At 67.4% G+C, this 53,903-nt stretch carries 60 protein-coding genes and 2 tRNA genes (2 of these 62 running past the window's edge); 47 read left to right on the forward strand and 15 right to left on the reverse strand.

What is annotated here, in order from left to right:
• Both metH and H7X47_RS13225 read left to right on the forward strand, forming a co-directional pair.
• Positions 1-785 carry the final stretch of a methionine synthase gene (gene metH / locus H7X47_RS13220; RefSeq protein ID WP_193369156.1) on the forward strand. The gene continues 2,716 nt to the left of window position 1, outside the view, so only the last 785 of its 3,501 coding nucleotides appear in the window; its start codon lies beyond the left edge, outside the window; the stop codon is at positions 783-785.
• Positions 786-818: 33 nt separating this feature from the next.
• Complete coding sequence (locus tag H7X47_RS13225; protein WP_193369157.1) at positions 819-1,196, forward strand: hypothetical protein; 378 nt, start codon at positions 819-821, stop codon at positions 1,194-1,196.
• Positions 1,197-1,212: 16 nt separating this feature from the next.
• Here H7X47_RS13225 and H7X47_RS13230 read toward each other — a convergent pair whose 3' ends face one another.
• From H7X47_RS13230 to H7X47_RS13240, 3 genes are all read right to left on the reverse strand, one after another.
• Positions 1,213-1,728: a GNAT family N-acetyltransferase gene (locus H7X47_RS13230; RefSeq protein WP_193369158.1), complete on the reverse strand. Its 516-nt coding sequence runs from the start codon at positions 1,726-1,728 to the stop codon at positions 1,213-1,215.
• Between the two features lie 103 nt (positions 1,729-1,831).
• Positions 1,832-2,143, reverse strand: a complete 312-nt coding sequence (locus H7X47_RS13235; protein ID WP_193369159.1) for a hypothetical protein — start codon at positions 2,141-2,143, stop codon at positions 1,832-1,834.
• Between the two features lie 224 nt (positions 2,144-2,367).
• Entirely contained in the window at positions 2,368-2,577 is a 210-nt protein-coding gene (locus H7X47_RS13240; protein ID WP_193369160.1) for a cold-shock protein, read from the reverse strand.
• A 573-nt stretch (positions 2,578-3,150) separates the two neighbouring features.
• Here H7X47_RS13240 and H7X47_RS13245 point away from each other — a divergent pair.
• The 5 genes from H7X47_RS13245 (at position 3,151) to H7X47_RS13265 (ending at position 5,126) form a co-directional block, all read left to right on the forward strand.
• Positions 3,151-3,729, forward strand: coding sequence for a hypothetical protein (locus tag H7X47_RS13245; protein ID WP_193369161.1), 579 nt, complete (start codon positions 3,151-3,153; stop codon positions 3,727-3,729).
• A complete protein-coding gene (locus tag H7X47_RS13250) occupies positions 3,726-4,034 on the forward strand; it encodes a hypothetical protein (protein ID WP_193369162.1) in 309 nt (102 codons plus the stop codon). Before H7X47_RS13245 ends, H7X47_RS13250 begins: the two co-directional genes overlap by 4 nt.
• Positions 4,031-4,228 carry a hypothetical protein gene (locus H7X47_RS13255; RefSeq protein ID WP_193369163.1) on the forward strand — a complete coding sequence of 66 codons (198 nt, stop codon included), beginning with the start codon at positions 4,031-4,033 and terminating at the stop codon, positions 4,226-4,228. Before H7X47_RS13250 ends, H7X47_RS13255 begins: the two co-directional genes overlap by 4 nt.
• Positions 4,229-4,312: 84 nt before the next feature.
• Positions 4,313-4,489, forward strand: a complete 177-nt coding sequence (locus H7X47_RS26530) for an FYDLN acid domain-containing protein (RefSeq protein WP_193369164.1) — start codon at positions 4,313-4,315, stop codon at positions 4,487-4,489.
• 286 nt (positions 4,490-4,775) lie between these two features.
• Entirely contained in the window at positions 4,776-5,126 is a 351-nt protein-coding gene (locus H7X47_RS13265) for a hypothetical protein (RefSeq protein WP_193369165.1), read from the forward strand.
• Here H7X47_RS13265 and H7X47_RS13270 read toward each other — a convergent pair.
• The 3 genes from H7X47_RS13270 to ggt are packed head-to-tail and all read right to left on the reverse strand — an operon-like array spanning position 5,123 to position 8,573.
• The gene (locus tag H7X47_RS13270; protein ID WP_193369166.1) at positions 5,123-6,193 is read right to left on the reverse strand and encodes a zinc-binding metallopeptidase family protein; all 1,071 of its coding nucleotides are present in this window, start codon (positions 6,191-6,193) and stop codon (positions 5,123-5,125) included. The two genes, H7X47_RS13265 and H7X47_RS13270, sit on opposite strands and share 4 nt — an antisense overlap.
• Positions 6,194-6,245: 52 nt before the next feature.
• Positions 6,246-6,950, reverse strand: coding sequence for a ribonuclease activity regulator RraA (locus H7X47_RS13275; RefSeq protein ID WP_193369167.1), 705 nt, complete (start codon positions 6,948-6,950; stop codon positions 6,246-6,248).
• Between the two features lie 27 nt (positions 6,951-6,977).
• Positions 6,978-8,573 (reverse strand): gamma-glutamyltransferase, encoded by a 1,596-nt coding sequence (gene ggt / locus H7X47_RS13280; RefSeq protein WP_193369168.1) that lies wholly within the window; start codon positions 8,571-8,573, stop codon positions 6,978-6,980.
• 275 nt (positions 8,574-8,848) lie between these two features.
• Between ggt and H7X47_RS13285 the strand changes: the two genes are divergently transcribed.
• The 9 genes from H7X47_RS13285 (at position 8,849) to H7X47_RS13325 (ending at position 16,583) form a co-directional block, all read left to right on the forward strand.
• On the forward strand, positions 8,849-9,133 hold the full coding sequence (locus H7X47_RS13285; protein ID WP_193369169.1) for a hypothetical protein: 285 nt from the start codon (positions 8,849-8,851) through the stop codon (positions 9,131-9,133).
• A gap of 106 nt (positions 9,134-9,239) precedes the next feature.
• Positions 9,240-9,806, forward strand: a complete 567-nt coding sequence (rfbC, locus tag H7X47_RS13290) for a dTDP-4-dehydrorhamnose 3,5-epimerase (protein ID WP_193369170.1) — start codon at positions 9,240-9,242, stop codon at positions 9,804-9,806.
• Between the two features lie 75 nt (positions 9,807-9,881).
• On the forward strand, positions 9,882-10,967 hold the full coding sequence (rfbB, locus tag H7X47_RS13295; RefSeq protein ID WP_193369171.1) for a dTDP-glucose 4,6-dehydratase: 1,086 nt from the start codon (positions 9,882-9,884) through the stop codon (positions 10,965-10,967).
• Positions 10,968-11,897 carry a dTDP-4-dehydrorhamnose reductase gene (gene rfbD, locus H7X47_RS13300; protein ID WP_193369172.1) on the forward strand — a complete coding sequence of 310 codons (930 nt, stop codon included), beginning with the start codon at positions 10,968-10,970 and terminating at the stop codon, positions 11,895-11,897.
• On the forward strand, positions 11,894-12,763 hold the full coding sequence (rfbA, locus tag H7X47_RS13305) for a glucose-1-phosphate thymidylyltransferase RfbA (protein WP_193369173.1): 870 nt from the start codon (positions 11,894-11,896) through the stop codon (positions 12,761-12,763). The genes rfbD and rfbA overlap by 4 nt, the downstream gene beginning before the upstream one ends.
• A 120-nt stretch (positions 12,764-12,883) precedes the next feature.
• Positions 12,884-13,153: a MoaD/ThiS family protein gene (locus H7X47_RS13310; RefSeq protein WP_193369174.1), complete on the forward strand. Its 270-nt coding sequence runs from the start codon at positions 12,884-12,886 to the stop codon at positions 13,151-13,153.
• Positions 13,154-13,159: 6 nt separating this feature from the next.
• Complete coding sequence (locus tag H7X47_RS13315) at positions 13,160-14,239, forward strand: WD40/YVTN/BNR-like repeat-containing protein (RefSeq protein ID WP_193369175.1); 1,080 nt, start codon at positions 13,160-13,162, stop codon at positions 14,237-14,239.
• Positions 14,240-14,296: 57 nt separating this feature from the next.
• On the forward strand, positions 14,297-15,397 hold the full coding sequence (locus H7X47_RS13320) for a tryptophan 2,3-dioxygenase family protein (protein WP_193369176.1): 1,101 nt from the start codon (positions 14,297-14,299) through the stop codon (positions 15,395-15,397).
• A 10-nt stretch (positions 15,398-15,407) separates the two neighbouring features.
• On the forward strand, positions 15,408-16,583 hold the full coding sequence (locus H7X47_RS13325; RefSeq protein ID WP_193369177.1) for an aminotransferase class V-fold PLP-dependent enzyme: 1,176 nt from the start codon (positions 15,408-15,410) through the stop codon (positions 16,581-16,583).
• Between the two features lie 14 nt (positions 16,584-16,597).
• Here the strand turns inward: H7X47_RS13325 and H7X47_RS13330 are convergent, their stop codons facing one another.
• The 4 genes from H7X47_RS13330 to H7X47_RS13345 all read right to left on the reverse strand — a co-directional run bounded on the left by H7X47_RS13330 (position 16,598) and on the right by H7X47_RS13345 (position 18,803).
• Positions 16,598-17,119 (reverse strand): PAS domain-containing protein, encoded by a 522-nt coding sequence (locus H7X47_RS13330; RefSeq protein ID WP_193369178.1) that lies wholly within the window; start codon positions 17,117-17,119, stop codon positions 16,598-16,600.
• A 321-nt stretch (positions 17,120-17,440) separates the two neighbouring features.
• Positions 17,441-17,947 (reverse strand): hypothetical protein, encoded by a 507-nt coding sequence (locus tag H7X47_RS13335; protein ID WP_193369179.1) that lies wholly within the window; start codon positions 17,945-17,947, stop codon positions 17,441-17,443.
• Between the two features lie 288 nt (positions 17,948-18,235).
• A tRNA-Asn gene (locus H7X47_RS13340) sits at positions 18,236-18,311 on the reverse strand.
• A 141-nt stretch (positions 18,312-18,452) separates the two neighbouring features.
• Positions 18,453-18,803 carry a hypothetical protein gene (locus H7X47_RS13345; RefSeq protein ID WP_193369180.1) on the reverse strand — a complete coding sequence of 117 codons (351 nt, stop codon included), beginning with the start codon at positions 18,801-18,803 and terminating at the stop codon, positions 18,453-18,455.
• 92 nt (positions 18,804-18,895) lie between these two features.
• On the opposite strand from H7X47_RS13345, the gene H7X47_RS13350 reads away from it, so the two are divergent.
• Entirely contained in the window at positions 18,896-19,039 is a 144-nt protein-coding gene (locus H7X47_RS13350; RefSeq protein ID WP_193369181.1) for a hypothetical protein, read from the forward strand.
• A 41-nt stretch (positions 19,040-19,080) separates the two neighbouring features.
• Here the strand turns inward: H7X47_RS13350 and H7X47_RS13355 are convergent.
• Positions 19,081-19,154, reverse strand: a tRNA-Cys gene (locus H7X47_RS13355).
• 175 nt (positions 19,155-19,329) lie between these two features.
• On the opposite strand from H7X47_RS13355, the gene H7X47_RS13360 reads away from it, so the two are divergent.
• The 9 genes from H7X47_RS13360 to H7X47_RS13400 all read left to right on the forward strand — a co-directional run bounded on the left by H7X47_RS13360 (position 19,330) and on the right by H7X47_RS13400 (position 30,938).
• The gene (locus H7X47_RS13360; protein WP_193369182.1) at positions 19,330-19,986 is read left to right on the forward strand and encodes a protein-L-isoaspartate O-methyltransferase family protein; all 657 of its coding nucleotides are present in this window, start codon (positions 19,330-19,332) and stop codon (positions 19,984-19,986) included.
• 145 nt (positions 19,987-20,131) lie between these two features.
• The gene (locus H7X47_RS13365) at positions 20,132-21,568 is read left to right on the forward strand and encodes a TolC family outer membrane protein (RefSeq protein WP_227010450.1); all 1,437 of its coding nucleotides are present in this window, start codon (positions 20,132-20,134) and stop codon (positions 21,566-21,568) included.
• 137 nt (positions 21,569-21,705) lie between these two features.
• Complete coding sequence (locus H7X47_RS26605) at positions 21,706-22,617, forward strand: DUF2497 domain-containing protein (protein WP_193369183.1); 912 nt, start codon at positions 21,706-21,708, stop codon at positions 22,615-22,617.
• 198 nt (positions 22,618-22,815) lie between these two features.
• Positions 22,816-25,500 carry a valine--tRNA ligase gene (locus H7X47_RS13375; RefSeq protein ID WP_193369184.1) on the forward strand — a complete coding sequence of 895 codons (2,685 nt, stop codon included), beginning with the start codon at positions 22,816-22,818 and terminating at the stop codon, positions 25,498-25,500.
• 17 nt (positions 25,501-25,517) lie between these two features.
• Positions 25,518-25,964 carry a DUF6314 family protein gene (locus H7X47_RS13380; RefSeq protein ID WP_193369185.1) on the forward strand — a complete coding sequence of 149 codons (447 nt, stop codon included), beginning with the start codon at positions 25,518-25,520 and terminating at the stop codon, positions 25,962-25,964.
• Between the two features lie 63 nt (positions 25,965-26,027).
• Positions 26,028-26,645: a biotin transporter BioY gene (locus H7X47_RS13385; protein WP_227010451.1), complete on the forward strand. Its 618-nt coding sequence runs from the start codon at positions 26,028-26,030 to the stop codon at positions 26,643-26,645.
• Positions 26,646-26,818: 173 nt separating this feature from the next.
• Positions 26,819-28,552 carry a dihydroxy-acid dehydratase gene (ilvD, locus tag H7X47_RS13390; protein ID WP_193369186.1) on the forward strand — a complete coding sequence of 578 codons (1,734 nt, stop codon included), beginning with the start codon at positions 26,819-26,821 and terminating at the stop codon, positions 28,550-28,552.
• A gap of 22 nt (positions 28,553-28,574) precedes the next feature.
• Positions 28,575-30,098, forward strand: coding sequence for a M81 family metallopeptidase (locus H7X47_RS13395; RefSeq protein ID WP_193369187.1), 1,524 nt, complete (start codon positions 28,575-28,577; stop codon positions 30,096-30,098).
• Positions 30,099-30,329: 231 nt separating this feature from the next.
• Positions 30,330-30,938 carry a PilZ domain-containing protein gene (locus H7X47_RS13400; RefSeq protein ID WP_193369188.1) on the forward strand — a complete coding sequence of 203 codons (609 nt, stop codon included), beginning with the start codon at positions 30,330-30,332 and terminating at the stop codon, positions 30,936-30,938.
• A 7-nt stretch (positions 30,939-30,945) separates the two neighbouring features.
• Here H7X47_RS13400 and H7X47_RS13405 read toward each other — a convergent pair whose 3' ends face one another.
• The 3 genes from H7X47_RS13405 to erpA are packed head-to-tail and all read right to left on the reverse strand — an operon-like array spanning position 30,946 to position 32,898.
• Complete coding sequence (locus tag H7X47_RS13405) at positions 30,946-31,725, reverse strand: rhomboid family intramembrane serine protease (RefSeq protein ID WP_193369189.1); 780 nt, start codon at positions 31,723-31,725, stop codon at positions 30,946-30,948.
• A 15-nt stretch (positions 31,726-31,740) separates the two neighbouring features.
• Complete coding sequence (locus H7X47_RS13410) at positions 31,741-32,535, reverse strand: exodeoxyribonuclease III (protein WP_193369190.1); 795 nt, start codon at positions 32,533-32,535, stop codon at positions 31,741-31,743.
• Between the two features lie 15 nt (positions 32,536-32,550).
• Complete coding sequence (gene erpA / locus H7X47_RS13415) at positions 32,551-32,898, reverse strand: iron-sulfur cluster insertion protein ErpA (protein WP_193369191.1); 348 nt, start codon at positions 32,896-32,898, stop codon at positions 32,551-32,553.
• Positions 32,899-33,076: 178 nt separating this feature from the next.
• Here erpA and H7X47_RS13420 point away from each other — a divergent pair, with 178 nt between their 5' ends.
• The 18 genes from H7X47_RS13420 to H7X47_RS13505 all read left to right on the forward strand — a co-directional run bounded on the left by H7X47_RS13420 (position 33,077) and on the right by H7X47_RS13505 (position 50,200).
• Complete coding sequence (locus tag H7X47_RS13420; protein WP_193369192.1) at positions 33,077-34,282, forward strand: deoxyguanosinetriphosphate triphosphohydrolase; 1,206 nt, start codon at positions 33,077-33,079, stop codon at positions 34,280-34,282.
• Positions 34,279-36,033, forward strand: a complete 1,755-nt coding sequence (gene argS, locus H7X47_RS13425; protein WP_193369193.1) for an arginine--tRNA ligase — start codon at positions 34,279-34,281, stop codon at positions 36,031-36,033. The genes H7X47_RS13420 and argS overlap by 4 nt, the downstream gene beginning before the upstream one ends.
• Positions 36,034-37,071: an SPOR domain-containing protein gene (locus H7X47_RS13430; RefSeq protein WP_193369194.1), complete on the forward strand. Its 1,038-nt coding sequence runs from the start codon at positions 36,034-36,036 to the stop codon at positions 37,069-37,071.
• Positions 37,071-38,105 carry a beta-N-acetylhexosaminidase gene (gene nagZ, locus H7X47_RS13435; RefSeq protein ID WP_193369195.1) on the forward strand — a complete coding sequence of 345 codons (1,035 nt, stop codon included), beginning with the start codon at positions 37,071-37,073 and terminating at the stop codon, positions 38,103-38,105. Before H7X47_RS13430 ends, nagZ begins: the two co-directional genes overlap by 1 nt.
• Positions 38,105-38,806 (forward strand): site-2 protease family protein, encoded by a 702-nt coding sequence (locus tag H7X47_RS13440; protein ID WP_193369196.1) that lies wholly within the window; start codon positions 38,105-38,107, stop codon positions 38,804-38,806. The genes nagZ and H7X47_RS13440 overlap by 1 nt, the downstream gene beginning before the upstream one ends.
• A 40-nt stretch (positions 38,807-38,846) precedes the next feature.
• Positions 38,847-39,656, forward strand: a complete 810-nt coding sequence (locus H7X47_RS13445) for a segregation and condensation protein A (protein ID WP_193369197.1) — start codon at positions 38,847-38,849, stop codon at positions 39,654-39,656.
• On the forward strand, positions 39,653-40,831 hold the full coding sequence (gene scpB, locus H7X47_RS26610; RefSeq protein ID WP_227010452.1) for an SMC-Scp complex subunit ScpB: 1,179 nt from the start codon (positions 39,653-39,655) through the stop codon (positions 40,829-40,831). Before H7X47_RS13445 ends, scpB begins: the two co-directional genes overlap by 4 nt.
• A gap of 32 nt (positions 40,832-40,863) precedes the next feature.
• Positions 40,864-41,931, forward strand: coding sequence for an ABC transporter ATP-binding protein (locus H7X47_RS13455; protein ID WP_193369198.1), 1,068 nt, complete (start codon positions 40,864-40,866; stop codon positions 41,929-41,931).
• Between the two features lie 91 nt (positions 41,932-42,022).
• Positions 42,023-42,271 carry a twin-arginine translocase TatA/TatE family subunit gene (locus H7X47_RS13460; protein ID WP_193369199.1) on the forward strand — a complete coding sequence of 83 codons (249 nt, stop codon included), beginning with the start codon at positions 42,023-42,025 and terminating at the stop codon, positions 42,269-42,271.
• Between the two features lie 50 nt (positions 42,272-42,321).
• The gene (gene tatB, locus H7X47_RS13465) at positions 42,322-42,819 is read left to right on the forward strand and encodes a Sec-independent protein translocase protein TatB (protein ID WP_193369200.1); all 498 of its coding nucleotides are present in this window, start codon (positions 42,322-42,324) and stop codon (positions 42,817-42,819) included.
• Positions 42,816-43,703 (forward strand): twin-arginine translocase subunit TatC, encoded by an 888-nt coding sequence (gene tatC, locus H7X47_RS13470; RefSeq protein WP_193369201.1) that lies wholly within the window; start codon positions 42,816-42,818, stop codon positions 43,701-43,703. The genes tatB and tatC overlap by 4 nt, the downstream gene beginning before the upstream one ends.
• A 52-nt stretch (positions 43,704-43,755) precedes the next feature.
• On the forward strand, positions 43,756-44,859 hold the full coding sequence (locus H7X47_RS13475; RefSeq protein ID WP_319633604.1) for a YeeE/YedE family protein: 1,104 nt from the start codon (positions 43,756-43,758) through the stop codon (positions 44,857-44,859).
• A 230-nt stretch (positions 44,860-45,089) separates the two neighbouring features.
• On the forward strand, positions 45,090-46,367 hold the full coding sequence (gene serS, locus H7X47_RS13480) for a serine--tRNA ligase (RefSeq protein WP_193369202.1): 1,278 nt from the start codon (positions 45,090-45,092) through the stop codon (positions 46,365-46,367).
• The gene (surE, locus tag H7X47_RS13485; protein ID WP_193369203.1) at positions 46,360-47,142 is read left to right on the forward strand and encodes a 5'/3'-nucleotidase SurE; all 783 of its coding nucleotides are present in this window, start codon (positions 46,360-46,362) and stop codon (positions 47,140-47,142) included. Before serS ends, surE begins: the two co-directional genes overlap by 8 nt.
• Entirely contained in the window at positions 47,139-47,825 is a 687-nt protein-coding gene (locus H7X47_RS13490; protein ID WP_193369365.1) for a protein-L-isoaspartate(D-aspartate) O-methyltransferase, read from the forward strand. The genes surE and H7X47_RS13490 overlap by 4 nt, the downstream gene beginning before the upstream one ends.
• A gap of 32 nt (positions 47,826-47,857) precedes the next feature.
• Entirely contained in the window at positions 47,858-49,075 is a 1,218-nt protein-coding gene (locus tag H7X47_RS13495; RefSeq protein WP_227010454.1) for a LysM peptidoglycan-binding domain-containing M23 family metallopeptidase, read from the forward strand.
• Positions 49,076-49,231: 156 nt separating this feature from the next.
• Positions 49,232-49,822 (forward strand): DUF502 domain-containing protein, encoded by a 591-nt coding sequence (locus tag H7X47_RS13500; protein WP_193369205.1) that lies wholly within the window; start codon positions 49,232-49,234, stop codon positions 49,820-49,822.
• A gap of 51 nt (positions 49,823-49,873) precedes the next feature.
• The gene (locus H7X47_RS13505; protein WP_193369206.1) at positions 49,874-50,200 is read left to right on the forward strand and encodes an antibiotic biosynthesis monooxygenase family protein; all 327 of its coding nucleotides are present in this window, start codon (positions 49,874-49,876) and stop codon (positions 50,198-50,200) included.
• A gap of 9 nt (positions 50,201-50,209) precedes the next feature.
• Here the strand turns inward: H7X47_RS13505 and H7X47_RS13510 are convergent, their stop codons facing one another.
• On the reverse strand, positions 50,210-51,085 hold the full coding sequence (locus H7X47_RS13510; RefSeq protein WP_193369207.1) for an ATP-binding protein: 876 nt from the start codon (positions 51,083-51,085) through the stop codon (positions 50,210-50,212).
• A gap of 234 nt (positions 51,086-51,319) precedes the next feature.
• Here H7X47_RS13510 and yajC point away from each other — a divergent pair, with 234 nt between their 5' ends.
• The 3 genes in view from yajC to secF are tightly spaced (at most 41 nt apart) and all read left to right on the forward strand, a layout consistent with a single transcriptional unit that may run on beyond the window.
• The gene (gene yajC / locus H7X47_RS25835) at positions 51,320-51,709 is read left to right on the forward strand and encodes a preprotein translocase subunit YajC (protein ID WP_319633605.1); all 390 of its coding nucleotides are present in this window, start codon (positions 51,320-51,322) and stop codon (positions 51,707-51,709) included.
• A gap of 41 nt (positions 51,710-51,750) precedes the next feature.
• The gene (secD, locus tag H7X47_RS13520; protein WP_193369209.1) at positions 51,751-53,325 is read left to right on the forward strand and encodes a protein translocase subunit SecD; all 1,575 of its coding nucleotides are present in this window, start codon (positions 51,751-51,753) and stop codon (positions 53,323-53,325) included.
• An 11-nt stretch (positions 53,326-53,336) separates the two neighbouring features.
• Positions 53,337-53,903, forward strand: partial view of a protein translocase subunit SecF gene (gene secF / locus H7X47_RS13525; protein WP_193369210.1) — the 5' portion only. It continues 375 nt past the right edge of the window; 567 of the gene's 942 nt are visible here — the first part of the coding sequence; it begins with the start codon at positions 53,337-53,339; the stop codon falls past the right edge of the window.

Consider the following 53,903-nt stretch of genomic DNA (forward strand, 5'->3'; position numbering starts at 1 on the left):
CGCCGTTCTGGGGGCCGCGCGTGCTGGCGCGGGTGCCGCTCGACGCCCTGGTGCCCTTCCTCAACGAGCGCATGCTCTACCAGTTCCAGTGGGGTTTCCGGAAGCAGGGCCGCTCCCTGGAGGAATACATGGCCTGGGCGCGCAAGGAGCTGCGCCCGACGCTGAAACGCATGCTGGACGTCTGCAAGCAGCAGGACATCCTGGTGCCCCAGGCGGTCTACGGCTACTGGCCGGCCAACGCCGAGGGCAACGACGTCATCCTTTTCGACCCCGAGGACCACGACCGCGAGGTCGGGCGTTTCACCCTGCCGCGCCAGGCGCGCGCCGGCGGCCTCTGCATCGCCGACTTCGTGCGCGACGTCACATCGGGCGAGCGCGACGTCCTCGGCCTGCAGATCGTCACCATGGGCCAGCACGCCTCCGACGTGGCGCGGGAGTGGTTCGCCGACGACCGCTACCAGGACTACCTCTACCTGCACGGCCTGGGCGTCGAGATGGCCGAGGCCCTGGCGGAGTACGTGCATAAGCGCATCCGCGGCGAACTGGGCTTCGGGCACGAGGATTCCCGCGACCTGGACGCCATGCTGCAGCAGGGCTACCGTGGGTCGCGCTACTCTTTCGGCTACCCGGCCTGTCCCAACCTGGAGGACCAGGAGCAGTTGCTGAGCCTCTTGAAGGCGGGCGAGATCGGCGTTGAAATGTCCGATGAGCACCAGTTGCATCCGGAACAGTCGACCTCCGCCATTGTCCTGCACCATCCTCAGGCCAAGTACTTCTCGGTTTAGACCGCCCGATGCTTCGATGAAGGGAGCCCCCCGATGGCCGCAGAAAAAGACGTTTTCGATCTCGAGGCTTACCGCCGGGAAGAGGACGAGGCCGTGCGCGAGGCCGCCCGCGCCTCGGCCTGGTGGGAGGATGAATGGCTGAAGTTTCCCACCGTCACCAAGGACGCCGAAGGCGGCTGGCACTACTGGACCGTCCCTGCGGACACGGGCGTCTATCAGGATGACTGGCCGCTGGGCGAGCGCCTGGCGCGGGAGACCGTGGCCCATATGCGGAGCTTCCGGGAAGGCAGCACGGTGTTCCGCCGCATCCTGCGCGAGATGGACCCGGAATCGACGGTGGGGCAGGGCTTCCTGACGGCGATCGAGGAGACGCTCTGCCAGAGCTCGCCGCCGCTCCTGCAGCCGCTCTGACGCGGCCTTCCTGAATTCAGCCCGTCTGGCGGGCCTGGTCGCAGAGGGAAGCCTCTTGCAGCGGCTTTTCCATGTCGGCGGCGGGGATCATCAGGCCGCCGCGGGAGCGCCAGTGGCGGTGCCGGATCACCCGGTAGCCCCGTGATTCATAGAACGGCAGGCCGACCAGGCTGGCGCCGATCACCACCTTGGCGTGGCCGGCACCGGCGATGGCCGCCTCGGCGCGCTGCAGCAGGGACGTGCCCACGCCCAGCCGCGACCAGTCGGGGTCGATGTAGAGGCTGCGGACCTCCTCGCCCTTGTAGGCGCAGAAGCCGACGATGCCGCGCAGCCGCGCCACCGCCACCAGGAAAAGCTCGCCGTCCTCGCGCATGGCCGCGACATAGCGCTCCGGGCTGTTGCCCTGGACCCAGCTTTCCACCTGGCTGTCGCTGTAGACGCCGCGCGCAAGCTCCCGCACGGCCCGGTCGTGGACCGCGAAGAGGCCCTGCGCATCCGACGGCTTGCCGGGGCGCAGGCGGTAGCGGGGCATGAGCTTTCCAAACGCCATGCGCGAAGCCTAGGCAGGGAAAATTGCCCAGGCAAGGGCGAGAAAGGGGGGGCGCCGGCGGGCCGTGAATAGGGGGTCCGGAAACTCAGGACCTGTGCGGATGGACCCGGGGGAGGCGCGGAGCGGAGGATTCGGTTTCCGGGTCGGGCTCGGCCACGGCCGTGGCGGCTGTCTCGGGGGCCGTGGCGGCTTCCAGGGCCGGAGCGCTCTGGGCGCCTTCCGGCTGATCGGCGGCAGCCGCTTCAGCCGCCTCCTTGGCGAGGCGCAGGTCGCGCAGGCGCGCCATACGGTCATCGCGCTCGCGCTGTGTCTTTTCCTTCTGCTTGATCAGCGTCTGGTCTTGCTTCTGGCCGGCGGCGAACTGCTGCTCGGCCCGTGAGCGGGTCGGCTTCCACATCGCGATACTCCTTTGTCTACTCCGGCAAGCGCCGGGTGAAAATCGCCGCCGCCCCGCTGCGCGGGACAATTGGCGGAGGGCGGCTGCGGCAGCCGCGCCGGGAAGCCAGGCAATCAAGGGATGGCGGCAAGCGCACGCCACAGTTTGACCCGGCCCGACCGGCCGGATCTCCTAAGCTGAACTCAAACGGGCGCTCCGTGGTAAGGCCGGAGCGCGACCGATGCCTATTCGATAACGGACAGGTTCTCGGCGGAAGATTTGCCGTTCTGTCCAGGCTGCAGTTCGTAGGAGACCTTCTGGCCTTCGCGCAGCGAAGTAAGGCCCGCGCGTTCAACGCTCGAGATGTGCACGAAGGCGTCCTTGGAGCCGTCCTCGGGCTCGATGAAACCGAATCCTTTGGTGGCGTTGAACCACTTAACGGTACCAGTCGGCATAGCGCTTTTCCTCTGACGGGAGTCTGAAGACCGCCTGCCGCAGTCGGCGAAAGGCGGTCGGTGAACGCTCACAATGTCATCGGATATCTAAGGCAGTCGGTATTCCGCTGTATTAGGCAGCATCCGACATGTGCGTCGCGTATGCTGGAACGTTAGAGACTATCCCGCAGAAGTCAATCTGATACGCAATAGCGCCCATTGGGGTCGGGGACGCCGGTGCTCAAGCCGTCGACCGCCTTTGCGGAGCATTGACGGCCGCGATTTCTTGAACCGCCGGCGGGATTGCCGGTTTATCCGAATCTATATTGTTGAATAGAATCTTCAACTTTGATTTCGTAATGGAAAATAGTAATTAATTAATTCAGAAAAAATGTAAGTAATCTTGAAAGTCGATATGTAGAACTTATATATTGTTTCTAGTATTTCGCCCTGCCGCGCCGCGGCACGACGTTGCCTCCGACCCCTGGGGTCCTGGAGGGCTTCGTAGGGCGGCGTCATCGAACCTGTTTTCCTTTGCGGAAGCGATGTGCCGTTTGGCGCCTTTAGGCCGTCCCTCGAGAAAGGTCCAACTGCATGAACGCGAAGCGCCTCCATCGTGCCTTTCTCCTTCTGGCTTTTCCTTTGCTGCTGAGCCTTGCCGCCATCGTCGGACCCGCGGCCGCGGGAACGGGCAGCCTGCCGGTCAACGCCGCCGCAAAGAGCTACGGAAACGGTTGGGAATGTAATCGCGGCTATCGTGAGTCCAACGGCGCCTGCGTCGCAATCTCGGTCCCTGTCAACGCCTTCGCGACGAGGACCTCCTACGGGCGTGGCTGGGAATGTCGGCGCGGCTATCAGGAGGTCAGGGGGGCCTGCGTTGCCATTCCGGTGCCCGCCAACGGCCACCTTGATGCCTCCGGGGTCCGCTGGAACTGCAATCGTGGCTATCGCGAAGCCGATCAGACCTGCATCGCCATCCAGGTGCCGCGCAACGGTTTCCTGACGGAATCCAACTACGGGTCGGGCTGGGAATGCGAACGAGGCTATAGCCCGACCGAAGACGGTTGTCTTCTCGTGACGATGCCGGAGAACGCCCACCTCGACTATTCCGGCAATGATTGGGAGTGTGACCGGCCCTTCGAGCAGCGAGACGGCATCTGCGTGCTGCCATGACCGACAATCCTGTCGACCTCGATGCTCATCGCGGTTTCACCTCTATGAAAGAGACCGAGATCCGCCGACAGCGGCTCTATGAATTCCAGCTCGACCAGAAGGCGCTGCGCGTGCGTCAGGAAGAACTGGAAAAGGCGCTCTCCCAACCGGCAGAGAGCTGGCAGGAGGCGGCCGTCAAGGCGCAGTACCTGATTGAGCTTTTTGCTGCCACGTCGGAAGCGCAGGAGCCGCAGCGCCAGGCCCTTATCGCCCGGACCCTCGAGGATCTGGCGAACCTGTGCGAACGCTCGAAGGATCGGCCATGACCAAGTTTTCGCTGCGCGACCTGCAGGACGACCAACTGAAACAGGACGACCCCAAGGTCCGCCAATGCCTGCGCTGCCGGGGTGCCTTCGAGAGCCAATGGGCTGGCGAACGTATCTGCACGCGCTGCAAGAGCTCGAGTGCCTGGCGCAGCGGCCTGCCGGTGCGGGCCAGCAGCTCTGGCGGCCGGCGCTGACGTCTCAGACATGCCCGGCACGCCATGACGGGGCCGCTGAAAGCGGCCGGAGCCGGTGTTTTTCCCCATTTGAGGATTGAAGAAATGGAAAGATCGGAACGCGGGCGCAAGCATCTCTGCCCGGATTGCGAATGCAAGTACTACGACCTGAACAAGAAGACCGTGACCTGCCCGAAGTGCGGCGCCAAGCCGGCCCCGCAGAAGCTGCCGAGATCGGGTAGGCCGGTGCGGGCGAGCCGCGGCGTGGCTTTTCGGAGCTGATTCCGGCACGTCCTCCGGGCCGGTAGGACCCACGGTGGTGTGCGATCCCTGATGGAGCCCGGCCTTTGTGGAGCACTGCCGTTGCCGAAGACGACGACCGTCTGTGTGGTAGCGGGATGAATATATAAATAGCAAAAATAATGATGATACAATTCAACTAGATGAGATAGGAATATTTCAATATTTCATATATTCAGAAAATAAATACCGTGATTAATTTGTGTTTTCCTGTAGAATGCTAAATATAAAGGGAGAAGTGGTTTTTCCCTAATTGGAGGACCTTGATATGAACGCTCCCGAATGGCTCAAACCCGCAGCTTATGGTGCCGCAGTCGGCGCCGTCGCCTTGGCGATTGCCGGATTTTCCTGGGGCGGCTGGGTGACCGGCGGCACCGCCGAAAAGATGGCGGCCGAAAAGGCCCGCCATGAAGTCGTCGCCGCTCTGGTGCCGGTCTGTCTCGAGCAGTCCAAGCAGGACCCGCGCATGACCGAGACCCTCGCCCAGCTGAAAGCTGCCAGCAGCTACAAGCGCAGCGGCATGATTATGGACGCCGGCTGGGCCACCATGCCTGGGGCGGACGATCCGGACCGCGCCGTCGCGACCGCCTGCATGGCGAAGCTGGCCGACCAGTTCTAGGTCGTTGCTTGGTGCACGAGGCCATGGACAAAGCGAAGCTTGCCCATGACCTCGGGCGCCAGAACGAAGGGATAGAGGTCGGGCTGGCCCATGCTGTGATTGAGGCTGTTCACCGCCGAGGTGAGCGGCAGCCAGGCTGCGGTCAGTGCATCGAAATCGCCGTGGCGGTAAGGGTCGAAATCGATCTTCATCTTCAACGGCGACAGGCGGCCGGCTTTGGCGTCAACTTCTAGGCCAAAGGCCGCGGCTGTTTCGAGCGTATCCACCATGTGCAGATAGTGCGCCCAGGTCTCCGCGAAGTCCTCCCAGGGATGAGCGCTGGCGTAGCTGCTGGCGAAGTGTTCCCGCCAGTCAGCCGGCGGTCCCCCGGTGTAATGTGCCTCCAAGGCGGTCCCGTAGTCGCGGCGCTCGTCTCCGAACAGCTCACGAAAGCTGTCGTGCCAGACGCCGCCGCTTACCAGGCGCTCCCAGTAGTGATGGCCGATCTCGTGGCGAAAGTGCCCCAGGATCGTGCGATAGGTCTCCGCCATCTCGCGGCGGTGGCGTTCGCGCTCGACATCGTCGGCCTCGGCGAGGTTGATGGTGATCTGGCCCTCGGCATGGCCGGTGATCACCTGTGGGCCTTCCTGAAATGCTGTGCCGCTGTCCGACAGGAAATCGAAGACGAGGCCCTTCTCGGCATCGTCGTGCCGGCTGACCAGCGGCAGTCCGAGGCGCAGCAGGGCATAGACCAGCCGGTGTTTGGCAGCCTCCATACGCTGCCAGAGCAACAGGTTATCGGCGACATGGAGGTCGGGGATAGTCCGGTTCAGCCGGCAGGCGGCGCAGAAGGCGTGGCCGCTGTTGGCCGGCACCAGCCAGTTGCAGGCGTCGTAATTGGAATTGGCGCAGAAGCGGAACAGGTCGCCTGGCGCGGCCAGGGCGCGCCAGGTGTTGTCTCCCGTCGCTTCTAGGGCGCTCAGTTCCGCGCGGTCGCTGAGGTAGCCGAGCAGCCGTCCGCAGCGCTCGCAGCGCGTATTCTCGAAGAACAGCAGCTGGCCGCAGTCCTGGCACTCGAAGAGTTTCATGCGGAGACCTTAGTCCCTTGGACCCGTCGCTTGCGATGCCAAATCAAATGCTTCAGCCGCCCTTCTTCGTCTCCGCCTCGTAGCGGGCGCGGGTTTCCTCGTTCATGGGGTAGAGGCCGGGCAGTTTGGCGCCGTTCTGGACCTCCTTCATGATCCAGGCTTCCTGGCGCTCCTGCTCGATGCCCAGCGCGGCGACCTCTTCGATCAGGTCCTTGGGGACCACCACGGCGCCGTCCTTGTCGGCGACGATGAGGTCGTCGGGGAAGACCGCGACGCCGCCGCAGGCGATGGGCTGCTGCCAGCCGACGAAGGTCAGGCCGGCGACCGAGGGCGGCGCGGCGATGCCGCTGCACCACACCGGCAGGCCGCTGTCCTCCACGCCTTCGCGGTCGCGCAGCACGCCGTCGGTGACCAGGGCGGTGACGCCGCGCTTGCGCATGCGCGCGCAGAGGATGTCGCCGAAGATCCCGGCGTCCTGCACGCCCAGGGCGTCGACCACGGTGATGACGCCCTCGGGCATTTCCTCGATGGCGGCGCGGGTGGAGGTCGGCGACGACCAGGAGGCCGGGGTGGCCAGGTCCTCGCGCGCCGGCACGAAGCGCAGGGTGAAGGCGGGGCCCACCAGGCGCCCCCAGGAGCGCAGCGGCTTCGGTCCGCGCAGGCCGACGTTGCGCAGGCCCTTTTTCAGCAGGATGGTGGTGATGGTCGCGGTGGTGATGCTCTCGTAGGCTTCACGCAGGGCGGGGTCGAGCGTCACGGCGGAACTCCTTGGTCCGGAGGGTGTTTAGTAACCGAGGGCGCAGCCGTCCTTGCGCGGATCGGAGCCGCCGGCCAGCGTGCCCTGGTCCCAGTCGATCTGGATTGCCTGGCTGCCGCCGATCGGCTTGTCGGGCGGGCAGAAGCGGTGGCCCATCTCCTCCAGCTTGGCCAGCACCTCGCGCGGCACGCCGCTCTCGGCCTCCACCTCGGTCTTGCCGGGCGGCGGGAAACTGCGCGCCAGGTCCATGGATTGCTGCACATCCAGGCCGTAGTCGAAGAGGTTGGTGAGGAAGCGCGCGTGGCCGCAGGCCTGGTATTGTCCACCCATGACGCCGAAGGGCATGACCGCGCGCTCACCCTTGGCCACCATGCCGGGGATGATGGTGTGCATGGGGCGCTTGCCCGGGGCGATGCAGTTGGGGTGCTCCGGATCGACGGAGAAGGAGGTGCCGCGGTTCTGCAGGATGATCCCTGTCTTCGGGCCGCAGATGCCGCTGCCGAAGGAGCTGAAGGTGGAGTTGATGAAGCTGACCGCGTTGCGGTCCTTGTCGACCACGCAGATGTAGACCGTATCGGCGTGGGCGGCGACCGGTGCCGGGGCGCTCGGCGCCGTGGCCCGCTTGGGATCGATGGCCGCGCGCAGCTCGGCGGCGTAGTCGGCCGACAGCAGCATTTCCACCGGCACCTCCGCCTGGGCCGGGTCGGCCACATAGGCGTTGCGCGTCTGGTAGGCGAGGCGGGTGGCCTCGATCTCCAGGTGCAGGCGCTCGGCGCTCATCGCGCCCAGGGACGGGAGGTCGTAGCCGGAGAGGATGTTCAGCAGCAGCAGGGCGATGACTCCCTGGCCGTTGGGCGGGCACTCGTAGACGTCGTAGCCTTTGTAGCCGGTCTTGATCGGATCGACGTACTCGCCGCCGGCGGCGGCGAAGTCCTCCAGGCTGTGCAGGCCGCCCAGCTCCTTCAGGTGCGCCACCAGGTCCTCGGCTATGGCGCCTTTGTAGAAGGCGTCGCGGCCCTGCTCGGCGATCAGCTCCAGGCTGGCCGCCAGGGCCGGCTGGCTATGGATGCTGCCCAGCGCCGGCGGCTTGCCGTTCGGCAGGAAGATGCCGCTGGCCGCCGGGTCGTGGGACAGGGTCTCGACTTCGCCGGCCCAGTCCGTCGCCACGCGCTCGGTGATCGCGTATCCCTCATGCGCGAAGCGGATCGCCGGCTGCAGAAGGTCGCCCAGGCTGCGCGTGCCGTGGTCGCGCAGCAGCTGAGCCCAGGCGTCGACCGCGCCGGGCACGGTGACGGCGTGGGGGGTATAACGCTCGATCTTGTCGATGCCCTGGTCGGCGAACCACTTGGCGGTGGCCGCCTGGGGTGCCCGGCCCGAGCCGTTGAAGGCGACGATGTCGCTGCTGCCCTTGGGGGCGAAGAGCACGAAGCAGTCACCACCCAGGCCGGTGGATTCAGGCTCCACTACGCCCTGAACCGCACAGGCCGCCACCGCCGCGTCCATGGCATTGCCGCCCTCCTGCAGCACGTTGATGGCCGTCAGCGTCGCCAGGCTGTGCGAAGTCGCCGCCATGCCGTTCAGCGCGCGGGCGACCGAGCGGCCGGGCAGTTCCAGATTTCTCATAAGTTATTGAGTTCCTTTGTCGCAGATGTCGCGCCCCTGAGGGCGAGGCGCGCGCCGGCATTCCCAGCAGACCGGCGTCCCATATCCCTAGACCCTTGATGTAGCGGGCGAACCGGTTCTTGGGAAGCCCCCCTCTAAATTCCCGCACGAACGATTCTTGAGGAAACCCGCCGATTTTTCCTCACGGCTCCTCATCACATCGATTATAGTGACCTTGTTGCAATCAGAGCCAAGACTCCTTCTGCCTGCGCCACGGGGAATGAGGCTGCGTCGGGATGCACGGTCTCAAGAACTACAATCTCGTTGTCGAACCTTGGCCGGGGAACCCCGGCCCCAACGGCCCGCGCGGACGCCGGGGCTACCGCTGGCGCGTGGCTTGGAAACACCAGGGTGAGTTCTATGCCGAGGGCTTCGAGGATTCGCACGCATCGGCGCGCGCCGCCGCCGAAGCCTATCTCGCCGCGCAGGGCATCCAGATCATGTCGCTGAGCCGGCCGGCCCTGCCCGGCGCCCAGGGGGCCGCCCAACGTGCCGTGGTGGATAAGGCCGGCGGCGTCTGAGCACAATCAGCCGAATTGAAGTATGATCCAGCGCGAGACTCGGGCGCCACGCCGGCGCGTGCCGGCCCGTGCCTTTCCTGCTGTCGTTCGCTACGAGATCTGATTCATGGACGTTGAGAGCCTGGCCATTCCCGAAGTAATGCTGCTCAAGCCCGACAGACACGGTGACCACCGCGGCTTCTTCTCGGAGACCTACAACAAGCGGGCCTTTGCCGCCGCCGGCATCGACATGGAGTTCGTTCAGGACAACCACTCCCTCTCTGCCGAGGCGGGCACCGTGCGCGGCCTGCACTTCCAGGTGCCGCCGCGCGCCCAGGCGAAGCTGCTGCGCGTGATCCGCGGGGCGGTTTTCGACGTGGCGGTCGACCTGCGCGCCGGCTCGCCCACCTACGGCCGGCACGTCAGCGCCGTGATCTCCGCCGAGGCCTGGAACCAGGTCTTCATTCCCGTCGGCTTCGCCCACGGCTTCTGCACCCTGGAGCCGGGCAGCGAGGTCCTCTACAAGGTCAGCGACTTCTATGCGCCGGAGGCCGAGCAGGGCCTGCTGTGGAACGACCCGGAACTCGGCATCGACTGGCCGGCGGAGGCCGGCACGATGCTGTCGGAGCGTGATCGGGCCTGGCCGGGGCTAAGGGATTTATCAAGGGTTTTCCAATATGACCAAGGGCGTTAGAAGGTTTTCTGCAGCCTGTCTGGGAAGTTCATCCGGAACACCTTGGGGTGGGCGCAGGACGGCGAAGGGGGCTGCATGAAGATCCTGGTCACCGGCGGCGCCGGCTTTATCGGCTCCGCCGTCATCCGCCACCTCATTCGCGAGGGCGCTGCAGCGGTGGTGAACGTCGACAAGCTGACCTACGCCGCGACGCCCGAGGCCCTGGAGGAGGCGGGCGAGAGCCCGAACTACGCCTTCGCCAAGATCGACATCTGCGACGGTCCGGCGCTGCGCGAGGTCTTCGCCGCGCATCGGCCCGATGCGGTGATGCACCTGGCCGCTGAATCCCACGTCGACCGCTCCATCGACGATGCCGCCGACTTCATCCAGACCAACGTGGTCGGCACCTGCCGCCTGCTGGAGACGGCGACGGACTACTGGCGCGCGCTGGAAGGGCCGGCGCAGTCCGCATTCCGGTTCCATCATATCTCCACCGATGAGGTCTTCGGCGCCCTGGGGGCGGAGGGCCACTTCACCGAGGAAACACCCTACAAGCCGAACTCGCCCTATTCCGCCAGCAAGGCGTCCTCCGACCATTTCGTGCGCGCCTGGCACCAGACCCACGGCCTGCCGGTGGTGACCAGCAATTGCTCCAACAACTACGGCCTCTATCAGTTTCCCGAGAAGCTGATTCCACTGATGATCATCAATGCGCTGACCGAGAAGCCGCTTCCGGTCTACGGCAAGGGTGAGAACGTGCGCGACTGGCTGCACGTGGAAGACCACGCCCGCGCGCTGGTCGCGGTGCTGACGCAAGGCCGTGTCGGTGAGACCTACAACGTCGGTGGCGACAGCGAGATGCGCAACATCGACGTGGTCCACATGATCTGCGACTTGGTCGACGAGCTCAGCCCGCGTGCCGAGACGGTCGAGGGCGGCGGCGGGCGGCGCGACCTCGTCACTTTCGTCACCGACCGGCCGGGCCACGACCTGCGCTATGCGGTCGACGCCTCCAAGATCAAGCGCGAGCTCGGCTGGACGCCGCAGGAGAGCTTCGCCTCCGGCCTGCGCAAGACCGTCGTCTGGTATCTTGAGCATCAGGACTGGTGGCGCGGCATCCTGGAGCGCCGCTACGCCGGCGAGCGCCTCGGCTTGTCGAAAGCCGATCAGAAAGCGGGATAGATGTCCGCGGCGGGGGACAGCGCGGCGGGGCCGCTTCTGCTGCTCGGCGCCGAGGGCCAGCTCGGCCACGAGGTCCGCAAGCTGGCGGCGGGCCGCGGCCTGGCCCTGACGGCCCTCAACCGCAAGCAGCTCGACATCACCGATGCCGCCGCCGTGAAGCAGGCGCTGGGGCGCGGCTATGTCACGGTGATCAACGCCGCCGCCTACACCGCCGTCGACAAGGCCGAAAGCGAGGAAGCGCTGGCCATGGCCGTGAACCGCGACGGCGCGGCCCACCTGGCCCGGGCCTGCCGCGACAGCGGCGCGGCGCTGATCCACCTCTCGACCGACTATGTCTTCGACGGCCTGAAGGGCGCGGGCTATCGCGAGGACGATCCGGTCCACCCGATGAACGTCTACGGCCGCAGCAAGGAAGCGGGTGAGGCGGCGGTGCGCGCGGCCCTGCCGGCGCATGTCATCCTGCGCACCTCCTGGGTCTTCGGCGCGGCGGGCGGCAATTTCGTGAAGACCATGCTGCGCCTCGGCGGCGAGCGCGAGGAACTCTCCATCGTCGCCGACCAGCACGGCTGTCCGACCCCGGCGGCGGCCCTGGCCGAAGCCGTTCTGGTGGTGGCCGAACGGCTGGACGAGACGACCTACGGCACCTATCACTGCGCCGGGGCGGAGCGCACCTCCTGGTACGATTTCGCCCAGGCGATCTTCATCGGGCAGGAGGAGATCACCGGCCGCGAGGGGCCGAAGCTGCGCCCCATCGCCACCTCGGACTATCCGACCGCGGCGCGTCGCCCCCCGGATTCCACGTTGGATTCCGGCCTGTTTCAGGTGACCTTCGGGCAGGGGCCGATCGACTGGCGGCGCGGTTTGTCGACTGTGTTGCAGGAACTGCTGGTTCCGCAGGAAAAGGGCCAGGGCTTAAGGGGGAAGGTATGAAAGGTCTCGTTCTCGCCGGCGGCTCCGGCACCCGGCTGCATCCGGTGACCCGGGCGGTCAGCAAGCAGCTGCTGCCGGTCTACGACAAGCCGATGGTCTACTATCCGCTGTCGGTGCTGATGATGTCGGGCATCCGCGACATCCTGGTCATCACCACGCCGCACGATGCGCCGCTGTTCCACGAGCTGCTGGGCGACGGCAGCCAGTGGGGGATCAACCTCAGCTACGCCGTGCAGCCGAAGCCGGAGGGCCTGGCCCAGGCCTTCCTCATCGGCCGCGACTTCATCGCCGGTCAAAAGTGCTGCCTGATCCTGGGCGACAACATCTTCTACGGCCAGGGGCTGCAGGACGTACTGATGCGCGCCGCCGCTTTGCGCCAGGGCGCGACGGTCTTCGGCTACCAGGTCTCCGATCCCGAACGCTACGGCGTGGTCGAGTTCGACGCCGCCGGGCGGGCGGTCAGCCTGGAGGAAAAGCCGCGCCACCCGAAGTCGCGCTTCGCCGTCACCGGGCTCTACTACTATGACGAACAGGTGGCGGATATCGCCGCCGACCTGAAGCCCTCGGACCGCGGGGAGCTGGAGATCACCGACCTCAACCGGCGCTACCTGGAGGCCGGGCAGTTGCAGGTCGAGCGCCTGGGCCGGGGCTATGCCTGGCTGGACACCGGCACTCACGACAGCCTGATCGACGCCGCCCAGTTCGTGCAGACCATCGAGCATCGCCAGGGCCTGAAGGTCGCCTGCCTGGAGGAGATCGCCTTTCGCAAGGGCTTCATCACCGCCGACGCGCTGCGGGCGTTGGCCGAGCCGCTGCGCAAGAACGACTACGGCCTCTACCTGCTGCGCGTCGCCGAGGGGCTCTAACGGGCCGGCGCCTTCTTCGCAGTTGCGGAAATACGCCGACGCTCCTGGGCACTGTTGTCAGTTTGTTGGCAATTGAATTCACTGCGCGACGGAGGCAGGCTCCTGCCTGAGGAGCGCGCCATGCCACGTGTGACGTTCACCGCCAACCTGCAGCGCCATCTCGACGTGCCGTCGCTTGAAGCCAGCGGTGCGCGGGTGTGCGAAGTGCTGGCGGCGGTCTTCGAGCAGCGTCCCTTGCTGCGCTCCTACATCGTCGACGACCAGGGCCGCCTCAGGCGCCACGTGAACGTTTTCGTGAACTCGGTGCTCATCACCGATCGCGAGGGCCTCAGCGATGCCGTGCGTCCCGACGATGAGGTGTTTGTTTTCCAGGCACTTTCAGGTGGGTAGGCAGAGATGGGCGAGCATATCTTGGTGGCGACCCGCAAGGGTCTCTTCGGCGTTGGATTCAATGGCGTGGCGGGCGACCCGCGTCCCGTCGGCTTTCTCGGCGATCCGGTGTCCGCCGTAATGCAGAACGAGCAAGATGGGGCGATCTACGCGGCCCTGAATCTCGGTCATTTCGGGGCCAAGCTGCACCGTTCCGACGACTTCGGCCTAACCTGGACGGAACTGCCGGTCCCCGCCTATCCACCGGGCGAGGGCGAAGACGCCGCGAGCCTGAAGTTCATCTGGACCCTGGCCCGCGGCGGCCTTGAACAGCCCAAGCGCCTCTGGGCCGGCACGCTGCCGGGGGGCCTCTTCCGCTCCGACGACCGCGGCGAGTCCTGGGAACTGGTCGAGAGCCTTTGGAACCAGCCCTCCCGCAGCGAATGGTTCGGCGGCGGCTACGACGATCCGGGCATCCATTCCATCAACGTCGATGATAACGGCAGGCTCGTCGTCGGGATTTCCTGCGGCGGTGTCTGGATCAGCGAGGACGACGGGGAAAGCTGGACCCTGGGCGGCAAGGGGCTGGCCGCCGACTACATGCCGCCGGACCGGCGGAACGATCCCACCATACAAGACCCGCATCGCCTGGCGGTCTGCCAGGCTGCGCCGGACACGGTCTGGTGCCAGCACCATTGCGGCATCTTCCGCTCCGACGACGGCGGCCACACTTTCACGGAAATCAAGGAGGTGGCGCCCTCGGCCTTCGGTTTCGCCGTCGCGGCCCATCCGCAGGACCCCAAGACCGCCTGGTTCGTTCCGGCAGTAAAGGACGCGTGCCGCGTGCCGGTCGACGGCCGCTTCGTGGTGACCCGCACGCGCGACGGCGGTGCCAGTTTCGAGACCCTTTCGAAAGGGCTGCCGCAGGAGACGGCCTTCGACCTGGTTTACCGCCATGCCCTGGCGGTAGGTGGAGACGGCAGGGCGCTCATCATGGGGTCGACCACCGGAGCCCTGTGGCTGAGCGAGGATGCCGGAGAGTCCTGGCGGCTGTTGAGCACACACCTGCCGCCGATTGCCCAGGTCTGTTTTGTCGGCAAGCCTTGATCGGCTACGCGATTTGGGCTTCGCTGGCGGTGGCACCGCCGCCGGAGGACCAGAGTCGTGAGCGAAGAGAAGAAGCCGCTCTACTACGCCGACTACCTGCAGCTTGACCGGCTGCTCGGCGCCCAGGCGCCGGAAAGCGTGCGCCTGGGCAAGCCGGCCCACGACGAGATGCTGTTCATCGTCGTGCACCAGGCCTACGAGCTGTGGTTCAAGCAGATCCTGCACGAGATGACGCGGATCGATGCGATCTTCGCCGCCGAGAACCTGGACGACCGCGACATCGGTCGGGCGGTCGCGGCGCTGGAGCGCATCGAGCGCGTCCTGAAGCTGCTGATCGCCCAGCTCGACGTGCTGGAGACCATGACGCCGCTGGACTTCCTGGAGTTCCGCGACCTGCTGTTCCCGTCCTCGGGCTTCCAGTCGCTGCAGTTCCGCCTCATCGAGATGGGGCTCGGCCTGCGCCGGCAGGACCGCATTGGCTTCGAGGCCAAGCCCTTCGACGCCCGCCTCAGCGAAGCGGATCGCGCGAAGCTGCGCGAGGCGGAGAAGCGGCCCAACCTCAGCGACCGCATCGAGGCCTGGCTGGAACGCACGCCCTTCGTGGAGCTGGGCGGCTACAAGTTCCAGGAGGCCTACCGCGCCGCCGTGGCGCGCATGCTGGACCAGGACACGGCGACCCTCAGGGGCAGCGCCCAGATCGCCGAGGAGGAGAAGACCGCCGGCCTCGCCGCCCTGGAGGCGGCGCGGGTGCGCTTCGAGGCGATCTATGACGAGGCGCGCCATGCGGAGCTGGTGAAGGAGGGGGCCTGGCGCCTCTCCTGGCGGGCCCTGCAGGCGGCGCTGTTCATAAACCTCTACCGCGACGAGCCGGTGCTGCAGTTGCCCTTCCGCCTGCTGAGCCTGCTGATGGACATCGACGAGACCATGACCGCCTGGCGCTATCGCCATGCTCTCATGGCCCAGCGCATGATCGGCATGAAGCTCGGCACCGGCGGCTCCTCCGGCCACGACTACCTGGCCGAGGCGGCGCGGCGCTACCGCGTCTTCGGCGACCTTTTCGCGCTCTCGACCTTCCTCATCCCGCGCTCGGCGCTGCCGCCGCTGCCCGAGCCGCTGCGCAACGTCATGGGCTACAGTTATTCGGCGGGCCGGCCGTAAGGGGGATGGGGTGAGCGGCAGCTACAAGGCGCACTTCCAGCGCTTCATCGAGGCCGCGCCGGGACGCCTGCATTTCGCGGCGCACAGCCACCACTACTGGCCCGACGTCACCTTCGACGCCCAGGTGCAGTGCTGGCAGGACGCGGCGCGCCTGACCGGCGGCAAGTGGGAGCTGGTCCTGGGCGAGGTCATGCCGGAGGTGCAGCGCGGCATCGCCCGCCACCTGAACCTGCCCGATCCCGCGAGCCTCGCCTTCGCGCCCAACACCCATGAACTCGTGAAGCGCCTGCTGTCCTGCCTGCCGGCCGAGCGGCCGCCGCGCATCCTGACCAGCGATGGGGAGTTCCACAGCTTCACCCGCCAGATCGCACGGCTGGAGGAGGACGGCCTGGCCGAGGTGACGCGGGTGCCGGTCGAGCCCTTCGACAGCTTCGCCGAACGTTTCGCGGCGGCCGCGTCGAAGGGCGGTCACGACATGATCTTCGTCAGCCAGGTGTTCTTCAATTCAGGCTTTGCGCTCACCGACCTGGCAGCCCTGCTGGACGGCCTGCCGGCGGAACCCTTTGTGGTGATCGACGGTTACCACGGCTTCCTGGCGCGGCCGAGCGACCTGGGCGGCATCGCCGCGCGGGCCTTCTACCTGGCCGGCGGCTACAAGTACGCCATGTCAGGGGAGGGCGTGTGCTTCCTGCACGCGCCGCCGGGCTATGGGCTGCGTCCGCGTGACACCGGATGGTATGCCGCCTTCGGGAAGTTGACCAAGGCCGGCGGCAGTGGCATCGCCTACGCCGAGGACGGCGGCCGGTTCTTCGGCGCCACCTTCGACCCGGTAGGACTTTACCGGATGCGGGCCGTGCTGCGTTTGCTGGAGGCACTGGGGCTGGACGCGGCGGGCATCCACGCCCATGCGCGTGCCTTGCAGGACCGCTTCCTCGCGGGGCTGAAGGCGCGGCCGAGCCCTGCGTTGCCGCTGGAGCGCCTGTTGCTCGATCCACAAAAGCTGCCCTGCGGCAACTTCCTGACCTTCGACCTGGGCGGTGAAGCGGCGGCGGCGGACCTGCATGCGCGCCTCACGGCCGCGGGCGTGGCCAGCGACTATCGCGGCAGCCGCTTGCGCTTCGGCTTCGGGCTCTATCAGGAGGCGGCGGACGTCGTCGATCTGCTGGGGCGTCTGGCGGCTCTCTAGGGCAGGAACAGGCCTCAGTTCCTGAACACAACCGGGACCACGCCTTCCTTTTCCGTCGCGGCCGAGCCGTCCAGCGGCAGGATGCAGGTGATGCGCTTGGCGCGCTCCTCGGCGATCGTACGGCTGGGGAAGGTCTGCTTGCAGATGGTGATGCCGATGAGCCCTTCCGGCGCACCGTCTTCGTCCAGCAGCGGCAGCAGCAGGCGTTCGCCGTAACTCGGACGCTGCCACTCGTGATAGAGGCGCCCGACCACGAGGCAGATCGCCGGCCGTTCTACGCAGGCGCGGAAGTAGCTGACGACGGTTTCGCGGGCTTCCTCGGCCAGGGTGTCGTCCAGGTAGGCGCCCGTCAGGGGAAACTCGTAGCGCGCCCGGATGTTCTCGCCGACCAGGCGATAGCGCAGGCGTGCCTCTTCCCGCACGTAGTCCATCAGCCAGATGTCGGAGAGGATCCGCGGCATCGATTCCGGTGCCAGGTCGCGACGGCTGGGCGGCTGCGCGCCCTTGCCGGCGGCAAGCCAGGCGTTCAGCAGCATGGGCGCCTCCGGGCTTGCCAGATAGCCGCGGGCGCCTTCGGCGACCTCGCGCCATCGGGCAAAGGAAGGCGACGGGAAGGGAAGTTTGGTCGAGAAGATCGGTCGGGTCTCCGCAAGCGGCGCGCAAGAAGGCGTCATGCCGGCGCTGGGTCGCGCGCAAGCTGCCCCAGCAGAGGGTGATCTGCAAGCAGATTGATGATCAGAATTCGCTGAGCAGCAATGCTAGTTCTTCGCAGGTTGCCGGCGTAGGCATGCGGTGGCTGTCCGCGCAGCAACCTGCTGAAGAATCCTGGCTTGGCTGTTCGCCCGGCCGGCCCTCGATTACTTCGAGGCAGCCTTGCGCGCGGCCTTGCGCACGGCAGCCTTTTGCGCTGCCCGCTTGCTCGCCGCGATCTTCTTGGCGCCGGCCTTCTTGGCCGCGGCCTTCTTCTTCACTTCGCTCTTCACGGCGCCGGCCTTGGCCGCCTTGCTGCGCTTGGCGGCCGTCTTCTTCGCGGCGATCTTTTTGGCGCCGGTCTTCTTGGCCGCGGCCTTCTTCTTCACTTCGCTTTTAAGGGCGCCGGCCTTGGCCGCCTTGCTGCGCTTGGCGGCCGTTTTCTTCGCGGCGATCTTCTTGGCGCCGGTCTTCTTCGCGGCGGTACGTTTGGTTGCCATGCAGGTCCCCCTGATTGCTCCTAGTGTCTCTTGGACGAGCTGGTTGAGGCGGAATACTTCACACGGATCACTACGGTCGCTTCCTTGTCGCCGGCCCATCCCCCAGTGGGGCATGCGACTCGACGGCGGTTGCTGCCGCCGCGCATCTTCGAGCAAATCGAAGTCGTTCTTCAAGAGGCATCAACGTCGTCGGCTGTTGAAAGAGGTCGCCTGTCGCAGGCCCGGCGCATGCCGCCGTGCGGCGATGCCCTCGGCGTCGCTCGGGCGCGCCCGTTGGATCGGACCAGGCGGGGGGCCGCTCTGCTGCAAGGCGTCACCCGGTCGGGGCCTGAGGGGCCCCGGAGACTTTGCGCAGTCTGCGCAGGGTCCGGATTGGGACGCGCTGTGAGCCTGCGGCAAGATCGAGGGGCGCCGCGGGAAAGGAAAAGGGCCCCGGCCATGCGGCCTGGGCCCTTTTCTGAATGGCTCCGCGGGCAGGACTCGAACCTGCGACATGGTGGTTAACAGCCACCCGCTCTACCAACTGAGCTACCGCGGATCAGGATATGATCGGCTTTGCCGGGTGGACCCGGCGCGGCGAAGCGGGGTTATATCAAACCGCTCGCGGCGCTGCAAAGTTTTTGCAGCAGAAAAATCACAGCTTGGCCCGGCGGGCCTGCCGGCCCGGGGAGCCCTCGCTTCAGGCCCCGGCAACCACCGCCAGGACGCATTTCGCGACCGGCAGGTAGGCGGAGTTAGGCATGTGAAACCAGCGCAGAAACTCGGCCGTGGTCATCTCGCCGGCCAGCCAGTTCTCCAGGAACATCTGGCTCACCGGGTGCAGGTGCTCGGGCAGGCAGACGAGAATGTCTTGGCGGATGGCCTTGGCTCCCGCGTGCTGATCCGGCTTAGCAGCGGCGCTGCGGCGGCTGATTTTCGACGGGCCGTCGCCTGACGCCGAGTGTTCGGCGGACAGTTGGATCCGATCTCCAGGCAGTTTAAGGGCAGGGACGGGGCACCGGCAACCGCAGGGATTGATCATAATGTTCATGATTTGTTCTTGACTTCTCCAGAAGCCGCCCTAAGCTTCGTCCTCAACGTCATCGGTGCCCCGGCGGGGTGCCCGTTCTGGGGAGATACAAGATGTACAGTTCGGAGATGAACGGCTTTCAGCCGCCAAGGTGGGAACGTCTGGTCAGCGCCGTGGCGGCGCTCGGCACCTTTGCCTTCTTCTTTTCGGCGGTGGGCTACGGCTGGTACAGCCTGCTGTTGGCCATGGCACGCTAGCGGCGGTCGCCGTCGCGGGCCCTGATCGAGAAGAAGAAAGGTGGAGGCCCGGGCCGGAATCGAACCGGCGTGCAAGGATTTGCAATCCTCTGGATGACCACTCTCCCACCGGGCCGTCGGTGGAGGGGCGAAGCTATACTTCCGGCTCCGGCTCGGGTCAAGCTGACTGCGCGACCCGGGTGACGGGGGGTTCTGCTGCGTTGTTTTCGAGCGCTTGGGCGTTTATAAACCAAAGCCGTATCGGCCTTTAGGCCGCAGCAGAGCGAACGGCCAGAGCGACGATAAGTGACATGACGGATTTCGCAGCAGCACGCCTCAATATGGTAGAGAGCCAGATCCGCACCAACAAGGTGACGGACCAGCGGATTATCGCGGCCTTCGAAGCCGTCCCGCGGGAGCTTTTCGTCGACCAGGCGAAGCGCGGCATCGCCTATATTGACGAGGATCTCGAGGTGGCGGCCGGGCGCTATCTGATGGAGCCCATGGTCCTGGCCCGCCTGCTGCAGGCCGCCGGCCCCCAGCCCGGTGATATCACCCTGGATGTCGGCTGCGCCACGGGCTACTCCACCGCGGTCCTGGCCCAGCTTTCCGAGACGGTGGTTGGCGTCGAGAGCGACCGTCAGCTCATGGACGAAGCGAATCGGACGCTGAATGCGCTTGATGTCGACAACGCTGTGGTCGTCGAAGGGGCGCTGAACGTCGGTTACCAGAAGCAGGCGCCCTACAACGTTATCGTCTTTCAAGGCGCGGTCAGCGCGGTGCCGGATACGGTCAAGCGGCAGCTGAGTGACGGCGGCCGCCTGGCGGCGGTGGTCTGCGACGAGGCCGGCATCGGCCGCGGCACGCTGGTCCAGCGTTCGGGCGACAGCTTTTCCGCCCGGGTTCTCTTCGACGCCGCGACGCCGTTGCTGCCGGGCTTCGAGCGTGAGGTCGGCTTCGTCTTTTAAGGCCGTTTTCGGGCGGCGGGGTTTCGGGGATGAGCCCGCCGCACGGCGCGTACTTGAAGAGTGGCCCGTTGCGGCTCAAGTAAGGAATCGGGCCGGCTTCGCGGCGGGCCGGTGGATCTCATTCGCAAATTGGGGAAGCGTACGCATGCGATCGATGAAAGCAGCGCGGCAGGGGCGCGCTTTTGCAGGGGCTCTGGTTGCAATTCATGGCGTGGTGATCCTGGGTGGCCTCGGCACGGCGCCGGCGGCGGCGCAGACTCTGAACGAGGCGCTGATCCAGACCTACCAGTCCAATCCCACGTTGAGCGCGGCGCGCGCCCAGTTGCGCGCCACCAATGAAAGCGTGCCGCAGGCACTCTCCGGTTGGCGTCCGCTGGTGGAGCTGGAAGGCAGAGGCGGCAAGGCCTATGACGACAACATCCGCCCGACCGGTGACGACGATGGCCGCAGCCCGGCCAGCGGCGAACTGGTGCTGACCCAGCCGCTCTACCGCGGCGGGCGGACCGTCGCCGGGACCGATCGGGCCGAAAACCAGGTGCTGGCCGAACGCGCGCGGCTGGAGTCGACGGAGCAGGACGTGCTGCTCAGCGCCGTGACGGCCTATGCCGACGTCTGGCGCGACCAGTCGGTCCTGACGCTCAACGTGAACAACGAGCAGGTGCTGGCCCGCCAGCTGGAGGCGACCCAGGACCGCTTCGACGTCGGCGAACTGACCCGCACCGACGTGGCCCAGTCGGAAAGCCGCCTGTCCAGCGCGACGGCCGACCGCATCGGCGCGGAGGGCAACCTCTCGTCCAGCCGCGCCACCTTCGAGAACGTGATCGGCATCTACCCGCAGCGCCTGGATCAGCCCGCCCTGCCGGCGGAACTGCCCAGGACCCTGGATGACGTGGTCAGCGCCGCCGAGAGCAATAACCCCAACGTCCGGGCGACCAACTACGACGAGCTCGCGGCGCTGCGCTCGGTCCGTGAGGTCGAGGGCGAACTGCTGCCGACAATCAATCTGCAGGGCTCGGTCGGCTACCAGCACGAGCGCTCCTCGCGGACCAGCGAGAGCACCAGCGCCGAGGTGCTGGCCATTGTCTCGGTGCCGCTCTACCAGCAGGGCTCGGTTTCCAGCCGGGTCCGGGAATCCAAGCAGGTGGCCAGCCAGCGCCGGCTCCTGGTCCGCGAAGCGCTCCGCCAGGCCCGCGAAGACGCGACGTCGGCCTGGGAGAGCCTGCTCACCGCGCGGGCCCAGATCAGCGCCCTGGAGCAGAGCGTGCGGGCCAATGAAATCGCCCTGGAGGGCGTACGCCAGGAGAACGCCGTGGGTGCGCGTACGGTTCTGGACGTGTTGGACGCCGAGCAGGAACTGCTGGACGCGCAGGTCAGCCTGGTCAGCGCACAGCGTGACGAGATCGTCGCCACCTACCAAGTCTTCAGCGCCATCGGACGTATGACAGCCAGTAGTCTGGGGCTCAATACGGCCATCTACGACCCGGAATCCGACTATAACGCGGTGCGCGACAAGTGGTTCGGCCTGGACGCGCCGGGCTCCGATGTCGAGAGCTTCCAGGGCGGTTTGACCGGCGAACAGTAGGGTTCGGCCCCAAAAACCGCCCAGCCGGGCGGTGGTTTGGTTAACAGAAAATTTCCGCTTTCCGGTTATCCAATGTTACAAGACCCTTGCCGTGAAGAGGCGGCCTGGGCTTTTGGAGACTGAGTGGCCGGAGTGGTATGAGCGAGCCGGAAGCGCAAAACGAACCGACGATGGAGGAAATTCTCGCCTCCATCCGCCGAATTATCTCCGAGGACGAGACCGAAGAGGGCAAGCCCGCCGAGGGCGCGGCCCCGGCGGCAGAGGCTGCGCCTGCGCCCGCCGCGCCGGCGCCGGAGCAGGCCCCGGCTGCTGCCCCGCCGCCGGTCGCCGAGTCCGGGGCCGAAGGGGCTGACAATATTCTCGACCTGACCAAGATGGTCACCGAGGACGGCAGCGTCGTCGATCTGGCCGCCCAGAAGGAGGCCGAGGCCGCTGCCGAGGCGGCAGCATCCGAGCCCGAAGCCGAGCCCGAGCCCGAGCCTGAGGTGGCCGCCGAAGAGGCCGCCGCGCCTGCCGAGGAAGAAGCCCCGGCAGAGCAGGCCCAGGGTGAGGAAGCCCCTGTTGAGGAAGCTGCGGCGCCCGACGAGGAGACCGAAGCCGCGCCGGACGACGAGGAGCCCGCCGAAGAACTGCTGAAGCCCATGGAATCCGCGGAAGCGGAGGAGGCTCCGGCCGAGGCGGCTGCGGAAGAAGACGCTGCCTTTGAAGGGGCCGCGGAGGAGCCTGCCGAGGAAATCACGGCCGAGGAGGCGCCCAGCGAGGCCTCCCTGGGCCAGGAATTGGCGCCGGCCGATGGCGGCAGCGAGTATGTCTCGGCGGAAACCGCCGCGACCGCCACGGCCTCCCTGGCCGCGATCAGCAAGGCCGCCATGGCCAACCGCGAGGGCGATGCCATCGCCATCGGCGGCGGGCGGACCCTCGAGGAACTGGTGCGCGAGTCCCTGGCCCCGGAACTGAAGGGCTGGCTGGACGAGAATCTCCCCGATTTGGTAGAACGCATTGTTCGCGAGGAGATCCGCAAGATGGTACGACGCGCCGAGGATCAGTAGGCTCCCCGGAAACCCGTCAAAATCACGGCATACCGGGCGGTCAGAGCCCTCGCCAGAGAGGTGATCTGACCGGGTAGCGGCCTGTTGCTATGGCGCTGTCGCCTGCCATCTGTTAGACCCCTCCGCTAAATCGAGCGTTCCCGCCATTTCTCGCAGCCGGGGGCGCGCCAAAGCGACAGTTCAAGAGGACCGCCAGCAATGCTGGATAAGACCTATCGGCCCGACGAGGTCGAGGATCGGCAGTATTCCCGTTGGGAGGCCGCGGACGCCTTTTCGGCCAAGTTCGACGCCACCAAGGAACCCTTCACCATCATGATCCCGCCGCCCAACGTGACGGGCAGCCTGCACATGGGTCATGCGCTGAACAACACCATCCAGGACATCCTGGTCCGCTACCAGCGCATGCAGGGCAAGGACGTGCTGTGGCAGCCGGGCACCGACCATGCCGGCATCGCCACCCAGATGGTGGTCGAGCGCCAGCTGGGCGAGGAAGGCATCGAGCTGGACCGCGGCCTGCCGCTGGCCCTCGGCAACACCAAGCACATCGGCCGCGAGGAGTTCATCGAGCGGGTCTGGAAGTGGCGCGACCAGTCCGGCGGCACCATCCTGAAGCAGCTGCGCCGCCTGGGCGCCTCCTGCGACTGGCAGCGCGAGCGCTTCACCATGGACGAGGGCCTCTCCGAGGCGGTGCTGAAGGTCTTCGTGACCCTCTACCGCGAGGGCCTGATTTACCGCGACAAGCGCCTGGTGAACTGGGACCCGCGCTTCCATACCGCGATCTCCGACCTGGAGGTCGAGCAGAAGGAAATGAACGGCCACCTCTGGCACTTCCGCTACCCCATCGAAGGGGAAGAGGGCCGCTTCATCACCGTGGCGACGACCCGCCCGGAGACCATGCTGGGCGACACCGCCGTGGCCGTGCATCCGGACGACGAGCGCTACAAGGACCTGGTCGGCAAGCACGCCATCCTGCCGCTGGTCGGCCGGCGCATCCCCATCGTCGCCGACGACTACGCCGACCCGGAGCAGGGCTCGGGCGCGGTGAAGATCACCCCGGCGCACGACTTCAACGACTTCGAGGTCGGCAAGCGCCACGATCTGGAGATGATCAACGTCTTCGACCGCGACGCGCGCCTGAACGACGGCGTGCCGGAGGCCTACCGTGGCCTCGACCGCTTCGACGCCCGCAAGAAGATCGTCGCCGACATGGAGGCCGAGGGCCTGCTGGAGAAGGTCGACGACCACCGTCACATGGTGCCGCACGGCGACCGCTCCCACGTGGCCATCGAGCCCTACCTGACCGACCAGTGGTACGTGAACGCGGCCGAGCTGGCCAAGCCCGCCATCGCCGCGGTGGAGCAGGGCGAGACCGTCTTCGTGCCCAAGCAGTGGGAGAAGACCTACTACGAGTGGATGCGTAACATCCAGCCCTGGTGCATCTCGCGCCAGCTGTGGTGGGGCCACCAGGTGCCGGCCTGGTACGGGCCCGACGGCGAGGTCTTCGTCGCCCACGACGAGGCCGAGGCGGCTGGCCTGGCCGAGCAGCACTACGGCAAGGCGGTGGAACTGACCCGCGACAGCGACGTGCTGGACACCTGGTTCTCCTCCGCGCTCTGGCCCTTCTCGACGCTGGGCTGGCCGGAGGAGACCGAGGCCCTGAAGCGCTACTACCCCGGCGACGTGCTGGTCACCGGCTTCGACATCATCTTCTTCTGGGTTGCGCGCATGATGATGTCGAGCCTGCACTTCATGGACGGCAAGGTGCCCTTCCACACCGTCTACATCCATGCCCTGGTGCGCGACGAGAAGGGGCAGAAGATGTCGAAGTCCAAGGGCAACGTGCTGGATCCCCTGGACCTGATCGAGAAGTTCGGCGCCGACGCCGTGCGCTTCACCCTGACCGCCCTGGCCGCCCAGGGGCGCGACGTGAAGCTGGCGGAAAGCCGCATCGAGGGCTACCGCAACTTCTGCACCAAGATCTGGAACGCGGCGCGCTTCAACGAGATGAACGAGTGCCGCTACGACGCCGACTTCGATCCCGCCGCCAACAGCCAGCGCGTCAACCGCTGGATCGTCAGCCAGCTGGCCCAGACCGAACCCAAGGTGCGCCGCGCCATCGAGGACTACCGCTTCAACGAGGCGGCCCAGGCGCTTTACCAGTTCATCTGGAACACCTACTGCGACTGGTACCTGGAGTTCGCCAAGCCGCTGCTGCAGGGCGAAGACGCCGCGGCCAAGGCCGAGACCCGCGCCTCCGCCCAGTGGGTGCTGCACCAGGCGCTCTTCCTGCTGCACCCGATCATGCCGTTCCTGACCGAGGAGCTGTGGCAGCAGACCGGGGAGGGCGACAGCAGTCTCATGATCACCTCGGCCTGGCCGGTCTTCGCCGAGAGCCTCACCGACGCCGAGGCCGATGCGACGCTGGGCTGGGTGGTGCGCATGATCGGCCAGATCCGCGCCGTGCGCTCGGAGATGAACGTGCCGCCGGGCGCGCGAATCGCCCTCATCGTCAATGACGCTTCGGCCGGGTCCAAGGCCCGGATCGGCGACCACGAGGCGCTGATCAAGACCCTGGCGCGGGTCGAGACCATCACCTTCGACCAGCCGGTGCCCCAGGGCTCGGTGCAGGACGTGCTGGACGAATGCTCGCTGGTGCTGCCGCTGGCCGAGGTCATCGACCTGGACCAGGAGCAGGCGCGGCTGAAGAAGGAGATGGACAAGCTGAAGGGCGAGATCACCAAGCTCGACAAGAAGCTTTCCAACGAGCAGTTCCTCGCGAAGGCGCCTGAAGACGTGGTGGCCGAGCAGCGTGAGCGCCTGGCCGACAGCCAGCAGACCATGACCAAGCTGCAGAGCGCCCTGGAGCGTCTCGCCTCTGCATAACCCGGTGGAGCACAGCTGTGGAGTCTGCAGAAAATTTCTTTCAGATCAGTGATTTGAAGGAGTTTCTTCAAGGCTCTTGGGCCCTGGAGCGGCGGCTCGACGATCGCCGGGCCGGCCAGCAGGGCCGGCTCAGCGGCCAGGCGCTCTTCGCGCCGCTGGAGGGGGACCTGCTTTACCGCGAGGAAGGCCGCCTGACGATCGGCGAGCATGTGGGGCCGGCCGAACAGTCCTACCGCTACAGCTTTCCCGCGCTGGATCGCGCGACGGTCCACTTCCGCGACGGCCGCTTCTTCCATGATCTCGATCTGTCCAGTGGCACCTGGGCCTGCACGCACCTCTGCGACCCGGACCGCTACCAGGGCGAATTCTCGGTTCTGGACGCCGATACCTGGCGCGTGATCTGGCATGTCACGGGGCCGCGCAAAGACCTGACACTTGACAGCACCTATCGCCGGGCGCTGTAAGAGGGGCAGCGAATACGCTCAAGACACCATTGGACACCATTGGCATGAAGGGGACGGCATAAAATGACCATGATCGACCTGCAGGCGCGCCACGACACCCTGGCGGCGGCGCTGTGGCCCAGCCAGGGCAAACTGGCGCAGATGAACGGCCTGCTGCGGGCTTCCTTGCTGGCAGTTGCCGGCTCCCTGTTCCTCTGGGCCTGCGCCAAGATCCAGGTGCCCTTCTATCCGGTGCCGGTCACCATGGGCACCTTCGGCGTACTGGCCATCGGCATGGCCTTCGGCTGGCGCCTGGGCGCGGCCACCGTGATCCTCTATCTGGCCGAGGGCGCCATGGGCCTGCCGGTCTTCGCCGGCACCCCGGAAAAGGGCATCGGCCTGGCCTACATGGCCGGCCCCACCGGCGGCTACCTCGCCGGCTATGTGCTGGCGGCGGCGGCCTGCGGCTGGCTGGCCGAGCGCGGCTGGGACCGCAGCGTGGTCACCGCGGCCCTGGCCATGCTGGCCGGCAACGTCATCCTCTACGTGCCGGGCCTCTTGTGGCTGGGCGTGCTCTTCGGCTGGGACAAGCCGATCCTGGAGTGGGGCCTCATCCCCTTCATCCCCGGCGATGTGCTGAAGCTGGCCCTGGTGGCCGCCAGCCTGCCGCTGGCCTGGAAGCTGCTCGCCAAGCGCGGCTGACGCTCAAGGCCCAGGACAGTCCCTTGAAAGGGCCGGCTTAGCCGGCCCTTTCCCGTTTCCAGCTGGGCGCATAGCGGCATTCGTATTTCGCGGTGGTGGCGCCCGGGCGCGCCCGCTATTCTCCGCGCTAAATCACCAAGAAAACCAAGGGATCTCAGAGGGAGCGTTCGATCATGCCACTCGATTCCAAGCCGACCTTCGACAAATCCAAGCTGCCGAGCCGCTACGTCTCGGTCGGCCCGGAAAGCGCGCCGCATCGCTCCTACTACTACGCGATGGGGATGACGGAAGAGGAGATCGCCCAGCCCTTCGTCGGCGTGGCGACCTGCTGGAACGAGGCCGCGCCCTGCAACATCTCGCTGTCGCGCCAGGCCCAGTCGGTCAAGCGCGGCGTCAAGGCCGCCGCCGGCACCCCGCGCGAGTTCTGCACCATCACCGTCACCGACGGCATCGCCATGGGCCACCAGGGCATGAAGTCCTCCCTGGTCAGCCGCGACCTGATCGCCGATTCCGTCGAGCTGACCATGCGCGGCCACTGCTACGACGCCCTGGTGGGGCTGGCCGGCTGCGACAAGTCGCTGCCCGGCATGATGATGGCCATGGTGCGCCTCAACGTGCCCTCGGTCTTCATGTACGGCGGCTCCATCCTGCCGGGCCGCTACAAGGGCAAGGACATCACCGTGCAGGACGTCTTCGAGGCGGTGGGTGCGCACTCCGCCGGCAATATGTCCGACGAGGAACTGCACGCCGTCGAATGCGCGGCCTGTCCCTCCGCCGGCTCCTGCGGCGGCCAGTTCACCGCCAACACCATGGCCTGCGTGTCGGAGGCCATCGGCCTGGCGCTGCCCGGCTCGGCCGGCGCCCCGGCGCCCTACGAGTCCCGCGACGCTTACGCCGAGGCCTCGGGCCATGCGGTGATGCAGGCGCTGGCCCAGGGCATCCGCCCGCGCGACATCGTCACCCGCAAGGCGCTGGAGAACGCCGCGCGTGTCGTGGCCTGCTCCGGCGGCTCGACCAACGCCGGCCTGCACCTGCCGGCCATCGCCCACGAGGCGGGCATCGACTTCGACCTGCAGGCGGTGGCGGATATCTTCCGCTCCACCCCCTACATCGCCGACCTGAAGCCCGGCGGCCGCTACGTCGCCAAGGACCTTTTCGAGGTCGGCGGCGTGCAGGTCATCATGCGCGCCCTCCTGGACGGCGGCTACCTGCACGGCGACTGCGTCACCGTCACCGGCAAGACCATCGAGCAGCAGCTCGAAGGCGTCACCCTGCCGAGCGACCAGGACGTCGTGCGGCCCTGTTCCGATCCCATCACGCCGACCGGCGGCGTGGTCGGGCTGTGCGGCAACCTGGCGCCGGAGGGCGCCATCGTGAAGGTGGCCGGCATGAAGAACCAGAAGTTCCGCGGCACCGCCCGCGTCTTCGACTGCGAGGAGGACGCCTTCCACGCCGTCGAGGCGCGTGACTACAAGGAAGGCGAGGTGCTGGTCATCCGCTACGAGGGCCCCAAGGGCGGCCCGGGCATGCGCGAGATGCTCTCCACCACCTCGGCGATCTACGGCCAGGGCATGGGCGACAAGGTGGCGCTCATCACCGACGGCCGCTTCTCCGGCGCCACGCGCGGCTTCTGCATCGGCCACGTCGGCCCCGAGGCCGCGGTCGGCGGCCCCATCGGCCTGTTGGAGAACGGCGACATCATCGTCATCGACGCCGAGGCGGGCACCATCGAGGTCGAGCTCTCCGACGAGGAGCTCGCCAAGCGCCGCGAGAAGTGGCAGCCGCGCGAGCACGATTATCAGTCGGGCGCCATCTGGCGCTATGCCGCGACCGTGGGGCCGGCCTACAAGGGCGCCGTCACCCATCCGGGCGGCAAGGCCGAGACCCACGTCTACGCGGACATCTGAGGACAGGGAAGAGTCAGGGATCATGGCCCGCATCGCCTTCGGCGGTTTCCAGCACGAGACCAACACCTTCGCCCCGTCGAAGGCGACCTATGACGACTTCCTGAAGCCCGGCGCCTGGCCCGGGCTGACCCGCGGCGCGGCCCTGTTCGACGCCATCGCCGGGATCAACATCCCGGTGGCCGGCTTCGTCGAGGCGGCCAGGGCGCAGGGCCATGAGCTGCTGCCGCTCACCTGGACCAACGCCACGCCCTCGGCCCATGTGACCGAGGACGCCTACGAGCGCATCGCCGCCATGCTGCTGGAAGACCTGGCGGCGCTGAAGGATCTGGACGCGCTCTACCTCGATCTGCACGGCGCCATGGTGGCCGAGCATGTCGACGACGGCGAAGGCGAGCTGCTGCGCCGGGTGCGTGACCTGGTCGGCCCCGACCTGCCGCTGGTGGTGAGCCTCGACCTGCACGCCAACGTGACGGCGGAGATGGTCGAACTGTCCGACTGCCTGGACATCTACCGCACCTATCCGCACGTCGACATGGCCGCTACCGGGCGGCGCTGCGCCCAGCACCTCGATGCCTTGCTGAAGGGTGAGGGCGGGCGCTTCAAGGCCTTCCGGCAGATGCCTTTCATGATCCCGCTGACCAGCGGCTGCACCTACGAGGGCCCGGCCAAGGAGGTCTACCGCGAGGTGAAGCTGCTGGCCCAGGAGCCGGGCGTCACCGGCGTCTCCTTCGCCTGCGGCTTCTGCCCGGCGGACTTTCCCGGCGCCGGCGCCTCGCTGGTCGCCTACGGCACCTCCCAGGAAGCCGCCGACGCAGCGGCGGCCAACCTTTACGAGGCCGCCATCGAGCGCGAGTCCGCCTTCGCGCTGGAGGCGCTGCAGCCGGCCGAGGCGGTGCGCGAGGCCATGCGCATCGCCCGCCATACCGACAAGCCGGTGGTGCTGGCCGACGCCCAGGACAATGCCGGTGGCGGCGCCAACTCCGACACCACGGGCCTGCTGCGCGCCCTCATCGAGGAGCGGGCGGAGGGCGCGGTGCTGGCCAACCTCTACGACCCCGCCGCGGCGGAAGCCGCGCATGCGGCGGGCGAGGGAGCCGAGGTCGCGCTGGCCCTCGGCGGCCGCTCCGGGGTGCCGGGCGACGCGCCCTACGAGGCGACCTTCAAGGTGCTGCGTCTCGGCGACGGCCAGTGCACCGGCACCGGCCCTTTCTACAAGGGCGCTCACATGAAGCTGGGCCCCACGGCGCTGCTGGAGAAGGACGGCGTGAAGGTGGCCGTGGCTTCGGCCAAGGTGCAGCTCGCCGACCAGGCCATGCTGCGCCACCTGGACATCGAGCCGGCGGCGCAGAAGATCCTGGCGCTCAAGTCCTCGGTCCACTTCCGCGCCGATTTCCAGCCGCTCTCGGAGGCTGTGCTGGTGGTGGTCTCTCCGGGGCCGGTGGTTCTCGACAACCGCGAGCTGGCCTTCCGCCGCCTGCGTCCCGGCCTCAGGATCATGCCCTGCGGCCCGGTCTTCACCCCGGCGGACCCGGCAGCGGCCGAATAGGCCCCTCGGCGGCCGTTGCCGCGCCCCCGGAAAGCCCCGGAATCCGGGACCTCTGGCGGGCTATTTTCCAAGCATTTGCAGCGATTTGCGCTCTTCGCCACTTGTTAACAGACCGGCGCAATACTTAATCCTGCGGAAGTGATCAGGACCGGGTGTCGGGCCCGGGCACCTTTGATTCGGGGAGATGGGGCCCCGGGGACAACGAGGCGGGGGCCTTGGCAGGTGGCTGCGATGGTAGAACTGACTCTAGTTGAACAACAGGTTGCCCTGGACCAGCCGGGCAAGCTGCAATACGGCGCCGAGACGCTGGACTGCATGGTGGTTCAGCTGTCGCGCAAGGGTGCCCAAGTCCGTTTTGGGGGGGAGTGTCAGGAGGGCAAACTGCAGGAGGCCAAAGAGGTCTTCCTGTCGATCGAAGGCTTCGGCCAGCTTTCCTGCCGCGTCGTGGACAGCGACGGCGACTACGCCGATCTGCGCTTCCAGGGCGACCCGGAAACCCAGGACTCGGTCTTTCAGGAACTGCTCGCCCAGATGGGCGACGATGAGGGGCGCCGCCGCTACCTGCGCCGCTCGGTGCTGTGGCCCGGAACCCTGAAAGGCGGTCCCGGCCAGATGGACTGCACCATCCTCAACATGTCGCTGGGCGGAGCCAAGGTGGCGCTGAGCCAGCAGCACGACTGCTCGGGCAGCGTCACGCTGTTCGGCGACCGCTTCGACGGCCTGGAAGCCACCGTGATGTGGCAGCGCGGCCGTGTGGTCGGCCTGCAGTTCAAGGCGGAGCCGGCCGAGATCGCCCGCATCCTCGGTGACCTGCTGCCGGCCATCAAGGCTTCGGCCTGACGCGGGCCTATTTCCGGAAGCCGCGCTTCTTTCTCGATGACTCCGAGTTGTCGCGACGCTGCCACGTGGCGCCGCGCCTCAGCGTCACGCCGCCCGGCGGATCACCCAGGCCGAACAGCGGCACCGCCCTGTAGCGAAAGACGAAGATCAGCAGCAGCCCGGCGACGAAGCCGCCGATGTGCGCCCACCAGCCGACGTTCTGCGCCGAGGGCCCGCCGAAGGCGGCGAAGAACTGAAATCCGAACCAGAAAATCAGCAGCAGCCAGGCCGGCAGGTAGAGCGGGATGAAGCCGATCGGCACCAGCACCCGGGCGCGCGGGTGCAGGATCAGGTAGGCGCCCAGGACCCCGGAGATGGCGCCGCTGGCGCCGATCAGCGGCGCGGCCGCGGTGGGCTCGACGGCGACCTGGGTCAGGGCCGCGGCCACGCCGCAGGCCAGGTAGAAGATCAGAAAGCGGCCGTGGCCCATGGCGTCCTCGACGTTATCGCCGAAGACCCAGAGATAGAGCATATTGCCGCCCAGGTGGGCGAACCCGCCGTGCAGGAACTGGTAGCTGATGAGGGTCAGCAGCGGGTCGACCAGCTTGAGGCCGGGGGCGAGTTCGGCGCTGCCCAGCAGGGTCGCGGGGATCACGCCCAGGCCGTAGATGAGCTGCAGGTTGGACTCCGGCGGACCCGAGACCTGGCCGAAATAGGCCAGCGCGGAGACGACGATCAGCGCCCAGGTGGTCCAGGGCCGCGCGATCAGGTAGCGCGGCGTGGTGTCGTGCAGCGGAATGAAGGGCATGGGCGGCCCGGCAGATCAGCCGGGGTCGCGCCCGACCACATCCCTGAGCCGGCAGACCACCGGCGTGTGGTCGGAAGCCTTGGCCTTGCCGCGCGGTTCGCGGTCAACTTCGCAGGCCTCCAGCCGGTCGGCGGCCTGGGGCGACAGCAGGAAGTGGTCGATGCGCAGGCCGTGGTCGTTCTGCCAGCCGCCGCCCTGGTAGTCCCAGAAGGTGTAGAGGTGCGGCTCGCGGTGCAGGGCGCGCAGGGCGTCAGTGAAGCCCAGGTTCAAGAGGGTGCGGAAGCGGCTGCGGCTTTCCGGCTGGGCGAGGGCGTCGCCGGCGAAGGCGGCCGGACTGTACACGTCCTCGTCCTGGGGGATGACGTTGTAGTCGCCGCCCAGCACCACCGGCTGCTCGCTGGCCAACAGGCCTTCGGCGTGTTTGATGAGCCGCTCCATCCAGGCCAGCTTGTAGTCGAACTTCTCGGTCTTGATGGGGTTGCCGTTGGGCAGATAGATCGAGGCGACGCGCAGGTCGCCGATGGTCGCTTCCACGTAACGGGCCTGCTCGTCCTTCTTATCGCCGGGCAGGCCGACCATGACGTCTCCCAGCGGCGTCTTGGAGAGGATGGCGACGCCGTTGTAGGTCTTCTGGCCGTGGGTCGCGACGTTGTAGCCCAGCTCCTCGATCTCCAGGCGCGGGAAGTTGTCGTCGATGCACTTCAACTCCTGCAGCAGCACCACGTCCGGCTTGGCCGACTTCAGCCAGTCCAGCACGTTGGGCAGGCGCGCCTTGATGGAATTGACGTTCCAGGTGGCGATGCTTGTCATCGCGACAAGCCTCGCTCAGATTGCAAAGGAGGAACCGCAGCCGCAGGAAGACGTGGCGTTGGGATTCTTAATCTGGAAGGAGGCTGCGCCGAGGTCCTCGACGAAGTCGACCTGAGCGCCGTTCAGCAGTTCCAGGGAAGTCTCGTCGACCACCGTCACGACGCCGTCGCGTTCGAAGGTGCGGTCGTCGGAGTTGACCGTATCGTCGAAGGAAAAGCCGTACTGGAAGCCCGAGCAGCCGCCGCCGGAGACGGCGACGCGCAGCATCAGCCCCTCCTGGCCTTCCTGCTCGATCAGGAAGGCGACGCGCTTGGCCGCGCGCTCGGTGAGCGAGAATTCCAGGCTGTCTGCCGCTGTGGTCATAACTTTCCCTAGAGCCTTGGCCGGCTTTTCCGGCCCCGGATCACCTGTGGTTGACCCTCAAGATGTAGGGACTTCTCCGGGCTTGTCAAATATCCGCCGGAGGGCCCCCTGGCAGCCCCCCGAAAGGCGCAGAAAACCGCCATTGCGTAACACAAGCCAAGGCCGTAGGTTCGCGCCCATGTCGCGCCAAGATACGCCCCAGCCGAATCTGCCCGCCGCCTTCGCCTGCCGGCCGGAGGACAGCCGCGGGCGCGATATCCCGGAGCCTGAGAGCCCGACCCGGACCTGCTTCCAGCGCGACCGCGACCGCATCGTCCATGCCGGCGCCTTCCGCCGCCTGAAGTACAAGACCCAGGTCTTCGTCTATCACGAGGGCGATTACTACCGCACGCGGCTGACCCACTCCATCGAAGTGGCCCAGATCGCCCGCTCCATCAGCCGCGCCCTGGGTCTCAACGAGGACCTGGCAGAGGCCATGGCCCTGGCCCACGACCTGGGGCACACCTGCTTCGGCCACGCCGGCGAGGACGCGCTGAAGCAGGCGATGGAGCCCTACGGCGGCTTCGACCACAACGAACAGACCTTCCGCATCCTGACGCTGCTGGAGCAGCGCTATGCGGAGTTCGACGGCCTCAACCTGACCTGGGAGACCCTGGAGGGCATCGTCAAGCACAACGGCCCGCTAACCGGCCCGGCGGCACGTGAAGGCGAGAAAGTGCCGGCCACCGTAGCCGCCTACTGCCGCGACAAGCGCGACCTGGAGGTGGCGACCTTCGCCTCCGCCGAGGCCCAGGTGGCGGCGCTGTCCGACGACATCGCCTACAACAACCACGACATCGACGACGGCGTGCGGGCGGGGTTGTTCTCCCTCGACGACCTGAAGGAACTGCCCTTGGTGGGGCCGGTGCTGGCCGAGGTGAGGGGGCGCTATCCGGGCCTGGAGGAGGGCCGGGTGATCCACGAGACCATCCGCCGGGTCATCGACCACATGGTCTCCGATCTGCTGGCCGAGACGCGCCGGCGCGTCGCAGAGACACGGCCGGATTCGGCCGCGGCGGTGCGGGCCCTGGCGGCGCCGCTGGTTGCCTTTTCCGACGAGATGCGCCAGAACGACCGCGCGCTGCGGTCCTTCCTCTTCGCCCGCATGTACCGCCACTACAAGGTCAACCGCATGACCACCAAGGCCAAGCGGGTGGTGCGCGAGCTGTTCGAGCACTACCTGGCCCGGCCCGACTGCCTGCCCGACGAGTGGCAGGCTGAGGCGCGGGATCTACCGGAGCCCGGGCGGGCGCGGCTGGTGGCCGACTACATCGCCGGCATGACCGATCGCTACGCGTTGGACGAGCACACCAAGAATTTCGATCTTCGAGTCAAGAACGCATGAACCTTTTCAAGTACTTCAAGGATATTGTTGTCGGTGAGCTTGAGCAGATGGCCGGCGCCGGAGAGCTGCCCGCCGGGCTCGACTATGCCCGGGTGACGGTGGAGCCGCCGCGCGAGCGCGGCCACGGCGATCTCTCGACCAACGCGGCCATGGTGCTGGCCAAGCCCGCCGGCAGGAAGCCGCGCGACCTGGCCGAGGCCCTGGCGGCGCGCCTCGGCAAGCTGGACGACGTCACCGGGGTGGAGGTTGCCGGCCCCGGCTTCATCAACCTGCGCCTGGTTCCCGGCGTCTGGTACGCGCGCCTGGCCGAGATCCTGAAGGAAGGCACGGCCTACGGGGACAGTGACATGGGCGCGGGCGAGGCGGTCAACGTGGAGTACGTCTCCGCCAACCCGACCGGGCCGCTGACCGTGGGCCACGCCCGCGGCGCCGTGGTCGGCGACGCCCTGGCCGGGCTGCTGGCCAAGGTCGGCTACAAGGTGACCAAGGAGTACTACATCAACGACGCCGGCGGGCAGGTCGACACCCTGGCGCGCTCGGCCTATCTGCGCTACCGCGAGGCCCTGGGCGAGGACATCGGCGAGATTCCCGAGGGCCTCTATCCCGGCGACTACCTGAAGGAGACCGGCAAGGCCCTGGCCGCGCGCGACGGCGACAAGTGGCTCGGCAAGGACGAGGCCGAGTGGCTGCCGGAGGTGCGCCAGTTCGCCATCGATTCCATGATGGACCTGGTCCGCGCCGACCTGGATTTCCTTGGCGTCCACCAGGACGTCTTCTCCTCGGAGCGCAAGCTGGTCGCGGCCGGCGGCGTCGAGGAGGTCTTGAAGTTTCTTGAGGAACGCGGGCTGACCTATACCGGCGTGCTGGAGCCCCCCAAGGGCAAGACGCCCGAGGACTGGGAGCCGCGCCCGCAGCTGCTGTTCAAGGCGACCCAGTTCGGCGACGACGTCGACCGGGCGCTGAAGAAGTCCGACGGCAGCTGGACCTATTTCGCCGGCGACATGGCCTACCACCTGGACAAGTTCCGCCGCGGCTTCGCCACCATGATCAACGTCTGGGGCGCCGACCACGGCGGCTACGTGAAGCGCATGACCTCCGGCGTGAAGGCCCTGACCGAAGGCAAGGGCGATCTGGACGTGAAGCTCTGCCAGCTGGTGAACCTGAAGCGCGGCGGCGAGCTGGTGAAGATGTCCAAGCGCTCCGGCACCTTCGTCACCCTGCGCGAGGTCATCGAGGAAGTGGGCAAGGACGTGGTCCGCTTCATCATGCTGACCCGCAAGAACGACGCGACCCTGGATTTCGACCTGGTCGAGGTCATGGAGCAGTCCCGCGACAACCCGGTCTTCTACGTCCAGTACTGCCATGCCCGCTGCTGCTCGGTGCTGCGCCACGCGGCGGCGGAAATGCCGGGGGTTTCCCTAGATCCTGTGTCTTTGGCGGGCTCGGACCTCAATCGCTTGACCGACTCGGGGGAGCTTGATCTGATTAAGCTCTTGGCGGAATGGCCCCGTCTGCTTGAAAGCGCGGCGGATGCTCACGAACCACATCGGGTGGCCTTTTATCTCTACGATCTGGCGGGTGCCTTCCACGGCCTCTGGACCAAGGGCAAGGACAATGCGGAACTGCGCTTCCTGCTGCCGGACGACCCGGCAATGACGGCGGCGCGCCTGGCCCTGGTGCAGGCGACCGCTTTCGTGATCGCCTCGGGACTGGAGATTTTCGGCGTCACGCCGGTTGAGGAGATGCGCTAGATGGCGAGCGGGCCTGGACGCGGCCGGAATGGCGACGACGACGAACTGACGGCGGGCTCGCCGCCCTTCAGCGACGAGGGCATGCGGCGCATCATCTACGGCCAGGACCGCGAGGGCGACAGCCGCAGCGCCGCCTTTGACGATGACACGGCAGAGCTGGAAGCCGACCTGCGCGAGCGCCGCAGCCTGGTGCCCATCGTTACCGCCCTGGCGGCGGTGTTCTGCTTCGGCGCCATCGTCTGGTACGCCTATACCTGGGGCACCGGCAAGATGGCCAGCGAGGAGCTGCCGGTGGTGCGCGCCGAGCCCATGCCGGAGAAGGTGAAGCCGGAGCAGCCCGGCGGCATGGAAGTGCCCTACCAGGACAAGCTGGTCCTGAACGAAGGCGCCGCGGGCGCGGAGGCGCCCCAGGTGGAGCGGCTGCTGCCGGCCCCGGAGACGCCGCAGCCGCCCGAGCCCATGGCCGAAGTGCCTGAAACCGCTCCCTCCGAGACGGCCCCGTCAGAAATGGCCCAGGCAGGCAGCGAGGCACCGCTGCCGGCCGAGGCCGCGGAAGCGCCCTTGATGGCCGAGGCGCCGGAAGCCCCGGCCGAGATCCCGGCGCCGCCGGAGGCGCCGGTGGAGACGGCCGACGCCGGCATCGTCAAGCCGATCCCCAAGCCGGAGACGGCGCCCGCCGAGGGCGGCGACCAGATCGCCGCGCTGCTGGAGCAGGAGCCCCTGGAAACGGCGAATGGGCAAACGGTGAATGGGCAAACGGCGGCGCCTGCCCAGACGGCGGCGCTGACCGAAGGCGACGTGGTGCTGCAGCTTTCCTCGGTGAAGTCCGAGGCGGCGGCGTCCCAGGAGTGGGCGCGCCTCCAGAAAGCGCACCCTGACCAACTCGGCGGACGCAAGCTGTCTCTGGAGGCCGCCGAGGTGAAGGGTACGACCTATTACCGCGTCCAGACCGGGCCTTTCGCCAACCGCGATGTGGCGGCCAAGGTCTGTGCCCAATTGAAAGCCCGCAACCAGGACTGCCTCGTCAAACAACGCTGATGCCCAACACCGCCGACCCGCCGACGCCCTCCGCGGCCATCTACGGATGCGCGGGGCTCAGTCTCAGCGCCGACGAAGAAAGCTTCTTCCGCGCCGCCAATCCCTTCGGCTTCATCCTCTTCCAGCGCAACTGCGAATCACCGCAGCAGGTGCGCGACCTGGTGGCCGCGCTGCGCGCCAGCGTCGGGCGTGACGACGCCCCGGTGCTGATCGACCAGGAGGGCGGACGCGTCGCCCGGCTGAAGCCGCCACACTGGCGCAACGCGCCGCCGGCCAGCTTCTTCGGCCGCCTGGCCAGCCACGACCGGGAGCGGGCGCAGGAAGCCCTGAAGCTGAACACCCAGCTGCTCGCCGCCGAGCTTACCGACCTGGGCATCGACGTCGACTGCGTGCCGCTTCTGGACCTGCAGTTCCCCGGCGCCCACGACGTCATCGGCGACCGCTCCTTCGGCGGCGATCCGGAACTGGTGGCCGACCTGGGCCGCGTGGTCTGCGAGACCATGCTGGCGGCCGGCGTCATGCCGATCGTGAAGCACATTCCCGGCCACGGCCGCGCCCGCGTCGACAGCCACAAGGACCTGCCGGTGGTCGGCACCGGCAAGGCCGAGCTGGAGGCGACCGACTTCAAGCCTTTCAAGGCTCTGGCCGACGCGCCCTGGGCCATGACCGCCCACGTGGTCTACAGCGCGCTGGACGCGGAACGCCCGGCGACCACTTCGCCCGACGTGATCTCCCAGGTGATCCGCGGCGAGATCGGCTTCGACGGCCTGCTGCTGTCCGACGACCTCTCCATGGAGGCCTTGAAGGGCAGCCTGGGGGAGCGCGCCGAGGCCTCCCTGGGCGCCGGCTGCGACGTCGCCCTGCACTGCAACGGCAAGCCCGAGGAGATGGAGCAGGTGGCTGCTGCCGTCGGGCCGCTGACGGCCGAGGCCCAGCGCCGCATCGCCGCCGGCCGGGCGCGCCTCGGCCCCGCCGAAGCGGTCGATTCTGCGGCCTTGCTGCGGCGGCTGGAAGCGATCATGAATATCGCCTGATGCCCCTTCTCGATATCGACTTCTCGGCCCAGGCCTACACCATCTCGACCTGGATCCTGCCGATCCTGCTGGCGATCACCCTGCACGAGGCCGCCCACGGGATCATCGCCTGGTCCTACGGCGACGACACGGCCTACAAGCTGGGGCGCGTGACCCTCAACCCGCTGAAGCACGTCGACCCCTTCGGCACCATCGTGCTGCCGATCCTGCTCTACATCTCGCCGCTGCCCTTCGTCTTCGGTTACGCCAAGCCGGTGCCGGTGGCTTTCCACCGCCTGCGCAAGCCGCGCCGCGACATGGTCTACGTGGCCGCCGCCGGGCCGCTGTCGAATCTGATCCTGGCGGTCCTCTCGGCGCTGCTGTTCCACCCGGCCGGGTTGTTTCCCGACCCGGCGGCGGAGTGGCTGCGCCAGATGCTGCTGAACTCGATCTTCCTGAACCTGATCCTGGCGGTCCTGAACCTGCTGCCTTTGCCGCCCTTGGACGGCGGGCGCATCGCCGTCGGGGTCCTGCCGCTCAGCCTGGCCGTGCCGCTGGCCAAGATGGAGCGCTACGGCCTGATTCTGCTGATCGCGGCCTTCTTCCTGCTGCCCTACGCAGGCCGGGCCTTTGGTGCTAACCTGTCCTTCTTCGATCTGGTGATTCGCACGCCGGTGATGTGGCTGATGCCGTTTTTCACCTGGTTGGCGGGTCTGTCCTAGGAGAAATGCCTTTTGAAGGGCCGAATGAGGAGTTTCAGCCGTGAGTGACGTGGTTCCCTTCGAGGAGGGGATCGAGGGCGCGCGCAGCGCGACCCGGGACCGGCTGCTGCTGGAACTGGACGGCTATGCCGGTCCGATCGACGTCCTGCTGGAGTTGGCGCGCGACCAGAAGGTCGACCTGAAGCACATCCGCATTCTGGACCTCGCCGAGCAGTACCTGGAGTTCGTGAAGGAGGCGCGGGCGGTGCGCCTGGAGCTGGCCGCCGACTACCTGGTCATGGCGGCCTGGCTGGCCTACCTGAAGTCGCGCCTGCTGCTGCCGGAGACCGGCACCGAGGAGGAGCCGAGCGGCGCCGAGATGGCTGCCGCCCTGAAGTTCCAGATGCAGCGCCTGCAGGCCATGCGCGACATCGGTGAAAAGCTGATGGCGCTGCCCCAGCTGGGCAACGATATCTTCTGCCGCGGCACGCCGGAGCGGGTGAAGACCCGCACCACCACCACCTACGACGCGACGCTGTTCGACCTGCTGAAGGCCTACGGCCGCCAGCGCGCCAAGGCCGGGCCGAAGAACCTGCAGATCCGCGCGACCGAGCTGTTCTCCGTCGACGAGGCGGTGACCCGTTTGTCGACCATGCTCGGCGCCATCCCCGGCTGGCGCACGCTGTCGTCCTTCCTGCCGCCGGAGTTGCAGATCCATGGGGACCCGCTGCTGCGGCGTTCGGCCCTGGCTTCGACCTTCGCGGCGACTCTCGAGATGTGTAAGGCAGGCAAGCTGCGCATTCGCCAGGATGGCACATTCGGTCCCATCTACCTGCGCAGCGCCGCCGAGGAGCAACAGGAGCAAGCATGACCTCCGAGACCCCTGAAACCGATATGCCGGAAGCTGCCGAGGCGGAACTGCCGGAGGCCGAGATGGCGGCCGAGGATCCCCAAGACGACGCCGTGGAAGACGACGAGGTCGAGGCCTCGGCGGAAGACGAAGAGGAGGAGTCCGACGGCGAGGAGTCCGATGATGACGAGTCGGGCGAGTCCGAGACGGGCGCCACCGACTTCGACAACCTGCGGCTTGTCGAGGCGCTGCTCTTCGCCTCCGCGGAGCCTCTGGCGCCGGCGCAGCTTGCCCGCTTCCTGCCCGAGGACGTGGCGCTGGAGCCGCTGCTGAACGACCTGCAGGCACTCTATGCCAACCGTGGCGTGAACCTGGTGAAGCGTGGTGCGCGCTGGGCCTTCCGCACCGCCGAGGATCTTTCCCCGCGCATGGAGCTGGAGAACAAGGTGGTGCGCAAGCTGTCGCGCGTCGCCCTGGAAACCCTGGCGGTGATCGCCTACCACCAACCCGTGACCCGCGCCGAAATCGAGGAGGTGCGCGGCGTCGCGCTCTCCAAGGGCACGCTCGACGCGCTGCTGGAGATCGGCTGGATCCGACCCAAGGGGCGCCGCAAGACGCCGGGCCGTCCGGTCACCTGGGGCACTTCCGATGCCTTCCTCGATCACTTCGGGCTGGAAGGGCTGGACGCCCTGCCGGGTGTCGAGGAGCTGAAGGCCGCGGGGCTGCTGGATACCCGCCCGGCGCTGACCGCGCTCAGCGACCGCGGCCTGCTGCCGGCCGCCGGCGAGATCGCGCCGGAAGAGGTCGAGGAGGACGAGGACGACGAGTACGAGAGCGAGATCATCGAGGGCAGCGAGCGCGAACTCCTGGACGCCACCTTTGGCGAGGACATGCTGCCGCAGGAAGTCGATCTCTCGGCGGCGGCCGAGGAGGGCGACGCCGAGGACGCTGCCGACGACCTGGAGGACGAGGTCCTCGAGGCCGCCGGGGAGGCGGCCGGGGACGTCGCTGCGGATGCCAGTGCCGGTGGACCCGAAGACGCCGGCCTTGAGGAAGAGGACTTCGAAGCGGAAGACTCCGAAGAAGCCGGCTTCGACGAGGACGACCTGGAAGAGGCCGCTTTCGCGGGCGACGAAGAAGAGGAGGAAGCCGGCGCGGTGGACTCCGAAGACGAGCCCCAGCGGAGCACAGGTTGACCCGCGCGGCCGGCCGTCGCTGAGCTTTCCCAATGTCGTCGCTATCCCTGGACCACGTGAGCCATGCCTTCGGCGAACTGCTGGCGGTCGATGACCTCAGCCTGTCGCTGGAGCCGGGCGAGGTGGTCTGTCTGCTGGGGCCCTCGGGCTGCGGCAAGACCACGGCGCTCAGGGTCGCCGCGGGCCTGGAGCCGCTGCAGCAGGGGCGCGTGCTGATCGACGGGGAGGTGGTCGCCGGCGAGGGCCGCGAGCGCCCGCCCGAGGAACGCTCTGTCGGCCTGGTCTTCCAGGACTACGCCCTCTTTCCCCATCTCTCCGTGGCCGACAACGTGGCCTTCGGGCTGCGCCGCCTCGCGGCGGCCGAACGCCGCAGCCGGGTGAGCGAGGCCCTGGCGCTGGTCGGCATGGCCGCGGCCGGCGATGCCTATCCGCACATGCTCTCCGGCGGCCAGCAGCAACGCGTCGCCCTGGCGCGCGCCCTGGCGCCGCGCCCGCGGGTCATGCTGCTGGACGAGCCCTTTTCCAACCTGGACGCGCGGCTGCGCCAGCAGGTCCGTGACGACACGCTGCACGTCCTCAAGCAGAGCGGCACCACCACGCTGATGGTCACGCACGACCCGGAGGAGGCCATGTTCATGGCCGACCGCATCGCCCTGATGCGCGACGGCCGCCTGGTCCAGCAGGGCACGCCGGCCAACCTCTACTACGAGCCCGCCGACGCCTTCGTCGCCTCTTTTTTTGGTGAAATCAATCATTTGGAAGGCATTGTTGAGGCGGGAGAAGTGGCCACGCCCTTCGGCGCGGTGGGGGCCGGGGATCTGCCCGAGGGCAGCGCCGTGCAGGTGCTGATCCGCCCGGAAGCCCTGCATCTGACCCCGGTGGACGACGGCTGCCCGGTGCCCCCGCACAGCGTGGCGGTGATGGCCGCGCGGCTCATGGGCCGCACCAGCCTCATTCACCTGCGCAGCCTTGAATTACCCGAGGGTTCGCCTCATTTCCATGCCCGGGTGCCGGGGCGTTTCCTGCCTCCGGAACGGCAGTGTCTGGCGGTCGCCCTGGACCGGGCGCAAGCCTTTGTTTTTCCGCGTGAGGGGCATTAACCCTGTTGTCCAGGAGCGTTGCGGCGGCGGGGGCTTTTTGCGATAGTCCGCCTCAAGAGGCGGTTACGTCGAAATTTAGGGAGATCCCGGAATGGGAACCTTTAGTATCTGGCACTGGCTCATCGTGCTGGTTGTTGTGCTTGTTCTGTTCGGTGGCGGCGGCAAGATTCCAAAGCTGATGCGCGACATGGGACAGGGTATCAACGCCTTCAAGAAGGGCCTCAAGGAAGAAGGCAAGAAGAAGGAAGAAGAGACGGCCGGCGACAGCCCCAAGGTCATCGACCAGGACAGCGCCGCCATGTCGTCTTCCGAGGAAAAGGACAAGGCGGCCAACGGCTGAGGCCGGGCCGGCCGCGTCCTTGCGCCGTGCCTTCGCGATGATGGGCGCCCATGTTTGATATCGGCTGGTCCGAGATGGCGGTGATCGCCTTGATCGCCCTCGTTGTAATCGGACCGAAAGACCTTCCAAAAACGATGAAGACCATTGCGCATTGGATGCGCAAGGCGCGCTCACTCACGCGCGAATTCCAGTCCGGCATCGACGAGATGGTGCGCGAGGCGGAGCTGGAGGACGCGAAAAAGGCCCTGGAAGCCACCCGCGGCGGCAATCTGCAGCGCACGCTCTCCAACGCCCTCGACCCCGACGACGAGGTCGGCGGCGAAGTACGCGCCATCGAGAAGGAAGCGCGCAGCGAGAGCAGCGCCTCGTCCTCCGAGGACGGCGAGAGCAATGCGGAGAAGGCGGCGGCCAAGATGCCTTCAGCGAACGTGGCGCCGGCCCATTCCCTGACACCGGCCGCGGAAGACACCCCGCAGGCCGGCACTGCCGAGGGCGGCGGCGAGCCTGTCCCGGCCGCCGGTGACGAAGGGTCCAAGAAGACCGCATGACCACCGTGACGGAAGCCCCCGAAGACAAGAAGATGCCGCTGCTCGATCATCTGATCGAGTTGCGCCAGCGCCTGCTCTATTCGGTCGTGGCGTTGCTGGTGGTCTTCCTGGTGTGCTTTTACTTCGCGCAGCCGATCTTCCAGTACCTGGCCCAGCCGCTGGCCGACGTGATGCTGGAACACGGCATCGCGGAACATTTCCGGAGGATGATCTTCACCGCGCTGACGGAGGTCTTCTTCACCTACGTGAAGGTGGCCTTCTTTGCCGCGGCCTTCATCTGCTTCCCGGTCTTTCTGACCCAGTTCTGGCTCTTCGTGGCGCCGGGGCTCTACAAGCACGAGAAGTCGGCGCTGCTGCCGTTCCTGGTGGCCACGCCTTTCCTGTTCTTCACGGGCGGGGCGCTGGTCTACTACATCATCTTCCCCTTCGCGGCGACGTTCTTCATTGGCTTCGAGGTACCGGGCACGGACTCCTCTCTGCCGATCCAGCTCGAGCCGAAGGTCAACGAGTACCTTTCGCTGCTCATGCAGCTTATCTTCGCCTTCGGGTTGTGCTTCCAGCTGCCGGTCGTCATGACCCTGCTGGCGCGCGTCGGCCTGGCCACCTCCAAGGGCATGGCCGCCAAGCGCAAGTACGCCATCGTCGGCGTCTTTATCGTCGCGGCGATCTTCACCCCGCCGGACCCTCTGAGCCAGCTCAGCCTCGCCGTGCCGATCATCGTGCTCTACGAGATCTCCATCATCATGGCGAAGATGGTCGAGAAGAAGCGCGCCGAGGCCCAGGACGAGGACGAGTTCGGCGACGACGACCTCGAGGACTTCGACGACGACGAGGACGCCGAGGCCAAGGACGAGGACGACGACAAGGTCCCGCCGGCCCCCTGATCCCCGTTTCTGACCTGAATCAAGGTCGCGGTAGGGATTTTCCGCTAAAAAGGTGGGGATTCCGACCGTGGTGGGCCGTTTTTCTATGGATATCAACTGGATACTCGACATCACCGGCGACACCGGGGCCGCGGCCTTGGTCGGGCTGACGGTGGGGGTGATCTTCGGCGTGTCCTCCCAGCGCAGCCGCTTCTGCCTGCGCGCGGCGACGGTGGAATTCGCCCGTGGCCAGCTCGGCCCGCGCATGGCGGTGTGGCTGCTGTGCTTTTCGACGGCGGTGTTCTGGACCCAGACCTTCGCCCTGTCAGGCCTGGTGCCGCTGGAGCAGGCGCGCTGGCTGTCCTCGCCCGGCTCGCTCTCCGGCGCGATCCTGGGCGGGCTGATCTTCGGCGCCGGCATGGTGCTGGCGCGCGGCTGCTCCGGGCGGCTGCTGGTGCTGGCCGCCGGCGGCAATCTGCGCGCGCTGCTCTCCGGTCTGGTCTTCGCGGTGACGGCGCAGATGTCGCTCTACGGCGTGCTGGCCCCGGCGCGCTCGGCCCTGGCGGGGCTCTGGGTCACCGGGCCGGCAAACATCGAGCTCACCAGCTTTCTCGGCCTCGGCCCCTATGCCGGTGTCGCCATCGGCGCTGTGCTGGCCCTCATCGCGCTCGCCGCCTCCTGGCGCGCGGGTATCGCCTGGCCGGTGCTGGTCTTCGGCTCTGGCGTCGGCTTCTCGGTGGGGGCGGGCTGGCTGCTGACGGCAACGGTCTCGAGCCAGGCCTTCGACCCGGTCTCGGTCGAGAGCCTGACCTTCTCCGGACCCTCCGCGGACACACTGATGTTCTTTATGACCGCCTCCGACACCGTCGACTTCGACGTCGGGCTCATTCCCGGCGTCTTCCTGGGCGCGGCCCTGGCGGCGCTGCTGGCGCGCGAGTGGAAGCTGGAGGGCTTTGAGGGCGCCAAGTCCATGCGCCGTTATCTCAGCGGCGCCGCCATGATGGGGTTCGGCGCCATGCTGGCCGGCGGCTGCGCCATCGGCGCCGGGGTCACCGGCGGCTCCACCTTCGCGGTCTCGGCCTGGCTGGCGCTGACCGCCATGTGGGTCGGCGCGGTGCTGACGGACTATCTGGTCGACCAGCCCAAGACCAGGGCCCGGGGGCCGGCCGCGGCCTGAGGCGTTAACATCCGTAAACGCGCCTTCTTCAGAAATTACTTTAAGTCGGCGGCACTTTCCGAATCGGAACACCGGTTTCGACTCCGGCCTTGGCCCGGTCGGTGAAGCTAAGCCCTGGATTCCTGGGGCATTTCTTGGGCGAATCGGGGCAGTCGAACGTGGACAGGGGCGCTGGCGGGGCCGTATAAGTGGCCCGATTCGCCTGCAACAAACCCGAGTCGCGTGCCTCTATGTATGACATCCGCTGGATCCGTGAAGAACCCGAAGCCTTCGATGCGGCGATGAAGCGCCGCGGGCTGGAGCCGCTGTCGGCCGTGGTTCTCGCCCTCGATGCCAAGCGCCGCGAGGCGCAGACCGATCTGCAGACCATGCAGACGCGGCGCAACGAGGCGTCCAAGGCGATCGGCGAGGCAAAGCGCAAGGGCGAGGACGCAGAGGCTCTGATGACCGAGGTGGCGGGCATCAAGGACAAGATGGCCGCGGCCGAGGAGGGTGAGCGCCAGCTTGCCGCCGAGCTGCAGGATCTGCTGAGCGGCCTGCCCAACGCGCCGCTGCCCGAGGTGCCGGAGGGCGCGGACGAGAGCGCCAACGTCTGTCTGCGCAGCCACCTGGAACCGCGCAAGTTCGACTTCGAGGCCAAGGAGCACTACGACCTGGGCGAGGCGCTGGGCTTCCTCGATTTCGAGACGGCGGCCAAGCTTTCCGGTGCGCGCTTCGCGGTGATGCGCGGCAAGATCGCGCGCCTGCACCGGGCGCTGGCCCAGTTCATGCTCGACCTGCACACCGGCGAGCACGGCTACACCGAGGTGGCGCCGCCCTTCCTGGTGCGCGACGAGATCCTTTACGGCACCGGCCAGCTGCCGAAGTTCGCCGAGGACCTGTTCAAGACCACCCACGGCCTGTGGCTGATCCCGACGGCGGAAGTGCCGCTGACCAACCTCGTGGCGGAGGAGATCGTTGCTGCTGAGGCCCTGCCGATGCGGGTCACGGCGCTGACGCCCTGCTTCCGCTCGGAGGCCGGCTCGGCCGGGCGCGACACGCGCGGCATGCTGCGCCAGCACCAGTTCGAGAAGGTCGAACTGGTCTCGGTCACCACGCCGGAGCAATCCGCCGACGAACTGGAGCGCATGGTGGGCTGCGCCGAGACGGTGCTGCAGCGCCTGGGCCTGCCGTATCGCACCATGGTGCTGTCGACCGGCGACATGGGCTTTTCCGCGGCCAAGACCTACGACGTCGAAGTCTGGCTGCCGGGTCAGGATGCCTACCGCGAGATCTCCAGCTGCTCCAACTGCCTCGACTTCCAGGCGCGGCGCATGAAGGCGCGCTACCGGCCGGAAGGCGAGAAGGGCACGCGCTTCGTGCACACTCTGAACGGTTCCGGCGTTGCGGTGGGGCGCTGCCTCATCGCGGTGTTGGAGAACTATCAGCAGGCCGACGGCAATATCGAGGTGCCCGAGGCGCTGCGTCCCTACATGGGCGGCCTGGAGGTGATCGCTGCCGATGGCTAAGGGGGCGCTCAATCTCAAAAAGGCGCGGGTGCTGGTCACCAACGATGACGGCATTCACGCGCCGGGCCTGAAGATCCTGGAGAAGCTCGCCAAGACCCTGAGCGACGACGTCTGGGTGGTGGCCCCGGAGACCGAGCAGTCGGCGACCAGCCACTCGCTGACCCTGCGCCGGCCGCTGCGCGAGCGGCGCCTGGGCGCCAAGCGCTTTTCCGTCGACGGCACGCCGACCGACTGCGTGCTGGTCGCCCACCATCGCATCATGGCCGATCATACGCCGGACCTTGTGCTCTCCGGCATCAACGACGGCGGCAACCTGGGCGAGGACGTCACCTATTCCGGCACCGTGGCCGCGACCATGGAGGCGGCGCTGCTGGGCATTCGCGCCATCGCCTTCAGCCAGCAGCGCCAGGCCGACGGCATCGTGCGCTGGAAGGTGGCCGAGCAGTTCCTGGCCGGCATCGTGCGCCGCCTGGCGGCCATGGAGTGGCGCCGCGACCTGCTGGTCAACGTGAACTTTCCGGCGGTGGCGCCGGACGACGTGCAAGGCATTCACATCTGCCGCCAGGGCCGCCGCGATCAGGGCACCACGGTGACCGAGGGCGAGGATCCCTCGGGGCGCCGCTTCGTGTGGATCGGCGGCTACCAGGTCGACGAGTCGAAGGACAAGGACACAGATTTGGCGGTGACGGCGCGCGGGGGAATCTCCATCACGCCGCTGCACCTGGATTTGACGCACCGGGGGACCATGAAGAAGATGCAGGGGATCTTCGACTGATGGTGGCGTCGCGCAAGATCCGTCTGGTCATGGAATTGCGCCGCGCCGGGATTGCGGATACCGACGTGCTTTCCGCGATCGAGCGCATCCCGCGCGAGGCCTTCACGCCCGAAAGCTTCCGCCACCAGGCTTACGAGAACATGGCCATTCCCATCGGTCAGGGGCAGACGCTCAGCCAGCCCCAGGTGGTGGCCCTGATGACCCAGGCGCTGCGCGCCAGCCGCCGCACCAAGGTGCTGGAAGTGGGCACCGGTTCCGGCTACCAGGCCGCGGTGCTGTCGCGGCTGTGCCGCCGGGTCTACACCATCGAGCGCTTCAAGGAGCTGTTGCAGGTCGCCGAGGCGCGCTTCACCGAGCTGCGCCTGCACAACATCACCACCCGCCACGGCGACGGCTGGAAGGGCTGGCGCGAGCAGGCGCCTTTCGTCCGCATCATGGTGACGGCGGGCGCCGGCGGCCGGCCCGGCGCCCTGGTGGATCAACTTGCCGAGGGTGGCCTCATGGTGCTGCCCGTCGGCCGGACTTCGCGCGACCAGGCGCTGCTGCGCCTGACCCGCACCGCAGACGGCCTGGTCGAGGAGCACCTGAGCGACGTGCGCTTCGTGCCGCTGGTCGAAGGCGTGCCGGACGACGCCGTGGGCCTCACCTCCGGTTTCATTCAGCGCAGCGAGGGACTGGCATGACCGAGACCCGGCGAAGGATGTCCCCCTTTGGCTTGGCGCCTGCGGCCCTTGCAGCCGCCGCTCTGTTGCTGGCCGGCTGCTTTGCCACGCCCGACTACCGCCCCGTCGGCTTCGTGACGCCGAAGGACCCGCCGGCGTTGCCGCAGCGTAAGCCGCCGCCGCCGGCCGACCTGGCCGCCTGGGATCTGCCGGTGGAGACCGCCGCGGCGCAACCCGCCGCCGCCGTCGATGTGCAGGAACTGGCGCCGCTGCCGAAGGTCGGCCAGCAGGCTCTGGCGCCGCAGCCGGTGGCCAAGCCGCTCGCCGCCGCGCAGCCGCAGCCGGTCCAGCAGGTGGCGGCGACAACTGCGGCGGCGCCCGCCGGCGGCCGCTACGTGGTGGCCAAGGGCGACAGCCTCTACGGCATCGCCCGGCGCTTCGGATTGCCGATCCGCGCGGTCATCGACGCCAACGCGCTGCAGCCGCCCTATGCCCTCACCATCGGCCAGCAGCTGACCATCCCGCAGGCGCAGGTGCACGAGGTCGTGGCCGGCGACACCGTCTTCAACATCGCGCGCCGCTACAACATCGACCGCAGCGAGCTGGTGCGCCTCAACGGAATCCAGCCGCCCTACAGCATTCCGCTGGGCCAGAAGCTGATCTTGCCGACGCCGGATTCGGCGGCAGGGGCAGAGGCCACGGCGGTCGCCTACGCGCCGCCGCCGGCCGCCGCGCCCGCCGCGCCGACTGTGGCGTCACGGGAAGCGACACCGCCCGAAGCTGACCGGGAAGCGATGAACAAGGGGCTGCGCAAGCCGCCGCGCTCCAAGGCGGAGACCCAGGCGGCGCTGGCCAATCCGCCGGCGCGGGCCGGCTCTTCCTTCCACTGGCCGGTCCAGGGGCGGGTGCTGTCGTCCTTCGGGGCCAAGAAGGGCGGCGAGCACAACGACGGCATCAACATCGCCGCGCCGCGCGGCACCCCGGTGCGCGCCGCCGAGAACGGCGTGGTCGCCTATGCGGGCGAGGAGCTGAAGGGCTTCGGCAAGCTGCTGCTGGTCAAGCACGCGGGCGGCTGGGTGACAGCCTATGCCCACAACGAGGAACTGCTGGTCGCCGCCGGCGACCGGGTGGTCCAGGGCCAGACCATCGCCCGCGTCGGCAGCAGCGGCCATGTCGAGCGTCCGCAGCTGCACTTCGAGGTGCGCCGCGGCACCCGCGCCGTCAATCCGGAGACCCAGCTGGCGCCGCGCACGGCTTCCGCCGCGAATTAGCGGCCCGCACTCCCGCGAGAGTGGTAAGGTGCCGGACGGCGACACCCGCCGGGGTGCTCGGCTCTCCAGCTTGGCCGTCCGCACCGAACGAGCGCCGCCTGCCGGTGATCCCAGGGACTCAGGTCAAAGCCGCGCAAAAGGCGCTGGGAGGCATGAATGTCTGGTTGGACCCGATTTATCCGGACCACGGTGGTCGGCGGGCTGGTCTTCCTCATTCCCTTCGTCATCCTGGTGCTGGTGCTGGTGCTGGGCAAGGCTCTCGAGATCATGCGTGTGATCGCCCAGCCACTGTCCGCTTTCATCCCGGTCGACACGGTCGGCGGGATCGCCTTGGCCAACCTGCTGGAAGTGGGGCTGATCCTGGTGCTCTGCTTCGTCGCCGGCCTCGTCGCCAAGGCGCGCCTCTCCGCAAAGCTGGTCGAGGGTCTGGAAGGGCGCTTTCTGGAGCGGCTTCCCGTCTATCACTTCATCAAGGGCATGGCGGGCAGCATCGTTCAGGCCGAGGGCGACGAGAGCATGAAGACCGTGCTGGCACGCTTCGACGACAATGCCCAGATCGCCTTCGAGATCGAGCGCACGGCCGACGGGCAGGTGGTGGTCTACCTGCCGGGGGCGCCGAACCCCTGGTCGGGCAGCGTCGCCCTCATGGCCGCCGAGCGGGTGACGCCGCTGGATGTTCCCATGATGACGACGGTGCAGAAGATCAAACAGTTGGGCAAGGGCTCGCAGGGCCTGCTAAGAGGATAGGAACGCAGCAGCCGCAAAGGCCCGCGCAAGACGTAAGGGAGACCGGACCCTATGCATGTGGTGATCTTCGAAGTCTGGCCCAAGCCGGCGCACAAGGGCGCCTACCTCGACATCGCCGCCGTGCTCCGCGCCGAGTTGGAGCAGGTCGACGGCTTCATCTCGGTGGAGCGTTTCTCCAGCCTGACCGAGGAGGGCAAGCTGCTCTCGCTGTCGTTCTGGCGCGACGAGGAGTCCATCGCGCGCTGGCGCCGCCAGAGCGAGCACCAGGCCGCGCAGGGACGGGGCCGCCACGAGCTGTTCGAGAACTACCGCCTGCGGGTCGCCTCGGTGATCCGCGACTACGGCCCGCACGACCGCGACGAGGCCCCACAGCCGTAGGCTGCGACCTCAGTCGTCAAGGCGCTTGCCCAGGCGGCCGGCGAGATCCTGGATGTACTGCCAGGCGACGCGGCCGGAGCGCCCGCCGCGGGTCACCGACCACTCCTTGGCCTCGGCGCGCAGCTGCTCGTTCGGCAGGTCCAGGCCGTAGCGCTTGGCGTAGCCCTCGATCATCGCGAAGTAGGTGTCCTGGTCACAGTTGTGGAAGCCGAGCCAGAGGCCGAAGCGGTCCGAGAGGCTGACCTTTTCTTCCACCGCCTCAGAGGCGTGGATGGCGGTCGAACGCTCGTTCTCGATCATGTCGCGCGGCATCAGGTGGCGGCGGTTGGAGGTGGCGTAGAAGATGACGTTGTCCGGCCGCCCCTCGATGCCGCCTTCCAGCACCGCCTTCAGCGACTTGTAGCTGGCGTCCTCACCGTCGAAGCTCAGGTCGTCGCAGAACAGCACGCAGGGCCGCTTGACGCCGCGCAGGTGGGAGAGGAGCTGTGGCAGGCTGGGAATGTCCTCCCGGTGGATCTCCACCAGGGCCAGGCGGGGGCCGTCCCCGCGGTCGTCGTTCACCTTGGCGTGGACCGCCTTCACCAGGGAGCTCTTGCCGGCGCCGCGCGAGCCCCACAGCAGCGCGTTGTTGGCCGGCAGCCCGTCGGCGAAGCGCCGGGTGTTCTGATACAGGGTCTCGGTCTGCCGACTAATGCCTTGCAGAAGCGTGATGTCGACCCGATTTACATGGTGAACCGGGTCCAGCCGGTCGCGCTCGGGGTTCCAGACGAAGGCGTCGGCCCCGTCCATGGCGACCGCCGAAGAAGGGGCAGGGGCGAGTCGCTCCAGAGCCTCGGCAATGCGCTGGAGAACCGGGTGGAGGTTGTCACGATCGGGGCTGTTCATCTATGCTCCAAGGAACGGACTTTAACAGGCTGATTTTGGCCGCGAAATCTATTGCGGCGTGGGCTTCCGGTCAAGCGGCCGGGCGGGGATCGGGGCGGAACCTCGGCCGGCGTCCGGTGACGTTGCAATTCGTGCGCTTGCCGTTATAGTCCGCCGGTCTGACTGCTCGGAAGAGGTCTAAGTATGCTTATTTCGCCCGCCTATGCCCAGGCTGCAGGAGCCGGGGGAGCGGACATGTTCACGTCCCTCCTGCCGATTTTCCTGATCATCATCGTCTTTTACTTCCTGCTGATCCGTCCGCAGCAGAAGAAGGTCAAACAACATCGCGAGATGGTCTCCGCCCTGCGGCGCGGCGACAAGATCGTCACGGCCGGCGGTCTGATCGGCACCGTGACCAAGGTGGTCAACGAGGCCGAGGCCATGGTCGAACTGGCCGAGGGGGTGCGGGTCCGCGTGATGCGCCACACCATTCAGGATGTGCTGAGCAAGACCGAGGCCGCGCCCGGCAAGGGCGACGGCGGGGCCAGGCCGGCCAACGATCCGGGCGGCAGGCCCGGTGGCTTGCTGGGCGGTGGCCTGCTGGGCAGCCTGTTTGGCGGCAAGAAGCCCGATAACAAGTCCTAAGCCCGCTTCAAGGCCGAGACCGCTCTAGAAAGCGTCCTTCGATGGTTCATCTTCCGCGCTGGCAAGTCATCCTGATCCTCCTGGTGGTTCTGCTGGGGGTCATCTATGCGTCACCGAACCTGCTGTTCAGCCGCGACCAGGCCGATCAGATGGCCGAGTCCGCGGGCTGGGTGCCGCACCAGCAGATCAGCCTCGGGCTCGACCTGCGCGGTGGCGTTTACCTGCTCTCCGAGGTTGATCTCGACTACGTCTTCGCGGAGGACCGCGAGAACCTGGCCGAGGACATCCGCCGGGAGTTCACCCGGGACAGCATCGGCTACAGCGATCTCGGCGACCTCGGCGACAGCGTGGGCGCGACCCTGGCCGACCCGGCCGATGCGGACAAGGCGCGTGACGCGATCGCCGGCCTGAGCCAAGGGCTGCAGATCGATATCGATGATAGCGGCGTCATCCGCGTTACCTTCAGCGAGGCCGAGACGCGCACCCGCGCCAACCAGATCATGGCCCAGGCCATTGAGGTGGTGCGCCGCCGCATCGACGAACTGGGCACCCGCGAGGCTTCGATCCAGCGCCACGGCGACGACCGTATCCTGATCCAGGTGCCGGGCCTCGACGATCCGCAGCGGCTCAAGGAAATCATCGGCAAGACCGCGGTGCTGACCTTCCGCTTCGTGAACGAGAACGTGCGCCCCGGCGGGCCGATCCCGCCGTCCTCGGAGGAACTGCCCGCCGCCGACAGCGGGCGCTCTGGTCTGCCCGGCAGCTATGTCGTCAGCAAGCGCGTCATGGTCTCGGGCGACAGCCTGACCAGCGCCAGCGCGACCTTCGACCAGGGGCGCCCGGTGGTCTCCTTCGCCTTCGACGCCCAGGGCGCCAAGCGTTTCGGCGATGCCACCCGCGACAACGTCGGCAAGCTCTTCGCCATCATTCTCGACGACCAGGTGATCTCGGCGCCGGTCATCAACGAGCCCATCCTCGGCGGGCGGGGCATCATCTCCGGCAGTTTCACTACGCAGGAAGCGCAGGACCTGGCGCTGCTGCTGCGCGCCGGCGCGCTGCCCGCGCCGATTACCTACCTGGAGGAGCGCACCGTTGGCCCGGGCCTGGGCGCCGACTCCATCCTGGCCGGCGAGATCGCCTCGGTGCTGGGGCTCATCTTTGTGGTGGTCTTCATGGTCGGGGCCTACGGCCTGTTCGGCGCCCTGGCCAGCGTCGCGCTTTTCGTGAACCTGATCCTGCTGATGGCGGCGCTTTCGGTGCTGCAGGCGACGCTGACGCTGCCGGGCATCGCCGGCATCGTGCTGACCATCGGCATGGCGGTCGACGCCAACGTGCTGATCTTCGAGCGCATCCGTGAGGAAATGCGGGCCGGGCGCGGCCCCGTCACCGCGGTGGACGCGGGATACCGGCGCGCGATGAAGACCATCTTCGACTCCAACCTGACCACGCTGATCGCGGCGCTGCTGCTGTTCCAGTTCGGTTCCGGCCCGATCAAGGGCTTTGCCGTGACCCTGTCGCTGGGCCTGATCACCTCCATGTTCTCCGCGATCATGGTCACCCGCCTGCTGGTGGTCGCCTGGCTGCGCAGCCGCCGGCCGCAGGCCCTGGCGCTTTAGGAAGCGACGTTATGGCTCTTATTCGCAAGCTTCCGGTCGAGCTGAACTTCGGCTTCATCCACCGCCGCGGTTTGTTCTTCATCTTCTCGGCGGCGCTCTTTCTCGGCTCTATCGGTCTTTTCCTGACACAGGGCCTGAACTTCGGCGTCGACTTCCGCGGCGGCATTCTGATGGAGGTGCGCACGCCGCAGCCCGCCGATCTGGGCGAGCTGCGCGGTCGCCTGAACGCCCTGGGTGTCGGCGAGGTTTCGCTGCAGCAGTTCGGCGAGCCGACCGACGTGCTGATCAATATCGCCAAGCAGGAGGGCGACGAGCAGCAGCAGATCCTGGCGATTGAAGCGGTGAAGGACGCCCTGGGTTCCGGCATCGAGATCCGCCGGCAGGAATTCGTCGGCCCGAAGATCGGCGACGAGTTGAAGGAAGCGGGTCTTTTGGCCACGGTGCTGGCGTTGCTGGGCATCGGCGTCTACATCTGGCTGCGCTTCGAATGGCAGTTCGGCGTCGCCGCCCTCATCGCCCTGGTGCACGACGTCGTCGCGACGATCGGCTTCTATTCGCTGACCCAGATCGAGTTCAAC

Origin of the sequence: Pelagibius marinus, assembly GCF_014925385.1 — a bacterium.
GTDB classification, from domain to species: Bacteria; Pseudomonadota; Alphaproteobacteria; order Kiloniellales; family Kiloniellaceae; genus Pelagibius; species Pelagibius marinus.

Excerpts from the sequence above, each read along its gene's own strand:
- H7X47_RS13225 (WP_193369157.1), top strand. The coding sequence starts at position 819 with ATGGCCGCAGAAAAAGACGTTTTCGATCTCGAGGCTTACCGCCGGGAA.
- H7X47_RS13230 (WP_193369158.1), bottom strand. The coding sequence starts at position 1,728 with ATGCCCCGCTACCGCCTGCGCCCCGGCAAGCCGTCGGATGCGCAGGGC.
- H7X47_RS13235 (WP_193369159.1), bottom strand. The coding sequence starts at position 2,143 with ATGTGGAAGCCGACCCGCTCACGGGCCGAGCAGCAGTTCGCCGCCGGC.
- H7X47_RS13240 (WP_193369160.1), bottom strand. The coding sequence starts at position 2,577 with ATGCCGACTGGTACCGTTAAGTGGTTCAACGCCACCAAAGGATTCGGT.
- H7X47_RS13245 (WP_193369161.1), top strand. The coding sequence starts at position 3,151 with ATGAACGCGAAGCGCCTCCATCGTGCCTTTCTCCTTCTGGCTTTTCCT.
- H7X47_RS13250 (WP_193369162.1), top strand. The coding sequence starts at position 3,726 with ATGACCGACAATCCTGTCGACCTCGATGCTCATCGCGGTTTCACCTCT.
- H7X47_RS13255 (WP_193369163.1), top strand. The coding sequence starts at position 4,031 with ATGACCAAGTTTTCGCTGCGCGACCTGCAGGACGACCAACTGAAACAG.
- H7X47_RS26530 (WP_193369164.1), top strand. The coding sequence starts at position 4,313 with ATGGAAAGATCGGAACGCGGGCGCAAGCATCTCTGCCCGGATTGCGAA.
- H7X47_RS13265 (WP_193369165.1), top strand. The coding sequence starts at position 4,776 with ATGAACGCTCCCGAATGGCTCAAACCCGCAGCTTATGGTGCCGCAGTC.
- H7X47_RS13270 (WP_193369166.1), bottom strand. The coding sequence starts at position 6,193 with ATGAAACTCTTCGAGTGCCAGGACTGCGGCCAGCTGCTGTTCTTCGAG.
- ggt (WP_193369168.1), bottom strand. The coding sequence starts at position 8,573 with ATGAGAAATCTGGAACTGCCCGGCCGCTCGGTCGCCCGCGCGCTGAAC.
- H7X47_RS13285 (WP_193369169.1), top strand. The coding sequence starts at position 8,849 with ATGCACGGTCTCAAGAACTACAATCTCGTTGTCGAACCTTGGCCGGGG.
- rfbC (WP_193369170.1), top strand. The coding sequence starts at position 9,240 with ATGGACGTTGAGAGCCTGGCCATTCCCGAAGTAATGCTGCTCAAGCCC.
- rfbB (WP_193369171.1), top strand. The coding sequence starts at position 9,882 with ATGAAGATCCTGGTCACCGGCGGCGCCGGCTTTATCGGCTCCGCCGTC.
- rfbD (WP_193369172.1), top strand. The coding sequence starts at position 10,968 with ATGTCCGCGGCGGGGGACAGCGCGGCGGGGCCGCTTCTGCTGCTCGGC.
- rfbA (WP_193369173.1), top strand. The coding sequence starts at position 11,894 with ATGAAAGGTCTCGTTCTCGCCGGCGGCTCCGGCACCCGGCTGCATCCG.
- H7X47_RS13310 (WP_193369174.1), top strand. The coding sequence starts at position 12,884 with ATGCCACGTGTGACGTTCACCGCCAACCTGCAGCGCCATCTCGACGTG.
- H7X47_RS13315 (WP_193369175.1), top strand. The coding sequence starts at position 13,160 with ATGGGCGAGCATATCTTGGTGGCGACCCGCAAGGGTCTCTTCGGCGTT.
- H7X47_RS13330 (WP_193369178.1), bottom strand. The coding sequence starts at position 17,119 with ATGCTGCTGAACGCCTGGCTTGCCGCCGGCAAGGGCGCGCAGCCGCCC.
- H7X47_RS13345 (WP_193369180.1), bottom strand. The coding sequence starts at position 18,803 with ATGAACATTATGATCAATCCCTGCGGTTGCCGGTGCCCCGTCCCTGCC.
- H7X47_RS13350 (WP_193369181.1), top strand. The coding sequence starts at position 18,896 with ATGTACAGTTCGGAGATGAACGGCTTTCAGCCGCCAAGGTGGGAACGT.
- H7X47_RS13360 (WP_193369182.1), top strand. The coding sequence starts at position 19,330 with ATGACGGATTTCGCAGCAGCACGCCTCAATATGGTAGAGAGCCAGATC.
- H7X47_RS13365 (WP_227010450.1), top strand. The coding sequence starts at position 20,132 with ATGCGATCGATGAAAGCAGCGCGGCAGGGGCGCGCTTTTGCAGGGGCT.
- H7X47_RS26605 (WP_193369183.1), top strand. The coding sequence starts at position 21,706 with ATGAGCGAGCCGGAAGCGCAAAACGAACCGACGATGGAGGAAATTCTC.
- H7X47_RS13375 (WP_193369184.1), top strand. The coding sequence starts at position 22,816 with ATGCTGGATAAGACCTATCGGCCCGACGAGGTCGAGGATCGGCAGTAT.
- H7X47_RS13385 (WP_227010451.1), top strand. The coding sequence starts at position 26,028 with ATGACCATGATCGACCTGCAGGCGCGCCACGACACCCTGGCGGCGGCG.
- ilvD (WP_193369186.1), top strand. The coding sequence starts at position 26,819 with ATGCCACTCGATTCCAAGCCGACCTTCGACAAATCCAAGCTGCCGAGC.
- H7X47_RS13395 (WP_193369187.1), top strand. The coding sequence starts at position 28,575 with ATGGCCCGCATCGCCTTCGGCGGTTTCCAGCACGAGACCAACACCTTC.
- H7X47_RS13400 (WP_193369188.1), top strand. The coding sequence starts at position 30,330 with ATGGTAGAACTGACTCTAGTTGAACAACAGGTTGCCCTGGACCAGCCG.
- H7X47_RS13405 (WP_193369189.1), bottom strand. The coding sequence starts at position 31,725 with ATGCCCTTCATTCCGCTGCACGACACCACGCCGCGCTACCTGATCGCG.
- H7X47_RS13410 (WP_193369190.1), bottom strand. The coding sequence starts at position 32,535 with ATGACAAGCATCGCCACCTGGAACGTCAATTCCATCAAGGCGCGCCTG.
- erpA (WP_193369191.1), bottom strand. The coding sequence starts at position 32,898 with ATGACCACAGCGGCAGACAGCCTGGAATTCTCGCTCACCGAGCGCGCG.
- H7X47_RS13420 (WP_193369192.1), top strand. The coding sequence starts at position 33,077 with ATGTCGCGCCAAGATACGCCCCAGCCGAATCTGCCCGCCGCCTTCGCC.
- argS (WP_193369193.1), top strand. The coding sequence starts at position 34,279 with ATGAACCTTTTCAAGTACTTCAAGGATATTGTTGTCGGTGAGCTTGAG.
- H7X47_RS13430 (WP_193369194.1), top strand. The coding sequence starts at position 36,034 with ATGGCGAGCGGGCCTGGACGCGGCCGGAATGGCGACGACGACGAACTG.
- nagZ (WP_193369195.1), top strand. The coding sequence starts at position 37,071 with ATGCCCAACACCGCCGACCCGCCGACGCCCTCCGCGGCCATCTACGGA.
- H7X47_RS13440 (WP_193369196.1), top strand. The coding sequence starts at position 38,105 with ATGCCCCTTCTCGATATCGACTTCTCGGCCCAGGCCTACACCATCTCG.
- scpB (WP_227010452.1), top strand. The coding sequence starts at position 39,653 with ATGACCTCCGAGACCCCTGAAACCGATATGCCGGAAGCTGCCGAGGCG.
- H7X47_RS13455 (WP_193369198.1), top strand. The coding sequence starts at position 40,864 with ATGTCGTCGCTATCCCTGGACCACGTGAGCCATGCCTTCGGCGAACTG.
- H7X47_RS13460 (WP_193369199.1), top strand. The coding sequence starts at position 42,023 with ATGGGAACCTTTAGTATCTGGCACTGGCTCATCGTGCTGGTTGTTGTG.
- tatB (WP_193369200.1), top strand. The coding sequence starts at position 42,322 with ATGTTTGATATCGGCTGGTCCGAGATGGCGGTGATCGCCTTGATCGCC.
- tatC (WP_193369201.1), top strand. The coding sequence starts at position 42,816 with ATGACCACCGTGACGGAAGCCCCCGAAGACAAGAAGATGCCGCTGCTC.
- serS (WP_193369202.1), top strand. The coding sequence starts at position 45,090 with ATGTATGACATCCGCTGGATCCGTGAAGAACCCGAAGCCTTCGATGCG.
- surE (WP_193369203.1), top strand. The coding sequence starts at position 46,360 with ATGGCTAAGGGGGCGCTCAATCTCAAAAAGGCGCGGGTGCTGGTCACC.
- H7X47_RS13500 (WP_193369205.1), top strand. The coding sequence starts at position 49,232 with ATGTCTGGTTGGACCCGATTTATCCGGACCACGGTGGTCGGCGGGCTG.
- H7X47_RS13505 (WP_193369206.1), top strand. The coding sequence starts at position 49,874 with ATGCATGTGGTGATCTTCGAAGTCTGGCCCAAGCCGGCGCACAAGGGC.
- H7X47_RS13510 (WP_193369207.1), bottom strand. The coding sequence starts at position 51,085 with ATGAACAGCCCCGATCGTGACAACCTCCACCCGGTTCTCCAGCGCATT.
- yajC (WP_319633605.1), top strand. The coding sequence starts at position 51,320 with ATGTTCACGTCCCTCCTGCCGATTTTCCTGATCATCATCGTCTTTTAC.
- secD (WP_193369209.1), top strand. The coding sequence starts at position 51,751 with ATGGTTCATCTTCCGCGCTGGCAAGTCATCCTGATCCTCCTGGTGGTT.